Origin of the sequence: Ancylobacter tetraedralis (assembly GCF_014195655.1) — a bacterium.
Classification (GTDB): Bacteria; Pseudomonadota; Alphaproteobacteria; order Rhizobiales; family Xanthobacteraceae; genus Ancylobacter; species Ancylobacter tetraedralis.
Window position 1 is genome coordinate 57,672 of sequence record NZ_JACICD010000007.1, and the last position, 56,237, is coordinate 113,908.

Below are 56,237 nucleotides of genomic sequence, written 5' to 3' on the forward strand. Positions count from 1 at the left end.
GCATTGGCCGGTGATGAAGCCGGTGGCGCGGCTGAGCAGGAACAGCACGGCCTGCGCCACTTCCTCCGGCCGGCCGACGCGGCCGAGCGGGTTGGCGGTCTCCAGCTTCTGCGCCTCCGGGCTCATCGCGCCGAAGCCGAGCAGCGGCGTATCCACCGGGCCGGGGGCGATGGCGTTGACCAGAATGTGCGGGCCCAGCTCGCGCGCGAAGGCGCGGGTCAGCGAGACGATCGCGCCCTTGGTCGCGCAATAGCCGGAGGCGCCGGCGCGGCCGAGATAGGCCAGCTCGGAGGCGATGTTGACGATGCGCCCGCGCGTCTCGCCGCGCCCGTTGAAATGGCGCAGGGCTTCGCGCGCCATCAGGATGGGGCCGCGCACATTCACCGCCGCCATGCGCTCATAGGCCTCGACATCGAATTGCGCGAGCGGCATCTCGATGAGCAGGCCGGCGCAGTTGACGATGGCGTCCAACCCGCCGAGCTCGGCCACGGCCGCCTCCATACCGGCGACGACGGAGGCCTCCTCCGCCACATTGGTGATGATGGTTGCCCAGTTGGCGCGGTCCGGCGGGCGCAGGTCGAAGCCGATGACCTTGGCACCGGCCTCGAACAGCGCATCCGCCGTGGCGCGGCCAATACCGCTCGCGGCGCCGGTGACGACGACGCGAAGATCCTTGTGGGGGGCTTCCCTGTGGTGGGCTTCCTTGTGAGGCGTTACCATGTGAATTCTCCGCGATCGACACCGACGCTCTGGCCGGTGATGTTGGAGGCAAGGTCGGACGCCAGGAACAGATAGGTGCCGGCCACGTCGTCCGGCTCCATGAAGCCGGGCAGGATCTGCGCGGCGACGATCTCCTGCAGCAGCACGTCCGGCTCCAGGCCGGTGCGCGCCGCCATGGCATGGAGCGAGCGCAGCGAGGCTTCCGTGCGCACCCAGCCCGGGCATACCGCGTTCACGGTGATGCCGCGCGGGCCGAGCTCCTTCGCCCAGGTCTTGGTCAGGCCGATGGTTGCGTGCTTGGAGGCGACATAGGCGCCGAACAACGCTTCCGCCCCGCGCGACCACACCGAGGCGGTGTTGATGATGCGCCCGCCATGGCCCATCCGAGGCAGCAGGGCGCGGGTGACGAGGAAGGTGCCGAGCACGTTGATCTCCAGCACGCGGCGGAACGTCGCCTCATTGGCTTCGCTCGCATCGTCCAGCGGGGTCACCCGTTCGAGCCCGGCATTGTTCACCAGCACGTGAAGATGGGGGATTGCGGCGGCGACCTTGCTGACGGCTTCGCTGGAGGTGATGTCGGCGCAGTGGCCGCGCGCGCCGAGCCGCCCGGCCACCTCGAAGATGGCGGCATCATCGGCCAGCATGTGCAGTTCCGCGCCGGCGGCGGCAAAGGCCCGGGCAATGCCGAGCCCTATACCCCGGCTCGACCCGGTAACGAGCACGGTGCGCCCGGAAAGCCCCTCAAGGCTCATGCGGCGCTCCCGCGTCGGGTGCGGACAGGATGGATGAAAGGCACGCTGGCGCTCCTGTGCGAGAACGACGCCATGGTCTCGCAAATTCACTTCCGAAAAAATCGGAATTAGTGGAAGCTTACATCGAGATAAATCGATGTGAGCAGAAAGGAGCCGAACCCCATGCGGCGGCTCGACAATATCGACCTGCGCCTGCTGCGCGTCTTCGTCGTGCTGGCGCAGGAGGGCGGGTTCCAGGATGCGCAGATCGCGCTCAATCTCTCCCAGTCCACCCTCTCCACGCATCTGGCGGCGCTGGAACGCAAGCTGGGCGGGCAATTATGTGAGCGGGGGCGGGCCGGCTTCCGCCTCACGCCGTTCGGCGAAGCGATTCTTGCCGCCGCGCTCCAACTCTTCGAGGATATCGATGCGTTCCACGGCCGCATCGGGCGCGACCAGCAGCGCCTCGTGGGACGGCTTCGGGTCGGTATTGTCGATGGCGTGGTGACGAACCCGCGGCTCGGCCTGCAGACCGCGCTGGCGCGCTACATGGCCTATGCCTCGGAAGTGTTCGTCGACCTCGAACTCGGCACGCCGCTGGTGCTGGAGCGCGCGCTGATGGATGGCGTGCGGGACGTGGTGATCGGCCCGTTCTCGCAGAAGGTGCCCGGCATCACCTATGTGCCGCTGCACCGCGAGCCGCAGGCGCTCTATTGCGGGCGCGGCCATCCCCTGTTCGCGCTGCCGGCGGAGGAAATCAGCCATGCGCGAATCGAGGAAGCGCTGTTCTCGGTGCGGCGCTACCGCCACCTCGACGATCTCTACCGGGTGAACCACCCGCGCGCCAGCGCCGCCATCGTGCAGATGGAGGCGCAGGTGATGATGATCCTGTCCGGCCGCTTCATCGGCTACCTGCCGCGCCATATCGGCGAGGACTGGGCGGGTCGTGGGCAGATGCGCGTGCTGCGGCCGGAGAGCTACGGTTTCGCATCGCCGCATTTCGCCGCCACCCGCCGGCTCTCGGGCGAGCAGCCGCTGGTCGATGCCTTCCTGCGCGAACTGGTGGCGCAGGCGCGCACCGGCGCGGGCGAGGCTGCGCCGCCGGAAGCGGGGGAGCCGTAGCGCTCAGAGATAGGCGCGCGCGTCGAGATACCAGTCGACAAAGGCGCGCACGCCCTCCTGCAGCGGCGTCGCCGGCCGATAGCCGGTAAGCGCGACGAGTAGGTCCGGGCTGGCGAAGGTGCGCGGCACGTCACCCTTCTGCATGGGCAGCATGAGGCGCCGGGCCGGCCGGCCGAGCACGGTCTCGATCGTCTCGACGAAATCGATCAGCCCCACCGGCTGGCCGCCGCCGATGTTCACCACGCGGTAGGGCCCCTGGTGCGACAGGGTGTCGATGCCGGCGGGCGCTTCCACCCGGTTGGCCTCGTCCGGCGGCCGTGCGGCGAGGCGCAGGATGGCCTCGATCAGGTCGTCAATATAGGTGAAGTCGCGGCTCATCCGCCCTTCGCCATAAATCTCGATCTCGCGGTCCTCGAGCATGGCGGCGACGAACTTGAACAGCGCCATGTCCGGCCGGCCCCAGGGGCCATACACGGTGAAGAAGCGGAAGGCGGTGGTCGGCAGCCGGTAGAGATGGGCATAGGAATGGCCCATCGCCTCCATCCCTTTCTTGCTGGCGGCATAGAAGGTCAGCGGCTCGTCGGCGCGGTCCGTCTCGTGGAAGGGGATGGTCGGGTTGGCGCCGTAGATCGAGGAGGTGGAGGCGAGCAACAGATGCTGGACGCCCAGCTCGCGCGCCAGTTCCAGCACGTTCCACGAGCCGACAAGGTTGGAATCGAGATAGGCCTTGGGATTTTCCAGGCTGTAGCGCACCCCCGCCTGCGCGGCGAGGTGGACGATGACATCGGGCCGGGCCGTGGCGGCGCGGGCCAGCGCGGCGCGGTCCTCCAGCATGCCGATATGCGCCGTGAAGGCGGGAAACTGCGCCAGCGCGGCGTGCCGGGCCTCCTTGAGCTTGAGATTGTAATAGGCGGTCATGCCGTCGAAGCCGACCACCTCATGGCCTTCCTCGAGCAGGCGCCGGGCCAGATGGTAGCCGATGAAACCCGCCGTGCCGGTGATGAAGTAACGCATGTCTCTCCCAGGCACGCTTCGGCCGGATAATGCCCCGATTCCGTTCCCGCCGATCATTTCGGGCGGGTCGGGCGTGTCAAGGCGGCGCGGGATGCATCAGATGCCGCGCCGCACCCGGTCGCTCAGGTTGCGGCGGTCGCGGATGATGGCGTCGATCGCCGCCTGCTCGCTGGCGCTGCGGGGCAATTGCTCAAGCTGGTCGATCTGGTTCAGCGCGACGAGGCGCAGCAGGTCGTCACGCACCTCGCCGGCCTCATCGCGGGGCAGAGCCGGCACGATCTGCAGGTGCTCGGGTGGCAGGATATCGGGCACGGTGGTGGCCAGATGCGCGCGCAGGGTTTCCTCGCTGGTGCCGGTCGCCTCGACGAAGGCGTAGAGGCCGAAGCTGTGGCCGGCGGTGGGGAAATCGGCGATATGCACGCCCCGCACCCCCGGCGCCGCGCCGAGCGCCTCGGCGATGCGCGGGCCCTGCTCCATGGCGCGCGGGCCTCGTCCTTCGGTGTCGTGGTAGTTGAGCAGGCGGCGGGTGACGAAATTGTACACCTGCTTTCCGGTCGCCATCCAGACGCGGGTGAACAGGCTCTTGCGGGCGAGGATGCGCTTTTCGATCGGCGTCAGCGCTTCCGGGCAGAAGCTGCGCTTCTGCTTGAGGAAGTGACGGATGTCCTCATAGGCCGCGACGCGGAAGAACTTCGAGCGGCGCTCGAAGCAGAAGGCGAGCTGGAAATCCATCAGCACCGCCCGCCCATCGGCGGCATAGAGCCAGTTCTGCGGCTTGGCGAGGTCGTTATGGGCGATGCGCCGGCGATGCACTTCGCGCAGGCCCTCGCGCGCCGAGCGGAAAAACGCGGCGTCGCCATAGGGGCGGGCGATCTGCAGCGGAATGCCGTCGACGAAGCCCCGCACCAGCGCGCCTTCCTCCAGCGCATAGACCGGCACGGTGTGGCCGCTGCCCTCCGCCCGGCGCAGGGCGCGTGCTTCGCGGCGGGCAAAATGGCGCGCCAGTGGCTTTATCCACCATTTCACATCGCTGTAGCGCCGGCGGACGGCGGGAAAGGTGTTGCCGGCCTCATCGCGCCACAGGCCGCGCTCGATGGTCGAGAAAATGTCGCGCTTGAGCACGGTGTCGAGTTCGAACGTGCCGCGCGCGGCGTCGGGAAGCGCCTGGTTCACGCGGCAGCCTCGCTCGAAGGATCGGCATGGAGGGTCGCCCACTGGTCGAGCTCGCGCAGCGCCCGCGCCGCCATGACCTGCTTCTTGGCCACGGTCTTCTGCGTGCCGCGCAGCCGGTTGCCCTCGCCATCGCGGGTGGGGTTGGCCTCCAACGGGGGGAACAGACCGAAATTGATGTTCATCGGCTGGAACGAGCGGGGGCCGGCCTCGACGGTCTCGATATGCCCGCCGGTGATGTGGTTGATCAGCGCGCCGAAGGCGGTGGTCGGCGGTGGCACGGAGGGCTCGTCTCCAAGGCGCTCGGCGCTGGCGAACAGGCCGGCCATGAGGCCCATTGCCGCGCTTTCCACATAGCCCTCGCAGCCGGTGATCTGGCCGGCGAAGCGCAGCCGGGGCTCGACCTTGAGCCGCAGCGTGCCGTCCAGCAGCTTGGGCGAGTTGAGATAGGTGTTGCGGTGCAGGCCGCCGAGTCGGGCGAATTCGGCGTTTTCCAGTCCGGGGATCATGCGCAGGATGCGCACCTGCTCGGAATGGCGGGTCTTGGTCTGGAAGCCGACCATGTTGAACAGCGTGCCGAGCGCGTTGTCCTGCCGCAGCTGCACCACGGCATAAGGCTTCACCGTCGGGTTGTGCGCGTTGGTCAGGCCCATTGGCTTCATCGGGCCGTGGCGCAGCGTCTCCGGCCCGCGCGCGGCCATGACCTCGATGGGCAGGCAGCCGTCGAAATAGGGCGTCGCCGCTTCGAAATCGCGGAACGGCACGGTGTCGCTGGCGATGAGCGCGGCGACGAAGGCCTCGTACTGCGCCTTGTCCATCGGGCAGTTGATATAGTCCGCGCCGGTGCCGCCCGGGCCGGCCTTGTCGTAGCGCGACTGGAACCAGCACACGTCCATGTCGATCGAATCGAAATGGACGATGGGGGCGATGGCGTCGAAGAAGGCCAGCGCCGTCTCGTCCGTGCGGGCGCGGATGGCCTCGGCGAGGGCCGGGGAGGTGAGCGGGCCGGTGGCGATGATGACCGAATCCCATGCGTCCGGCGGCAGCCCATCGATTTCGCCGCGCTCGACGGTGATCGCGGGATGGGATTCGATGGCTGCCGTGACGGCGGCGGCGAAAGCGTCGCGGTCCACCGCCAGCGCGCCGCCGGCCGGCAGCTGGTGGCGATCGGCGCAGGCCATGATGAGCGAGCCGAGCCGGCGCATCTCGGCATGCAGCACGCCGACCGCATTGGAGGTGGCGTCGTCCGAACGGAACGAATTGGAGCAGACCAGCTCGGCCAGTGCCTGCGTCCTGTGCGCGTCGGTGGCGCGGGTGGGCCGCATCTCGTGCAGGATGACGCGTATGCCCCGGCGGGCGAGCTGCCATGCCGCCTCGGAGCCGGCGAGGCCGCCGCCGATGACGTGAACGGGGGGCTTGTCCGTGATGCTCATGACCAATCGATTACGCGCACGTGGCGCCTTCTTCTTGCCGTCGACGCGCGGCCTTAGCACGGAACGCGGGCAAAAAAGAACGGCCCCGGAAAATTCCGGGGCCGTTCTTGTATAAGATCGGTCGGGCGCGAGGTCCGAAAACCGGTCGATCAGGCGGCAGCGGCCGCGCGACGCGCAACGTTGGTGATCTCACCGCGGGCGACGTTGATGTCGGCGAGGGTGCGGTCGTCGAGCTGCGAGAGCTCGTTGATCGTGCGGCGGTACGCCTGCCAGCGGCGGATCTGCTTGGCAACAAGGCCCCAGAGCAGCATGTCAATCTCCATCAGGTTTAGAAGCGGGACGCGGCCCCCGAGTGCCTCGGCAGCTGCACGTCCGTTAATCAGCTTGTTGCCTAGATAATCGACACCCTGCTCATTTGGTAGGAATTATACCGCATCCCAGCCCTGCGATGCCTGCATGGCGGGCTCACAATTCATTCACGATCGGCACGGGGCACCGGTGTGAACGGGGGCGCGCGCCCATGCGTCCTCTCCCCCTTGCATGCGCAGCGCGCTCAGGCGTGGCGTAGCGCCTGTTCCAGGTCGGCGATGATGTCCGCGGCATCCTCGATGCCGACCGACAGGCGCACCACGTCCGGCCCGGCGCCGGCGAGGGTCTTCTGCTCGTCGGCCAGCTGGCGATGGGTGGTGGAGGCCGGGTGGATGATCAGCGAGCGGGTGTCGCCAATATTGGCGAGGTGCGAGAACAGCTTGACGTGCGATACCAGCGCCACGCCCGCCTCATAGCCGCCCTTGAGGCCGAAGGTGAACACACCGCCCGCGCCCTTGGGCGTGTAGCGCTGGGCGAGGTTGTAATAGCGGTCGCCCGCCAGGCCGGGATAGCTGACCCATTCCACCTTGGGGTGGTCGGTCAGGAATTTCGCCACCGCGAGCGCGTTGTCGCAGTGCTTCTGGATACGCAGGGGCAGCGTCTCGATGCCGGTAAGGATGAGGAAGGCGTTGAACGGCGACAGAGCCGGGCCGAGATCGCGCAGGCCAAGCACGCGCGCGGCGATGGCGAAGGCGAAATTGCCGAAGGTCTCGCCGATGACGATTCCCTCATATTCCGGCCGCGGCTGCGACAGGAAGGGGTAGCGCCCCTCGCGCATCCAGTTGAACGAGCCGCCGTCCACGATGATGCCGCCGATGGAATTGCCGTGGCCGCCGAGGAACTTGGTGGCGGAATGGACGATGATGTCGGCGCCGTGCTCGAACGGGCGAATGAGGTAGGGTGTCGCCAGCGTGTTGTCGACGATCAGCGGCACGCCGGCGCGCCTGGCGATTTTGGCAATCGCGGCGATGTCGGTGATGATGCCGCCGGGATTGGCGATGGATTCGACGAAGATCGCCTTGGTCTTGGGCGAAATGGCCCGCTCGAACGAGGCGACGTCGTCCGAATCCGCCCAGACCACGTTCCAGCCGAAGCTCTTGAAGGCGTGGTTGAACTGGTTGATGGAGCCGCCATAGAGCTTGCGCGCCGCCACGAACTCGTCGCCCGGCATCAGCAGCGTCTGGAAGACCAGCAATTGGGCGGCATGGCCCGAGGCCACCGCGAGTGCGGCGGTGCCGCCCTCCAGCGCGGCGACGCGCTCCTCCAGAACGGCATTGGTCGGGTTGCCGATGCGCGTGTAGATATTGCCGAAGGCCTTCAGGCCGAACAGCGCCGCCGCGTGGTCGACATCGTCGAACACGAAGGACGTGGTCTGGTAGATCGGCGTGGCGCGCGCCTTGGTGGTCGGGTCCGGCTGGGCGCCGGCATGCACGGAGAGCGTGGCAAAGCCGGGCGAGGCGGGATCGGAAGCGGGGGTGTCGGTCATTTCGGGCGTCCTCCTGTTGGCACTTGGGTGCCATCGGGCGCCAGTGTTGCCCCTTCGATAAAAAACGCAATAGATCCGGGATTGGTTTCTATCAGCGAAGTGACAATGTGGTTTGGTACCTGCCGCTGCGTCAGTCTGTCGCCGCCTCTGTAAGCTGGCTGTCAGTTTCGCCTGCCATACGTCTTTGCCTAGACAGGCGTGGAGGCGTGACAAGTGACGGCAGGGCGTGGGCGCGTGCGGCGCTGGGTGCGGCGGGTGATGGGCCTTGGCCTGACCGGCTTCCTCATCGTCGGCAGTTATGCCGGCTGGGCCTATGGCAACGGAAATCTCCATACCGTCCTCGACGGCGAGCTTTATCGTTCCGCCACTCTGCCGCCCGAGCAATTGCGCGAGGTGCTCGCGACACGCGGGATCCGCACCATCATCAACCTGCGCGGCCCGTCCGAGGATTCGGCCTGGTACAGGGAAGAGGCCAAGATCGCCGACGCTGCGGGCGTGCGGCTGGTCAATCTCACATGGTCCGCGCGGCGCGAGCTGACCGACGAGCAGGTGAGGGACTATCTCGCCACGCTGGCCGATGTGCCGCGGCCGATTCTCGTGCACTGCCGCTCGGGCGCCGACCGTACCGGCCTCGCCTCCGCGCTCTATCTCGCCGTGGTCAAGAAGGCCGATGAACTGACCGCCGAATCGCAGCTTTCGCTACGCTTCGGCCATTTCAGCCTGCCGTTCATGCCCTTCTACGCCATGGACGAGACCTTCGAGCGGCTGGAGCCGCAACTCGGCTATCCCCGCAGCTGAGCCTTCCGGCCGGCCGCGCGGGGACGTGCCCGAGCCTTTCCCGAGCCTCACCCCACCCTGGCCAGATTCAGGCGCGGGATCTCGATCGCCGGGCAGCGATCCATGATGACCGCGACGCCCGCCGCCTCCGCAATCGCGGCCGCTTGGTCGTCACGCACGCCAAGCTGGGTCCAGATAAGCCGGGGATGCGGGGTGAGGGCGAGGACCTCCTCGACCAAAGCGGCAAGGTGCTCGGGCGCGCGGAACACGTCGACCATGTCGATCGGCTTGGGCAGGTCGGCGAGCGTGGCGTAGAAGCGCAGCCCGTCCACCTCGCGCCCGGCCTGACCCGGATTGACCAGAAACACCTCGTAGCCGTGCCGCGCGAGATAGCGGGCGACGCCATGGCTCGGCCGCGCGGGGTTGGGGCTGGCGCCCACCACCGCGATGGTGCGCACACGTTGCAACCAGTCCGCGACAAAAGCGTCGTCGTAATGGTCGTGGTCCCTATGGTCGTGGTCCATGCCGTTCTCCTAATGACACCCCGTGGGGCGCCGGCGTGGGCCGGTGTCTGCCACGTCGATTTCGGCCAATATGGTGCGCCGGACGCGACGCGGCTATTGGCGTGCGGTGCGGCGATGTGAAGGGCCGGAAACGCGAAGGCGCGGGAGGTGACGATGAGCGGCACGGATTCGGCGGGCGCGGGTGGAAGCATGGACGCTACGCAGCTGCAGGCCTATCTCGTCGCGCAGTTTCCCCAGGCCTTCGGTCCCGGCCGGCCGCACCGCGTGGTGCGCGTCGACGCGGCCGGCGCGGGGCTGGTGCTGGAGGCGGGCACGGATCACCTGCGACCGGGCGACACGGTATCGGGGCCGGCCATGATGGGCCTCGCCGACATTGCCGCCTATGCGGTGATCCTGTCCGCCATCGGGCCGGTGCCGCTGGCGGTGACGACCAGCTTCTCCATCAACTTCCTGCGCAAGCCACCATTGGGACTGCTGGTCGCCGATGCGCGGCTCATGAAGCTCGGAAAGCGGCTCGCCGTGTGCGAGGTGGGGCTGCGCGCGCCCCATGGCGGGGAGGGCGATCCCTTCGCCGTCACGGGCGCTGAAGAGCTGTGCGCCCATGCGGTGGCGACCTATTCCATCCCCGCTTGAGCCTTTTGAGGGGGTTATCGCGAGGTAATAAAATACCTAAGTTGCAAGTCATTGTTTTTACTTGCATTATCGCGATGTCATCACATTGACGTCGTGCGCCGCTTCGGCTAGAAGCCCGCTCCAGAGAGAAGTGCGGCCGCCAAGGCCCCACACGCCTTGTAATGGATATCCCCATGAGCACCTATTCGGCGAAACCGGCCGACGTAGAAAAGAAGTGGGTCGTGATCGACGCCTCCGGCCTTGTGGTCGGCCGTCTCGCGGTCCTCATCGCCACCCGCCTGAAGGGCAAGCACAAGCCGACCTACACCCCGCATGTCGATTGCGGCGACAATGTCGTCGTCATCAATGCCGACAAGGTCGTGCTGACCGGCAACAAGCGCAACGACAAGGTTTACTACCACCACACCGGCTTCCCGGGTGGCATCAAGGAGCGGACTGCGAAGTTCGTCCTCGAGGGTCGTTTTCCCGAGCGCGTCGTCGAGAAGGCCGTGGAGCGCATGCTCGCCCGTGGCCCGCTGGGCCGCAAGATTCTCGGCAATCTGCGCGTCTACAAGGGCGCCAGCCACCCGCACGAAGCCCAGAAGCCGGAGACGCTCGACGTCGCCGCGCTCAACCGTAAGAATGTTGGGATCTGATCATGGCTGAGCTCATCCAGTCGCTCGACGGGCTCGAGGCGCTGAAGTCGCAGGCTGTCGCCGAGGCGCCCAAGCACGTCCAGAAGCTCGACCGTCAGGGTCGCGCCTATGCCACGGGCAAGCGCAAGAACGCGGTCGCCCGCGTGTGGGTCCGTCCGGGCACCGGCAAGATCGTGGTCAATGAGCGCGCGCTCGAGACCTATTTCGCCCGTCCCGTGCTGCGCCTCATCATCCAGCAGCCCTTCACCACCGCGGCCCGCACCGGCCAGTATGACGTGGTCTGCACGGTTTCCGGCGGCGGCCTCTCCGGCCAGGCCGGCGCGCTGCGCCACGGCATTTCCCGTGCGCTCACCTATTACGAGCCCGAGCTGCGTGGCCCGCTGAAGAAGGGCGGCTTCCTGACCCGCGATTCGCGCGTGGTCGAGCGCAAGAAGTACGGCAAGGCGAAGGCCCGCCGCAGCTTCCAGTTCTCGAAGCGCTGATCGGACCTGCTCCGGTTCGTTTTCAAAGGGCAGGCCTTGCGGCCTGCCCTTTTTTGTTGGTCGATACTCTGCGTGCTTTTTGGCAAGAGGCGGGTATTCCCGGCTGGGCAATGGGGCTCGATCCCTGGACGCTTTGGACTGTCGTCACCCTCGTTTCCGGGCTGGTGATCGGGGCCCTGCTGCTCGCCTGGGCGGCCGGCCCGGCGGAGCGTTCGCTGGCCTATTGGGCAGCCGGCCTTGCCTGCATGGTGTTTGCCATCCTGTGCGGTTTCGCCATGGAGCATCTGCCGGCGCGGCTGGCGATCTTTCTCGGCAATGGCGCGGTGCTTGCCGGCTACGGGTTGTTCTGGGCGTCGACGCGCAGCTTTCGCGGGCGCGCCGTCCGCTGGCGTCTGGTTGCGGCGGCGCCGGCCCTGTGGGGCGCGCTCTGCCTGCTACCCTTCTTCGAAGAAACGCTGGTCGAAAGGCTGTTGATCCAGTCTGTCCTCGCGGCCGGCCTGCTCGGCCTCGCCATGCGGGAGGTGTGGCGCAGCGAGGATCCCCGGGGGATCGGCCAGCGTGGGCTGCTGGCGGTGCTGGCCTTCATGCTGCTCATGCAATTCGTACGGATCGCTGTGGTCACGCTGTTCGTCGGCGCCCGGCCGGTCATGCTGATGACGCCGGTGGGCGTGGCCTTCGGCGTGGCGGCGCTTACCAGCTTTTTCCTCGCGAGCTTCCTGCTGACCCTCGCCGTGCGTGAGCGGCGGGAGGCGCATTTCGCCAACGCGGCGCGGCGCGACGAACTGACCGGCCTGTCAAATCGCCGCGATTTTCATGAGCGCGCCGCCGATATCTGTCGGCGCGGCGGCGATATCGCGATGGTTCTACTGGATCTCGATCATTTCAAGCAGGTGAACGACAGCCACGGGCACGCCGCGGGCGATCGCGTTCTCACCGCGTTTGCCGCGGTGCTGAAGGATGAGAGCCCGCCGGCGAGCATCATCGGCCGGCTGGGCGGCGAGGAATTCGGCGCCGTGCTGCCCGCGGCGCAATGCGACGCGGCGCGGGAACTGGCGGAGCGCTGGCGCCGCGCCTTCGCCTTTGCCAGCGCCGCGCTGGGGCTGGGGGGAGCCCATGCGCCGCTGGAGCCCACCGTCAGCATCGGCATCGCCTTCGGCCGGTTTCCGCCTGCGGCAAGCGCGGTGGAGGCCGAGGCGCGGCTGCGCCTCGCCATTGCGCAGGCGGACCTGGCGCTTTATGCCGCAAAGGCGGCGGGACGCAATCGCGTCGAGGTCGTCGAACTGACGCCGTCCAGCGATAGCCACTGAACACGGCGGTTCGCTCCGCGCCACGTCATCTCCTGCATGCGCTCTTTCGCGTGCGTTTTCTTGCATGCTGTTGCTTGCCTACACTCGCCATCACCTTCCGCTTTGCGCTCCGCGCATTATCGGCGCTATCGTAGGGGAATAATCGTGCCGACATGTGAGGGGCTGCGTTTCAGCCACGATGTTTGATCCCTGGACGCTCTGGGTTGTGCTTATGGCCGCAGCGACCATGCTGGCGGCGGCGATGCTGTTTGTCTGGTGGCTGACCCCCTCCGAGCCGGCGCTGGCGCATTGGGCCGCGGCGATCGAACTGCTGGTGATCGGTATCCTGTGCGTTGCGCTGCGGGACGTCATTCCCGATGCCCTGTCGATCGCCCTCGGCAATGGCGCCATGCTGGCGGGTTATGGCCTGATCTGGACCGGGCTGCGCCGGTTCGATGGTCGTCCGCCGCGCACGCAGCGCGCGCTCATCGCGCCGTTTCTGTTCGTGGCCCTTTGCCAGCTTCCCTTTTTCGCGGAGTCGACGGCCCACCGGGTGATCCTCATCTCCCTGATGATCGCCGGGCTCAATCTGCTGGCGATCGCGCAATTGCGCCGAGGGCGCCTGGTGTCGCGGCCGCGCCTTGCGCTGCTCACGCTGCTGACGGCTGTCCTCGCGTTCAACCTCGCGCGCATTCCCACCGTCACGGCGCAGGTGGACCGGCAAGACAGGGTCGCGCTGTTCTCCGATCCGGCCATGGCGGGGTTCGGCCTGCTGGCCTTGGCGATCTTGATCTTCATCTGCTTCGCGATGGTGCTGATGGTGCGCGAGCGCCGCGAAATGCACTTTCGGAGTGCCGCGCAGCGCGACGAATTGACCGGGCTTCTGAACCGGCGTGGCTTCATGGAATCGGCGATGGGCGAGGGCGTCGCCGGCGGGACGATGGCGGTGATGCTGCTCGATCTCGACCATTTCAAGCTGATCAACGACCGGTTCGGCCATGGCGCGGGCGATCGCGTGCTGTCGATATTCGCGCGGGTGCTGCGGGAAAATCTGCGCCACGGCGACATTGTCGGGCGCATCGGTGGCGAGGAGTTCGCGGCGGTGCTTCCGGGCGCGCTGCTGTCCGATGCGCGGCTGGCGGCGGAACGGGTGCAGCTCGGGCTACGCGAAGCGATGACTTCCATGCGTTTCGGCGACGCGGGCGAGGCCATCCAGTGCACGGTCAGCATCGGCCTCGCCGTCACCACCCTGTCGAAGGGTGAGCCGTCGGCCTCCCACGGGATGCGGCTTCAGGCGCTGATCGCGGAGGCCGACACGGTGCTGTATCGCGCCAAATCGCAGGGGCGAAACCGCATCGAGATCGCCCCCGCCGGTCCGGTGGCGCTGGGCGCGTGAGGGGCGGGCGCTGCTCCGCGCCATCCGCCATGGTTCATGAAAAAGGGGCGCCCTGGGGCGCCCCTTTCCACATTCGGCGAGCGCGGGCTCAGACCGAATAATACATCTCGAACTCGACCGGATGCGGCGTCATCTCGAAACGCATCACCTCGGTCATCTTCAGCTCGATATAGGCGTTGATGAAGTCGTCATCGAACACGCCGCCCTTCTTCAGGAATTCGCGATCCTTGTCGAGCGAGCCGAGCGCTTCGCGCAGCGAGCCGCACACGGTCGGGATCTTCTTCAGCTCCTTCGGGGGCAGATCATAGAGATCCTTGTCCATCGCCGGGCCGGGATCGATCTTGTTCAGGATGCCGTCGAGGCCGGCCATCAGCAGCGCGGCGAAGGCGAGGTAGGGGTTCGCGCCCGGGTCGGGGAAGCGGGTCTCGACGCGCTTGGCCTTCGGGGACGTGGTGTAAGGGATGCGGCAGGAGGCCGAGCGATTGCGCGCCGAATAGGCGAGCAGCACGGGCGCCTCATAGCCGGGCACCAGCCGCTTGTAGGAATTGGTCAGCGGGTTGGTGAAGGCGTTGAGCGACTTGGCGTGCTTGATGATGCCGCCGATATACCACAGGCATTCCTGGCTGAGGTCGGCATATTTGTTGCCGGCGAACAGCGGCTTGCCGCCCTTCCAGATCGACTGGTGCACATGCATGCCCGAGCCATTGTCGCCGAACACGGGCTTGGGCATGAAGGTCGCGGTCTTGCCGTAGACGTTGGCGACCTGGTGGATGCAGTACTTGTAGACCTGCAGGTGGTCGGCCATCGTCACGAGCGTGTTGAACTTCAGGCCGAGCTCGTGCTGGGCGGAAGCCACCTCGTGATGGTGCTTCTCGACCTTGGCGCCCATGCGGGCCATGGCCGCGAGCATCTCGCCGCGCATGTCCTGCGCGCTGTCGAGCGGGGGAACCGGGAAGTAGCCGCCCTTGGTGCGGACGCGGTGGCCGAGATTGCCGCCTTCATACTCGGTGTCGCCATTGGTCGGCAGTTCGACCGAATCCAGCTTGAAGCCGGTATTGTACGGGTCGGCCTTGAAACGCACGTCGTCGAAGATGAAGAATTCGGCCTCGGGGCCGATATAGACGGTGTCGCCGATGCCGGTGGACTTGAGATAGGCCTCGGCCTTCTTGGCGATGCCGCGCGGGTCGCGGCCATAGGGCTCGCCGGTGGTGGGCTCGAGCACGTCGCAGACGACGACCAGCGTGGTCTCGGCGAAGAACGGATCGATGCTCACCGACTCCAGATCAGGCTGGAGGTGCATGTCGGATTCGTTGATGGCCTTCCAGCCGGCAATCGAGGAGCCGTCAAACGCCTGGCCATCGGCGAAGAAGTCCTCATCGACCATGGTAATGTCGAAGGTTACATGCTGCCACTTGCCGCGCGGATCTGTGAAGCGCAGGTCGACGTACTTGACGTCGTTATCCTTGATTAACTTGAGTACGTCTTTGGCCGTCGTCATTACAATCGTGCCTCTTTCTTCAGCCGCCGCTCAACAGGCAGGCTGATCCCAAGCGGTTGGTCAACACAGCGACGCGCCGCATCCATCACGATGCGGCGCGTGCCCTGAAACCCGACCATATTACGCTTGCTGTCAGATGGCGTCGACGCCCGACTCGCCCGTACGGATGCGAATGGCTTCCTCAATGTTGGAAACGAAGATCTTTCCGTCGCCGATGCGGCCGGTCTGGGCGGCACGGCGGATGGCGTCGATGGCGGTTTCGACCGTCTCGTCCGCGACCACGACCTCGATCTTCACCTTGGGCAGGAAGTCCACGACATATTCGGCGCCGCGGTACAGTTCCGTATGCCCCTTCTGCCGGCCGAAGCCCTTCGCCTCGGTGACCGTGATTCCCTGCAGGCCAACCTCCTGCAGCGCCTCCTTCACCTCGTCGAGCTTGAAGGGCTTAATGATGGCCTCAATCTTCTTCATGTCATCTCGTCTCCCTGACTCGACGATCCGCGACGCCCGGTCGAGTCGAACCGCGTCGAAGCAGAACCCATGCCAAGCGCCCCGACCCACTCGAAAATAGCGAGATCCCGTTGCATTGCGAGAGGAAAAGTACCGGGGCTGGCGGTGCTTTCCATGTGAATGGTCATTAATTATGCAAAATGATTAAAATATAGTCAGATTGGCCAGCGACTCTCGCGATAAAGGCGCGCGCAAAATAGGCAAACGGTATGAGATTGTTATTTTCAGGTCGTTTCTTCGTCGCGGCAGCCCGCCTTCGCCTAGAGTGAGGCGGATCGCCACGTTTGCGCCCGAGAGGGGGAAGCCGATGGAACTGCTCACGCCGGAGGAGATGGCGCGCGCGGATGCGCTGACCATCGCGCAGGGCCTGCCGGGCATCGGGCTCATGGAGAAGGCGGGCGCGGCAGTGGCGCGCGTCGCCGCCCAGGTGACACCGGTCGGCGCCTCGGTGCTGGTTCTGTGCGGGCCGGGCAATAATGGCGGTGACGGTTTCGTGGTTGCGCGCCGGCTGGTGGAAGCCGGCTATCGGGTTCGCCTGGCGCTTCTGGGGGCGCGCCAGCAGCTGCGCGGCGATGCCGGAACCATGGCGGGTCGCTGGATCGGGCCGGTGGAGCGCGCCGAGGATGCCTCGCTCGACGGGGTCGATCTGGTCATCGATGCGCTGTTCGGTGCCGGACTGGCGCGCGATCTCGATGGCGAGGCACGGGCGCTGGTGGAGCGGGTGAATGCCCGCGGCCTGCCGGTGGTGGCGGTCGACCTGCCCTCGGGCATCGATGGCGCGAGCGGGCAGGTGCGCGGCGCGGCGATCAAGGCGCGCTGGAGCGTCACCTTCTTCCGCGCCAAGCCGGGCCACCTGCTGCTGCCCGGCCGGCTCCACGCGGGCGCGCTCACCGTGGCGGATATCGGCATTCAACCCTCAGTGATCGAGCTCATTCGCCCGCAGGCTTTCGCGAACGAGCCCTCGCTGTGGGGCGCCGCCTTTCCGCTGCCGCGCATCGAGGGGCACAAATATGCGCGCGGCCATCTCGTGGCCGTTTCGGGCCCGCCGCAGGCGACGGGGGCGATGCGGCTGGCCGCCCGCGCGGCGCTGCGGGCCGGGGCGGGGCTGGTCACGGTCGCCTGTCCGGCGGCGGCGCTGCCCATCCATGCGGCTAACCTGTCGGCGATCATGGTGCGTCCGGTCGAGGACGCGGCGGATCTCGCCCGGCTTCTCGCCGACCGACGCCTGTCGACGCTTGTGATCGGGCCCGGCGTCGGCGTGGGGGAGGCGACCCGCGCCAAGCTCGCCACCGGGGCCGACCGGCGCCTGGTGCTGGACGCGGACCTCATCACCAGCTTCGCGGGGGCGGCGGACGATCTGGCGCGCGCCGTGGCCGCTTCCCCGGCCGCCATCGCCACCCCGCATGACGGCGAGTTCGCCCGGCTGTTCGAGGGTTGCCCCGAGGTGCTGGAGGCGCCCTCCAAGCTGGAGCGCGCGCGCGCCGGGGCGCGCCGGCTCGGCATTACCCTGCTGCTCAAGGGGGCGGACACGGTTGTGGCCGCGCCGGACGGGCGCGCGGCGATCGCCGCCAACGCGCCGCCCTGGCTGGCCACGGCGGGGGCGGGCGATGTCCTGGCCGGTATCGCCGGCGGGCTGCTGTGCCAGGGCATGCCGCCTTTCGAGGCGGCGGCGGCGGCGGTCTGGCTGCACGGTGAGGCGGCGCGGGAGGCTGGCCCCGGGCTGGTGGCCGACGACCTCATCGACGCGCTGCGGCCGGTCTATGCGCGCCTGTTCGCGCATCTCGGGGCAAGGGGCTGAACGTAGCGCCGGCCGCACGCGCCGGATCGTGTGAAGGGTGCGTGACAAAGCGCAGATGCGCGTTGCATTTTGCGCTGGCGCTGCGACATCGCCGTGTTATAAGCCCGCACCCGGCTGGCGGCACTTTTCGGGTGCACGCATCCGCATGCCTTCGTGACATCGCGTCTCGCGGGAACGAAGGCGGCCGATGCGTCCGCGGGCGTGGCGGAACTGGTAGACGCGCGGGATTTAGGTTCCCGTGACGAAAGTCGTGGGGGTTCGAAACCCTCCGCCCGCACCAGTGTTTCCAGCGCCCGGAGCCTTCCGACCGATCGACTCCGACGAGGGCGATGCCGTGCGAGCGGCGATGCCCCGCACCACGATTTCAGAGCGCCGCCCCGGCGGCAAACACGACGAAGGCCGATTGAACATGCAGGTCACCGAACTCCTCGCCGAAGGTCTGAAGCGCGAATATCGCGTGGTGCTGCCGGCCGCCGAACTCGACGCCAAGGCCACCGCCCGCCTGAACGAGATGCAGGACAAGGTTCGCATCAACGGGTTCCGTCCCGGCAAGGTGCCGGTCGCCCATCTCAAGCGCCTCTACGGCAAGTCGGTTCTGGCCGAGGTGATCGACCAGGCTGTGAACGAAGCCAACTCGAAGATCATCGACGAGAACGGCTTCCGCCTCGCGCTGCAGCCCAAGGTCGAGCTGCCGCAGGACGAGGCGGCGGTCAACGAGGTGATCGAGGGCAAGGCGGATCTCGCCTACACGGTCGGCCTCGAAGTGCTGCCGAAGATCGAGATCGGCGATCTCGCCTCCATCACGCTGGACAAGCCGGTGCTCGCGGTTTCCGACGAGGATGTCGAGGAGACGGTGAAGCGCATCGCCGAATCCAACCGCCCGTTCTCCGCCAAGGAAGGCGCCGCCGAAAACGGTGACCGCGTCACCATTTCCTTCGTCGGCTCGATCGACGGCGAGGCCTTCGAGGGCGGTTCGGGCGAGGATGTCCCGGTCGTGCTCGGCTCCAACAGCTTCATCCCCGGCTTCGAGGAGCAGCTGATCGGCATCACGGCGGACGAGACCCGCACGGTCAGCGTCACCTTCCCGGAGGCCTACCAGGCCGCTCATCTCGCCGGCAAGGCGGCCTCCTTCGAGGTCACGGCCAAGACCATCGAGGCCCCGGGCGAACTGAGCGTGGACGACGAGTTCGCCAAGAGCCTCGGCCTCGAAAGCCTTGAGGCGATGAAGGAGCAGGTGAAGAGCCGCATCGCCCAGGAGCATGCCGCCCAGAGCCGCAACAAGGTGAAGCGCCGCCTGCTGGACGCCCTCGACGGGCTGCACCAGTTCGACGTGCCTCCCTCGCTGGCCGAGCAGGAATTCGAGGGCATCTGGAATTCCATCACCTCGGAGATGGATACCCAGAAGCGCAGCTTCGCCGACGAGGGCACCACTGAGGAGGCCGCCCGCGCCGACTATGACAAGATCGCCAAGCGCCGCGTGCGCCTCGGCCTGGTGCTCGCCGAGATCGGCGAGAAGAACAACATCCAGGTGAGCGACGACGAAGTGACCCGCGCGGTCGTGGAGCGCGCCCGCCAGTTCCCTGGGCAGGAGCAGCAGGTGTGGGAGTTCTACCGCAAGAACGCCCAGGCGCTCGCCAGCCTGCGCGCGCCAATCTTCGAGGAGAAGGTCGTCGACTACCTGCTGGAGCAGGCCAAGGTGACGGAAGTTCCCGTCACCCGCGAAGAGCTCTACGCCGAGGACGAGGCCGAAAAGGCCGCGTGATCGCGCGAGCGTGACCGGCGGGCCTGCGGGCCCCGCGCCGGGCATCGGATTGGGGAAGGGGTCGGCCTTGGTCGGCCCCTTTTGCCGTTCCGCCGGGGGCACTTTCCGGCCCGCCGGACGGCGCCTTTCGGGCTGGCGGAGGCCGCGGCTGGGCGAACGGTCGCGCGCGAATTATACGCGGGCCCTAGCGGGAATGGACTTTCCGCTTATGTTGGGAGAGACGGAATCGCGGACGGCACCTGTCGCCGGCTCGCTTAGGAGCGGATTATGCGTGACCCTATCGATACCTACATGAACTATCTCGTCCCCATGGTGGTCGAGCAGACCAACCGGGGCGAGCGCTCCTACGATATCTATTCGCGCCTCCTCAAGGAGCGCATCATCTTCCTGACCGGCCCGGTCGAGGACAACATGTCGACCCTCATGGTCGCGCAGCTGCTGTTCCTCGAAGCGGAAAACCCGAAGAAGGAAATCTCGATGTACATCAACTCCCCCGGCGGAGTGGTGACGTCGGGCCTCGCCATCTACGATACGATGCAGTTCATCAAGCCGGCGGTGTCGACGCTGTGCATCGGCCAGGCGGCCTCGATGGGCTCGCTGCTGCTGACCGCGGGCGAGAAGGGCATGCGCTTCGCCCTGCCGAACGCGCGAATCATGGTGCATCAGCCCTCGGGCGGCTATCAGGGTCAGGTGACCGATATCCTGATCCACGCCAAGGAAGTGGAGAGCCTGAAGCGTCGGCTGAACGAGATCTACGTGACGCACACCGGCCAGGACCTCAAAGTGGTCGAGGACGCGCTGGAGCGTGACAACTTCCTCACCGCCGAAGCGGCCAAGTCGTTTGGTCTTATCGATAATGTGATCGACAAGCGCCCCGACGAAGCCGCCGCAAAGGCCTGAGCGGTTCTATCGTGCGTGTTTCGGAAGCCACGTCGGCTTCCTATATAAACAGCTAACCCGCGCTGATTTGAAGCGCGGGCTTGCGTGCATCGCGGTATCGCGCTTGCATGACGTTTGGATGAAGTGTCGCCAGGAGGTGTGACAGGGGTGACGACGGGGCAGAAGCCCCTCCGGCGAAACCGGGGATGGTGCTAATGCCTTCTTGATCGTTTCGCGTCTAGCATGCTTGGCTAGGCCGAGCGGTTGGGACCTCTAGTCGCTTCTTTTTTTGACGGCCTGGGTGCCGTCGCGTTTCTCCCGACTAAGGAGGCCCGCGGCGGCCTTCGAGACTGGGGCGGGCCCGGGAATTCCCGGCTGGCCGAGCGGACGGAGAGACGCATGAGCAAGGTTGGCGGCGGCGACAGCAAGAACACCCTTTATTGCTCGTTCTGCGGCAAGAGCCAGCACGAGGTCCGCAAGCTGATTGCGGGACCTACCGTGTTCATCTGCGATGAATGCGTCGAGCTGTGCATGGACATCATCCGCGAGGAGAACAAATCCTCGCTGGTGAAGTCGCGGGACGGCATTCCGACCCCGAAGGAGATCTGCAAGGTCCTGGACGATTATGTGATCGGACAGTTCCATGCCAAGCGGGTTCTCTCGGTGGCGGTGCATAACCACTACAAGCGCCTGAACCACGCGACGAAGCATGCCGGCGATGTCGAGCTGGCGAAGTCGAACATCCTGCTGATCGGGCCGACGGGCTCGGGCAAGACGCTGCTCGCGCAGACGCTCGCCCGCATCCTCGACGTGCCCTTCACCATGGCGGATGCGACGACGCTGACCGAAGCGGGCTATGTCGGCGAGGATGTGGAGAACATCATCCTCAAGCTGCTGCAGTCGGCCGACTACAATGTCGAGCGGGCGCAGCGCGGCATCGTCTATATCGACGAGATCGACAAGATCAGCCGCAAGTCGGACAACCCCTCCATCACGAGGGACGTGTCGGGCGAGGGCGTGCAGCAGGCGCTGCTGAAGATCATGGAAGGCACGGTCGCCTCCGTCCCCCCGCAGGGCGGGCGCAAGCATCCGCAGCAGGAATTCCTGCAGGTGGACACGACCAACATCCTGTTCATCTGCGGCGGCGCCTTCGCGGGCCTCGACAAGATCATCTCGTCGCGCGGCAAGGGCACCTCGATCGGCTTCGGCGCGGTCGTCTCCGCCCCGGAAGACCGTCGCCCGGGCGAGGTGTTCCGCGAGGTGGAGCCCGAGGATCTGCTCAAGTATGGGCTGATCCCGGAATTCATCGGCCGCCTGCCGGTGATCGCCACGCTGGAGGACCTCGACGAGGCCGCGCTCAAGAAGATCCTCTCGGATCCCAAGAACGCGCTGGTGAAGCAGTATCAGCGGCTGTTCGAGATGGAGAATGTCGAGCTTACCATCCATGAGGAGGCGCTCGGCGCCATCGCCCGCAAGGCTATCGAGCGCAAGACCGGCGCGCGCGGCCTGCGCTCGATCATGGAAGGCATCCTGCTCGACACGATGTTCGATCTGCCCGGTCTCGAGGGCGTCGAGGAAGTCGTCATCTCGAAGGAGGTCGTGGAGCAGAATGCGCGTCCGCTCTACATCTATGCGGATCGGGCGGCCGGTGATGCGGGCGCAAGCGCCTGATCGCCGCTGCGTGAGGACCAAGGCCGGACGCACGCGCCCGGCCGGCTTGGCCGTCTCCCTTGACGGACCGGGGGAGCGTCTCCATCTGACTTTCAACACCCGGTCCACGACCGCATCGACGTGCTTCTCGCGGCACATCCCGCTCCCGCACAACGATTACCGTTCGCGTTCCGGCCGCCTTGCGGCACGGTCCGCCGCCCCGGTTTCACCGCCGGGGAACGGCGTCGGCCGTCAACAGAAAGGATAGGGCCATGACGAGCTCCAAGCCTCGCACCGCGCTCACGCCCGGCGTTCCGCAGACTTTCCCGGTGCTGCCGCTGCGCGACATCGTTGTCTTCCCGCACATGATCGTGCCGCTCTTCGTCGGCCGCGAGAAGTCGATCCGCGCCCTCGAGGAGGTGATGCGGAACGACACCTTCATCATGCTGGCGACGCAGGAAAACGCGTCCGACGACGACCCGGCGCCCAACGCCATCTACAAGATCGGCACGCTCGCCTCCGTGCTGCAGCTGCTGAAGCTGCCGGACGGCACGGTGAAGGTGCTGGTGGAAGGCATCTCCCGCGCCCGCGTCGAGCGCTATACCGACCGCAGCGACCTCTACGAGGCGGAAGCCGTGGCGCTGGAGGAAGATCTCGGCTCCAAGGTCGAGGCCGAGGCGCTGGGCCGCTCGGTGCTCGCCGAGTTCGAATCCTACGTCAAGCTGAACAAGAAGGTCTCGCCCGAAGTCGTCGGCGTCGTCACCCAGATCGAGGACCACTCGAAGCTGGCGGACACGGTCGCCTCGCATCTCGCGGTCAAGATCCCCGAGAAGCAGGCGGTGCTGGAGATCCTCAAGGTCACCACGCGGCTGGAGAAGGTGCTCTCGCTGATGGAGAGCGAAATCTCGGTCCTTCAGGTCGAGAAACGCATCCGCACGCGCGTCAAGCGCCAGATGGAGAAGACCCAGCGCGAGTACTACCTGAATGAGCAGATGAAGGCGATCCAGAAGGAGCTGGGCGACGGCGAAGATGGCCGTGACGAACTGGCCGAGCTGGAAGAGCGCATCAAGACCGTGAAGCTCTCCAAGGAGGCCCGCGAGAAGGCGACGCACGAGCTGAAGAAGCTCCGGCAGATGAGCCCCATGTCGGCGGAAGCCACCGTCGTGCGCAACTATCTCGACTGGCTGCTCTCGATTCCGTGGGGCAACCGCTCCAAGGTCAAGAAGGACCTCCCCTTCGCCCAGGGCGTGCTCGATGCCGAGCATTTCGGCCTCGACAAGGTGAAGGACCGCATCGTCGAGTATCTCGCCGTGCAGAGCCGCCAGAACAAGCTGACCGGGCCGATCCTGTGCCTGGTCGGGCCGCCTGGCGTCGGCAAGACCTCGCTCGCCAAGTCCATCGCCAAGGCGACGGGCCGCGAATATGTGCGCGTTGCCTTGGGCGGCGTGCGCGACGAGGCGGAGATCCGTGGCCACCGGCGGACCTATATCGGCTCGATGCCCGGCAAGGTCATCCAGTCCATGCGCAAGGCGAAGAAGTCCAACCCGCTCTTCCTGCTGGATGAGATCGACAAGATGGGTGCGGATTTCCGCGGCGATCCCTCGTCGGCGCTGCTGGAGGTGCTGGACCCCGAGCAGAACCACACCTTCGCGGACCATTACCTCGAGGTCGATTATGACCTGTCGAGCGTGATGTTCGTCACCACGGCCAACACGCTGAACATCCCGCCGGCCCTGCTGGATCGCATGGAGGTGATCCGCATCGCTGGCTATACCGAGGACGAGAAGGTCGAGATCGCCCGCCGCCACCTCATTCCTTCGACGCTGACCAAGCACGGTCTGGCCGCCAAGGAATGGGAGATCGACGACGAGGCGCTGCTCACCCTGGTTCGCCGCTACACGCGGGAAGCCGGCGTGCGCAACCTGGAGCGTGAGATTTCCAACCTCGCCCGCAAGGCGGTGAAGGACCTGATGCTGACCAAGAAGAAGTCGGTCAAGATCACGGTGAAGCAGCTCGAGGACTATCTCGGCGCGCCGCGCTATCGCTATGGCGAGGCCGAGAGCGAGGATCAGGTGGGTGTCGTCACCGGCCTCGCCTGGACCGAGGTGGGCGGCGAGATCCTCACGATCGAAGGCGTCATGATGCCCGGCAAGGGCAAGATGACGGTCACGGGCAACCTTCGCGACGTGATGAAGGAATCGATCTCGGCGGCGGCCTCCTATGTCCGCTCGCGCGCGCTCGATTTCGGCATCGAGCCGCCGTTGTTCGACCGCCGCGACATCCACGTCCATGTTCCCGAGGGGGCGACCCCCAAGGACGGGCCGTCGGCGGGCGTGGCGATGGCGACGGTGCTCACCTCGGTGCTCACTGGCATTCCGATCCGTCGGGATGTCGCCATGACCGGCGAAATCACCCTGCGCGGCCGGGTGCTGCCGATCGGCGGCCTCAAGGAGAAGCTGCTCGCCGCGCTCAGGGCCGGCATCAAGAAGGTGCTGATCCCGGAGGAGAATGCCAAGGATCTCGCCGAGATACCGGACAACGTGAAGAACGCCCTCGAGATCGTCCCGGTCTCGCGCATGGACGAGGTTCTGCACCACGCGCTGGTGCGCCAGCCCGAGTCCATCGTGTGGGAAGAGAAGCTCGCCCCCGCCACCCCCGCGGCGGCGGAGCCGGTGATCGGCAGCCTCGACGAGCCGAGCGGCATCGCGGCGCACTGATCGCCTCATTTCGTAGGCGAGCGACGGCGGCGTCCCCTGGGGGGCGCCGCCGTTTGCATTTCTGCCGCGGGCGAGGGCGACAGGCCTCGACCCTGTCGGCGATGACCGGCTCGGGCGCCTAATTTGGGGGCGGCCGGAATGGATACGAATCGCGGTATCTTGCAACCGTCCGACAGTGCAAAATCGTGTATTTGTGCGGGTTTCACGGCCCATGCGCTTGCATTCGCCGTAATTTGGAGAAAGGGTGCCCGCCCGTCGCTGGTGCATGCAACCGGCGATTCTTGTGCAATCAAGGGAAGGACCGGTCTCATGACCACGAAGAACGAACTCGTCGCCGCCGTGGCCGAGCAGGCCAAGCTGACGAAGGCCGCTGCCGCGGCTGCGGTCGACGCGACCTTCGATGCCATCGCCGCCTCGCTCAAGGCCGGTGAGGAAGTGAAGCTCATCGGCTTCGGCAGCTTCTCCGTCGTGACCCGCGCCGCGCGCGAAGGCCGCAACCCGCGCACCGGCAACCCGGTGAAGATCGAGGCTTCCAAGGCCCCGAAGTTCACGCCGGGCAAGGGCCTCAAGGAAATCGTCAACGGCTGATTTCGAGCATTCCGGCGGCGGTCGGCGCCCCCTCGCGTTGCGGGGCGCAGGGCGAGGCGCGGCCGAGCCGGAATGTTGCCTCCTCGTCGCGGATGTCGCGTGCGGCTGCCACATGCATGCGGTGCGCCTACCCCGTGGCGAGGACGGCGCTTCGCGATTGCTACAGGGCGGTGTGGACAGACGACGCCCTCGGCGGCACATCTGGCCGAGGCGTCGTCGTTACAAGCTACGCGGCGACAGACATGGGCAACTCGTTACTGTCGTCCTCCTGTCGGGTCGGTTCCGGGATATGTAACGGGCGAGAGCCTGTGCCGGGGTTCCGCGGGTCGATGCGCCCGCGTAACCAGCCGTAAGGCTCCCGCGCGCCACCGACTTGCCGGAGACTGGGCGAACCCCATTCCCCGCACGGTCCGCCGCCAGGTGTGCTCCAATGCCGGGATGGCCGTGCCGGCGGATCGTAGCGGCCTTTGCTCCCCCCGCGCGACGGCTATCGGCGCGAGCCTGGTTTACGGCCGCGCCGGGTCTCTGTATATGGCTGCCAGCCGTCAGGCTTGGCGCCGGTCAATGTCCCACCCGCTGGCGGCCGATCGGCGCCGGCGAGGGGGCAGGCCTGGACATGTTGGGCGGTTAGCTCAGTTGGTAGAGCATCTCGTTTACACCGAGAGGGTCGGCGGTTCGAGCCCGTCACCGCCCACCAAGTTTTTCCGGCCCGCCGGCCGCACGGCGCGGCGGCAGCCCCTCGGATGATCGTTTCGTGAAACTCGCTTTGTTCGATTGTGACGGCACGCTGGTCGACAGCCAGCATGTGATTGTCGAGGCAATGACCCGCGCCTTTGCTCGCGGCGGCCATGTGCTTCCTCCGCGTGGGCGCGTGCTGGGCATTGTGGGCCTGTCTCTGGTCGAAGCGATGCGCGAACTGGGCGATCACGACCCCGATTTTCCGGCCGAAGCGATGGCCGATCTCTACCGCGAGGCGTTCCGCGAAATCCGCGCCGAGCCGGGTTTTCTGGAGCCGATGTTTCCTGGCGTGCGGGCGGTGCTGGACCGGCTGGCGGCGCGTGAGGACGTGCTGATGGGCATCGCAACCGGCAAGTCGCAGCGCGGTGTCGCCGCCGTGCTGCAGCATCACGGGCTGGAAGGGCGTTTCGTTACCATTCAGACTGCCGATGACGCGCCGTCCAAGCCGCACCCGGCCATGGTGCTGCAGGCGATTGAGGCGGCCGGCGTGCGGCCGGAGGACACGGTGCTGATCGGCGATACGAGTTTCGACATGATTATGGCACGCGCGGCTGGCGCGCGGGCGATCGGCGTGACCTGGGGTTATCATGCGGCGGAACTGCTGAACCGATCCGGCGCCGAGCGCCTGATCGACGACGCGGACCACCTGGTGCCGGCCATGGATCAGCTGTGGGGAATTGCCCGTGAGCGAAACTGAACCGCCGGCTGGCGAGCCCACGCGCGGGGCGCTGCCGCAGGGCTTCGGCGAGCGGGCGATGCCCAAGCGGTTCTATGCGCGTGCCGCAGCGGCTGCGACCGGAGACGGCGCCTTCCGCATAGAGCTGGACGGGAGGCCGTTGCGCACGCCCGGCAAGGCGCCGTTCATCGTGCCGGCGCGCGGGCTGGCGGAAGCGATTGCCGCGGAATGGGACGGGCAGGGCGAGCGGATCGACCCCGTGAGCATGCCGGTGACACGGCTGGTCAATTCGGCAATCGACGGCGTGGAAGCGACGGGTGCCGAGGTGGCAGCCGAGATCGTGCGCTACGCCGGCAGCGACCTGCTGTGCTACCGCGCCGACGCTCCCGAGCGCCTTGTTGCGCTGCAGCAAGAATTGTGGGACCCGCTGCTCGACTGGGCGCGGGCCGAATTGGGCGCTCGGTTCGTCCTCAGTGAAGGAATTGTCTTCGTCGAGCAACCTCCGCGTTCGCTTGAGTTGATCGCCAAGCATCTGCCAACCGATGCGCTGCGCCTTGCTTCGCTCAACCTGATGACGACGCTCTCCGGCTCCGCGATCCTTGCGCTGGCGGTGTGGCGAGGGGCCTTGTCGGCCGAACAGGGGTGGCGCACCGCCCATGTTGATGAGGAAGTGCAGGAGCTGCTCTGGGGCGTGGACGATGCGGCACTCGCACGTCGCGCCACGCGCTACCGCGACTTCGCGGCGGCGGCGCTCTGCCTCACGCTACTCGATTTGCCCGCCACGGACTGACCTCAAGGCGGCGTGGCACGGGGTGCGGCTCTCGGGGTGCCGCTCTCGGGTCTGCACGGACAAAAACCTGGGATTGCATACCCTTAACCCTGAGATGCGCTGGGTGCGACTCATCGCCCATTTTCGTAGCGGCACGCAGGGATGGCTTCGCCTTTCCCGCGATTCGAGTGGGTATGATAGTAGTATTACGGTTCCGGTCGTCGGCTAATGACGGTTTGATTTCATCAAGACACAAGAAAAGCCGACGACGGCACTTCGCTCTCGCCGCTTGAACGCAATAGCCGCGGCCCGCGCCGGCATTGTTGCGGGATAGATGTCGCCAAGATCCGGATCTGGCCCGGGAACGGGTTGGCAACGGTAACCGGTCGAGGTCGCGTCGACCGCCAGAATGCTTGGGTAGCGGGAGAAATCCGTCGTTTTCCACGCCGCGTGGTGCGTCTCGAGTGGATATGGACCGATTTCCGCCTTCCGCAATGCACCATAACCGGATGCGCAACAGATAGTTGAGCGAGGTGCGGTGCGAGCGTTGATGCGCCGTTTGTTTGCTAATGTATTCGTTTATTCGTTGAGATAAGATTGCGTTAATCATGTTTTATTTAAGTGTTTCTAAGTTGTTTTTGATGAAATCTTCGGACTGTCGGCGTATTGCGTCCCATTGGGCGCGCAGAAAGCAGCGAGGCTGAATTGCAGGTGCTCTTAAATTGCTTCGGATTTCACACAAATTGCCGATTTAATTCAGTTTTTTTTGGTCCGACTTCTGGCAGAACTCTTGACCTGTGTGTCTTTTCCGCACTAGCGTAACAACGGTCAGCTGTTATCCCTAATGGGGCTGGGCGATAGGGGTTTGCATGATGGTTCGGGGGAAGCTGCGCGTGGCGGCCGTGGCGCTGATGCTCGGCGCTGGTGCGACGGGTTTCGGGTTGGTGGCTCAAGTCGTGCCCGCTGGTGCGCAGGCGGCGGCTGTCGGGAGTGAGGCGTGGGCGAAGGCTCAGATCTTGTCCGTGCTGGCGGCCAGTCAGTCCGTCCCGTTCAATGCGCCCCCGCAGGTCCCGGGGCAGATTGCGGCGTTGCTTCAGAGCAATCCGGCCGCTGCCGCGGTACTGGTCGCTCAGCTCAATGCCATTTCCAGCGGTACCGCCGGTGACCTCTCCGTGACGAATGCGGACGGGAGCGTGACGGCGGTCAGCGTTAACCCGTCTCTGGTGAGCCAGATGGCGCAGGGTCTGGCTCAGGCCGTGGCGGTCTGGCAGTCGCAGGCGTCCACCAGCGCGTCGGCGAATGCGGCGCTGGTGGCGGTCAATACGTTCCTGGCGTCGGATGATTTCTCCCGCGGCAGCGCCTTCGGCTCCGCAGTGGAATCGGCTTTGGCTGAGGGGGGGTCTCTGGTGCCCTCGGTGTTGACCGACAGCAATAGTTCGGAACCCAACACCAACCCTCTGGCGATTTCGGTTCCCACGTTGGTCAAGGACACGTCGAACGTGGTCGTCAGTCCGAATCAGCAGTCGACCGCGATTACCATCCAGTCCAGCCAGATCGTCCCGACGGCTTCCGTTTTGACGGGCGGTTCGGACGGTAGCTAAAGCTGGATGGTGCGATGCACCATCGTTCGTCGTCGCAGAGTGTTACCTCCGTTCGATGTTGCTCTTTGGCGGCTCGGTGAGCGTAACGTTTCGGAATTTCTTTCAGTGTTGTCGCTTATGCGCGGCAGCGGCTTGAGTTGAGGGTCCGTCGGGGCAGGGCGGATGTTTAACCGGGTACTCGTCGGCAGGTTGTGGCCACGGGGAATGGGTGGGGCGAGCAGATGAAGCGCGTATTGGCTGCCGGGGCCGTATCCGGTCTCTTGGGTAGCGTGTTCGGTGGGCTCGCTTTTGCGTCGGATCTGCCTCCGTTGCAGCAAAAGGGGCCCTTTGACCCGGCGAAAGTCGGTGTGCTCGATCGTCCGAAGACGAGCACCGGCATCGAGCTTGGTTCGTTTATGCTTTATCCGACCTTGTTCGGTTCGGTCGGCTATAACGACAATATCACCGCATCGGGTAGCGCCCCGAAGGGCGATACGATCTTTATCATCCGGCCGGCAGCGAAGCTGGAATCGAACTGGTCGCGCCACTACCTCTCGATCGACAGCTATTTCGAGAATGGTAGCTACGCAAATTACAGCACGGGTGACTGGAATAACTATTCGGTCGGCGGCAATGGCCGTATCGACGTGTCGTCGGATCTGGAACTGTTCGGCTATGCGCGCTACTCGCATCTGAACGAACTGCCGGGCGATGACGAGACCAATAATGGTCTCACCTCCCCGCTGCCCTATGATCAGACCACGGCCGGCGCCGGCCTGCGCAAGGAATTCAACCGCTTCTGGACGCGGTTGATGTTCGACTATCGCGATCGCTCCTATTCGAGCTGGCTCGACGGCGCGCCGTCGGATCAGACATACCGCGACGGTCAGGATTACACGGTCAGCGGTCGTGTCGGCTACTTCATCAGCCCTCTGACCAGCGCCTTCGTGGAAGGCAAGTATCGGTGGTCCTTCATGGAAAACACCGACTATGACGCCGAGCAGTATTGGATCACCACCGGCCTGCAGTTCGAGCCGTCGCGTCTGACGCGTGGTGAGGTCTATGTCGGCTACACCGACTGGACGACTGACGGTACGCTGGATTCGGTGCCGCATTTCACCTACGGCGCGAACATCAACTGGTTCGCCTCGCCGCTGCTGACGATGACATTCACCGCGCTGCAGGACGTGTTGACGTCGAACTACTCGGTCGGGACGGTGGATGGTTCGAGTATCCTCAGCTCGACTTTCGGTGTTCGTGGCGATTACGAGTTCCGGCGCAACCTGCTGATGTCAGCCTGGTTCAGCTACAACAACCAGGACTACCAGAACCTGCCGCGTAACGATGACCAGTACACGGTCGGCGGCGAGCTGCGCTACCTGATCAACCGTCATGCCACGGCGCGCCTGACCTACAATTATCAGGACTTCACGTCGAACTATAACGGCATCGCCGGTGTCGAGAACTACACCCAGAACATCGTGTCGGCCGGTATCAGCCTCGCGTACTGAAGCCGCATTATCGCTGAAATTTGAAACTCCCCGCGATTTGCGGGGAGTTTTGATATGGGGCATGGTTGCCCAATGACGGGCCAGAATGCCGTCGGAATGTCGAAGGCCGGATAGGTCATGTTCTTTTCACGCTTTCGCGTGACGGCGCGTCCGGCGATTTATCGAATTCCGGACGGTGTGCGAGTCTACGCGGTCGGCGACATACACGGCCGCTATGATCTCATGTGCGCGCTGCTCGACAAGATCGAGCACGACCGTCGCGATGCCGTGTCGTCGCAGATCGTGTTCCTCGGCGACTATATCGACCGCGGGCCCGACAGTCGGCGGGTCATCGAGGCGCTGATCACGGGCGCGGATCGCGACAGCTGGATCTGCCTCAAGGGCAATCACGAGGCCATGTGGCTTGGCGCTCTGGACCGCAGCCAGCCATGGGATGGCTGGCTCGCCAATGGCGGGGTGGAGACCTTGTTCTCCTACGGCATTTCGGCGCGCGGCTTCTCCATGGCCGGGCGTGAGGAAGGGCTGCGTGAAGCCGTGCTCGCGAGCGTACCGGAGGAGCACATCGCCTTCATCCGGCAGCGGCCGACCTCGCATTGGGTTGGCGGCTATTTCTTCTGTCATGCGGGCATACGCCCCGGCGTGCCCCTGAGCCAGCAGGCGCCCGATGACCTGATGTGGATCCGTGACCTGTTCGTCGATTCGCGGCTCGATCACGGTGGTCGGATCGTTCATGGCCACACTCCCGCCATCGAGCCCGAGGTGCTGGCCAACCGGATCAATGTCGATACGGGTGCCTACCTCACCGGGCGGCTGACCTGCGTCGCGCTCGAGGGCGATCGGGTGCGGATCATCCATACATGAACACGCGTGCGGGGCGCCGGCGGTCCGATGAATCCGCCGGCTATTCCAGGGCTCCGTTGACAGGCGGCGCTCGCTCGGGACCGTCCTTCCTGAAGCGGGGAACGCATGGCGAGACGTTCGATGACGTCCTTCTGATCCTGTTCGCGCTTGCCGTGGCGGGGCTTCCCTTCCTGTTCGGCAGCAATGATCTCGCGACCTGGGGCCTCAACGCGGCGGTGTTCGGCTCCATCCTGTTGCTGTTCGAGGCGGGCGTCGTCGCACGCGGGGGAACGCGCCCGGTCGCAGCGAGGTACGTGGCCTGGGCTGCGGTGATCTTCGTCGGCCTGGCAGGCTGGATCGTCTTCCAGGTATCCAGCTGGGCGCCGAGCGGCTGGGACAGCGCTTTCTGGGAACCGACGCGGGAGGTTCTGGAACGGGTGCCGGATGCCGGGCCGGTGACCGGGCGCATCTCGGCGACGCCCGACGAGGGCGTCCTTGGCCTGATGCGCCTGCTCACCTGCGCGGCGGCGTTCTATCTGGCACTGCAACTGTGCCGCGATGCACTGCGCGCGCATCTGTTCATCGTTACCTTCGCCGTCGCTGCCGTCGGTTACGCGGTCTATGGCATCCTTCAGGTGCGGTTCTTTCCGGACGCGATGCTCTGGGTCGAGAAGCTGCATTATCGCGATGCGGTGACCTCGACCTTCATCAACCGCAACAGCTATGCGACCTATGCCGGCATGGGGCTGGTCGCCATTGTCGGGCTGCTGCTCGACGTCGCGCAGCGGGCCAGCCGGGGTCGGCATCAGCCGATCGCGTTGCGGGTCGCCGCCTTCGGCGAGGCGATGCTCCGCCGCGGGCTGGTTCTGGTCCTGGCGATGGTGGTGGTCACGGTTGCGCTGCTGGGAACGGGCTCGCGGGCCGGAATCGTGGCCAGCCTGCTCGGCGTGATGACGCTGCTGGTGGCCACCGTGGCGCTCGGGCGGCAGCGGATTGTCTCCATTGCCATCCTGTCGGTCGCGGGGGCGGTGATCGCGGCGCTGGTGCTGTCCTTCGGTAGTCTGTTCGCCGACCGGCTTGCGGAGGGCGGAGACGTTGGCGTGCGCATGAGCGTCGCGCGCCGAGCCTTCGAGGCAGCGCGCGACGCGCCGTGGACCGGGTTCGGCTATGGCAGCTTCGACCGGGTTTTCGCGGTCTATCGCGATCCCAACGACGTGATGGACAGCATTCTTTTCCATTGGGACAAGGCGCATAACAGCTATGTCGAGTTGCTGTTCGACCTCGGCCTGCCAGCCACGCTCGCCTTCGCGCTGCTGGTGGGCGGGTTGCTGGTGCAGATGATACGCAACGCGCTCGGGCGCGAGACCTTGCCGATGGTCAGCCTGATCACGCTGGCGGCGAGCGCCCTCGTTCTGGCGCACGCGACACTGGATTTCAGCCTGCAGATCCAGGCGGTGACGCTCACCTTCGCGGCCCTGCTTGGCGCGGGACTGGCGCAGAGCTGGAGCCGGCGGCTCGATACCACCCGCTAGTCGCTAGTCGGCCGATTCCGGTTTGCGCGAAGCGCCCGCGTGACAACGGATCGTGGCGGCCTTCCCCGGAACGGGGGCACCGTAACGGCAAACGTCGCCATCCGCGGCACCAGCGCACGCTGTTCGGCTTGGTTCGATCCGCGCATTTGTCGGCGCGGATCGAGTTGCCCGAATGCGCGCACGGCGCGGGGACGATGACGGCGACCGGAGGGCCGCTGGCCGATGTGCCCGCGTCGCGGGCTCCTCTGCCGGGTGGCACCGCGCCGGAACCCGCCGGCTTGGTGCGCAACTCGGGGAAGGGGGAGGCTCAGAACAGCCGTTCCGGCACCCGGATGATGTCGCCCGGATAGATCATCGTTGTCGTGGTCGAGGGATAGGAATTTTCCTGCGTCTGCCCGGCGCGACGGATATACACCGTCTGGTCATTGGCCCGGTAGGTGAAGCCGCCGGCCACGGCCACGGCACTGAGCAGGTTCATCCCGTTCCGGTAATCGTACTCGCCCGCCTTGGTCACTTCGCCGATGATGTAGAAGGGGCGGTATTTCAGCACTTCAACATTCACGCGCGGGTCGCGCATGTAGCCGGAGGCGAGCTGGCCACGAATGTCCTGCTCCACCTGCCGGGGCGTCTTACCGGCCGCCTTGATATTGCCGATCAGCGGAATTGAAATGACGCCGGACGCGTCGATCTCGAACTCGCCGGACAGGCTCTCCTCGTTGAAGACGGTGACACGGATGCGGTCGCCGGTGCCGAGCACGTATTCTGGCGGGGTTTCGGAAGCTGCCGCAGGGGGGGGGGCTCCGGGCGTTCCGGCACAGCCTGCCACGGCGGTGCCGACCATCATGATGAGTAATGCCCGTCGCGTGGTGGATATCGCCTTCCGGGACGGGGCAAGCTCTCTTACGCTCGGAAATAACATTATATTACCTTGTTAGACCAAAGCACGTTCGCGCACGGAATTACTGCCCGGCTAACAGAATCTGATCTGGATTCCTGCCCCGCGTCTCGTCAGCAATCGCCCGTGCACGAACAAAATTCTAACATCGGCGCCCATGGGCGTCTCTAGGAATCGCAGCCCTACCGAGTATAATGCAAACTGAGAGTCGACTTAAGCGTGCCATACGCGCCGCGTAGGGTCGAGTCCGATCTGTGGACGTTCAGAGAAGTCGAGATGCACGGACAAATTGCGGGCGTGGCGAAGCAAGAGGACAGCGAGAATTTCGATTTTCATCATATTGTCGATTTCGCTCTTCGTCGCTGGTTGCTGATTGTCGCAATTGCTTCGACTTTCGTCATAGTTGCCGTCGCCATCAGTTATTCGTTGACGCCCCGCTTTACGAGCACGGCCCAGATTCTGCTTGATTCCTCCTCGCGCAACAATCTCGGCGTCGCGATCATGGGTGCGGAGGAGCAGCGCGATTCGACCATGGTCGATAGCCAGATCGCCATCCTCACCTCGCTCAACTTCCTCAAGCGGGTGGTCGAGCGGGAGAATCTGATCCAGGATCCCGAATTCGGCGAGCGTCCCGTCGCCCGCTCGTGGTTCGACACGATGCGCGGATGGCTCGGCTTCGAGCCGGCGACCCGCGCGTCGCTTGCCGATTCGTCGGACGCGAATGTCGTCGCCAAGAGCGATATCTCACCCGCGATCCGCGATACGGTGGCGCGGCTCCGCGCCGCGTTGACGGTGGAGCGGGTGACGCGCACCCCCATCCTGTCGGTGGCCGTCACCTCGATCAGCCCGCAAAAAGCGTCCAATCTGGCCAACGCTATCGCCGATGCCTACATCGTCGACCAGTTGGAGAACCGCTACGAGGCCGCCCGCCGGGCATCGTCCTGGCTGTCCGATCGCCTCCAGTCGCTGCGCGAGGGGCTGCGCAAGTCGGAACAGGCGGTTCAGAAGTTCCGCAGCGACAACAATCTTGTCTCCGTCGATTCCCGCACGCTGAACGAGCAGCAGCTCTCCGAGGTCAATGCGGAGCTGGTGCAGATTCAGACCGAGGCTGCCGGGAAGCTCGCGAAATACGAGCAGGCGCGCCAGCTGATGGCCAGCGGGGGCAAGGTGGAGGCCATTCCCGATGTGATGTCGTCGGGGGTCATCAGCGACCTGCGCGGCCGGCTGGCCGCAACCTCCGCGCGCGAGGCCGACCTCGTGTCGCGCTATGGCGAGCGCCATCCGCTCGTGGTCAATGTGCGGGCGGAGCGGCGCGAGATCGAGCGGCTGATCACCGGGGAAATTTCCCGCATCGTCGCCAATCTGAAGAACGACTACGAAGTTGCCAAGAGCCGTGCCGATGCCATGTCGGCGAATGTCGCGGCGGTTTCCGGGCAGACGACGGCGGACAACGCGCTCACGGTGCACCTGCGTGAGCTTGAGCGCGACGCGGACGCGAACCGCACGCTCTATGAGACGTTCCTCGGCCAGGCCAAGCTCACCAGCGAGCAGTCCGAGGTGACGATCCAGGACGCGCGCATCATCACGCCGGCCGTTGTGAGTTCCACGCCATCCTTCCCGAACAAGAAGATTCTGGTCGCCGTTGGCGGCCTGCTGGGCGTGATGGCGGGCATCGGCATCGCCCTGCTGATGGAGATGCTCAATGCGGGCTTCAACAGCCCGCGCCAGGTGGAGGAGTCGACCGGCCTGCCGGTGCTGTCCTCGATCGAGTGGGTGGATCTATCGGGCGAGAAGGGCAAGGACAATGTGCCGGTGCTCGATTATCTCATCAGCAAGCCGCTGTCGCGCTTCAGCGAATCGGTGCGCAGCCTGCGCGCCGGCGTGCAGATGTCGGATGTCGACCATCCTCCGCAGGTGATCGAGCTGACCTCCGCCTCGCCCGGCGAGGGCAAGACGTCGCTGGCGATTGCTCTGGCCGTGTCGGCGGCCACATCGGGCAAGCGCGTGCTGCTGATCGACTGCGACCTGCGTCGCCCCTCGGTGTCGCAGCAATTTGGCCTCACCGAGCGCGCCGGCCTGGTCGAATTGCTGGCCCAGACGGCATCGTCCGAGGGCATTCTCTATCGCGACAAGTCTTCCGGTCTCTATGTACTGGGCTCCGGTGCCAAGACGCAGAGCCCCCCGGACCTGCTGGGTTCCGGGCGCATGCAGAGTCTGGTGGAGCAACTGCGCCAGAGCTTTGACCTGATCGTGCTCGACGCCCCTCCGATCGGACCGGTCGTCGACGCCGCCGTCCTGGCGCCGATAGCCGACAAGCTGGTCTTCGTCGTGCGCTGGAACGCGACCGCGCGTGAATTCGTGCGTCATTCGCTGGAGCGGCTGGCCGGCGACCGCAAGGTGTGCGGCATCGCCTTCAACATGGTCGATCTGCGCCGCACGCCGAAATACGGCCGGTATTCCTATTACTCCTCTGCCTATTACAAGAAATACTACGTCGGATGAGCGCGCAGCCGGCTCCTGTTGCTCTGCGGCCGGCAGGGCTGTTGCTGTCGCTGTTCCTGTTCGCCGCCGGCGCCGGCCTCGTCTATGAAGGCGTGCAGCTGTTCAGGTTCAGCCAGCTGCAATATGCGGCGAGCGCGCTGCTCAGCTCCAAATATACCAGCACGCCTTATTTCACTACCTTCCCGGCCTGGCGCGCATCCCTCGCCGAGTGGCGCGACACGCCCGGGGTGCGCAATCGCGCGCGCGCGTATTACGCGCATTTCACCCGGAGCTTGTCGTTGACGGCGCCGGAGAACATGAAGGCGGCCATCGATGTGCTGAAGATCGACCCGGTCTCGGCAAATGCCTGGGAGGATGTTGCCGCCGCCGGGCTCGCCATGTCGCGGCCGGACCTCGCGCTGGCCGGTTGGGAAATGTCCAGCCTCACCGCGCCTCGCGAATACCACAAGCTGCGGTGGAGGCTCACGTTCATGCCCATTGTCTGGGACGCGGCGAGCGCGGACCAGAAGCGGCGCTATTTCTTCGAACTGGATTTCGCGACGCGGGCGGACGTGCCTCAGGGCTACCGGATGAACTGGTCCATGGTGGCGAACACGCTGAACCCGGCACAGCGCAAGCAGATCGAGGCGGAGTACAAGGCCTACCTTCACCCCTCGCAATAGGCTGCTCGGTCCGCTCCGTCCGGCACGCGTTCAGATCGGACGCAGCAGCTTGAGCGTGTGCAGCCCGATCATGCGCTCCTCGTCGGTCGGCAGCACGAAGATGCGCGCCCGGCTGTCGCGCGCGTGGATCTCGATGGCGTCGGCGGCATTGGCGGCCTCGTCGAGGGCGAGGCCCAGCACCGCCAGACGCGCCACGATTCGCGCGCGGATCGGCGGCGCGTGTTCGCCGATGCCGGCAGTGAAGACCAGCGCGTCGAGCCCGCCAAGCGTGACGGATAGCCGGGCCACCGCCTGCGCCACGTGCAGCGTGAAGTAATCCACTGCGAGCGCGGCGGCGGGCTCCGGCGAGGCCAGCAATTCGCGCATGTCGCTGCTGATGCCGGAGAGGCCGCGCAGCCCGCTGTCATGATAGAGCATGTGGCCGACCTCGGCCGGGCTCATGCCCTTCTGCTCGATGAGATGCAGCACGACGCCGGCATCCAGCGCGCCGCAGCGCGTGCCCATGGGCAAGCCGTCGAGCGCGGTGAACCCCATGGTGGATTCCATGCTGCGCCCATCCAGCAACGCGCAGGCCGAGGCGCCCGAGCCCAGATGCGCGATCACCACGCGCCCCGCGGCCGGATCTGGGGCGATGTCCCGCAGCCGGCCGGAGACATATTCGTAGGACAGGCCGTGAAAGCCATAGCGGCGCACACCGTCATCATACAGCGCGCGCGGGATGGCAAATCGGTCGGCCAGTTCGGGATGGCCGCGGTGGAAAGCGGTGTCGAAGCAGGCGACCTGCGGCAGGTCGGGCCGGCGCGCGCGCAGGACGCGAATGGGATCGAGATTGGTGAGCTGGTGCAGCGGCGCTAGCGGGATGAAGCTCTCCAGCGTGGCCAGCACGGCGTCGTCGACCAGAACCGGGTGCGCGTAATGCGGCCCGCCATGCACCACGCGGTGTCCCACGCCGATGAGCTGGTGGTCGGCGAGGAGCGGGGCGAGCCAGTCGCCGATGGCGTGTTGGGCATCGGAGGGGCTGGCGATTTCCTCGGGCGTGAAGCCGCGCTCGACCAGCACCGCGCCGTCCGCATCCGTCGCCTTCAGCTTCGGCTGGGTGCCGATGCCGTCCAGCGCCCCGGCGATCCGCGGCGCGATGTCATCGCCGATGATACGGTAGAGCTTGAACTTGATGCTTGAACTGCCGGCATTGACGACGAAAAGCGCTTCGCTCATCGCCTGTCCTTTCTTCTAGGCCCAGTTCAGGCCGAATGTCGGCCGGCGATGCGACGACCGTGCGACTGGCAGGGCGCCGCATGACGCGAGCACCCTGCCGCGTGAGCGGCCACCTGTCATCTCCGAGCCTTTCACGCTCCCGTTTCGCCAGCACCGTAGGGGCGCGTGGAAGGCGGCGTCGTTGCGCTGGCGCAAGCACCCGCGGATGTCAGCCTTCGCCGGCGGCGCGCATCTGCTTTTCCATCAGCTTGCGCTCCACCGTCATCAGGTGAGCGCGCATGGCGCTCGCCGCGCCGGCCATGTCGCGATGCTCGATGGCGTCGACGATGGCTTCGTGCTCGGCGAAGCTGTGGTGACTGGGCAGCGGGCGCACCGGCACGGAGCGCAGCCGGCCCCATGTCACCGCGCGCCGCACCGCATTGAGCGTGTCGAACAGGCCCAGGAGCAGGCTGTTCTGCGTGGCTTCGGCGATGGTGCGGTGAAGCCGCGTGTCCCAGCCCTCATATTGCCGCCAGGTCTCCGCCTGTCGCGAGCGGGCCAGGCACAGGCGCATTTCCGAGATATCGGCGGGGGTGGCCGTGAAGGCTGCCGCGCGGGTGATCTCCGGCTCCATGGCAATTCGCGCGCGCATCACCTCGGCCGGATTGCTGCGGCGGGCGAGGGCGGCGATGTCGGCGAACGTGTCGAGCGGCCGGCTGCCCATGAAGGTGCCCTTGCCGACATGACGCCAGAGTTGGCCCTCGGCCTCCAGCACATCCAGCGCCTTGCGCAGCTCGGCGCGCGAGACGCCAAGAGCCGAGGCCAGTTCCCGCTCGGGGGGCAGGCGGCCGTCTTCCGCGAGATCGGACTGCGCGAGATAGGCGCGCAGCTGCGTGACAACGCCTTTCTCGGGATGGGTATCGCTGGGCGGCGTCAGCATGGATGCGGGCTCAACCAAAGTTTAGATTGGTTCAATGTATGCGATGCCAGAAACGTTTGGTCAAGCGGATGTGAGCTTGACCAAACGAGAGGGCCAATATAAACCAAAGATAAATTGGTATCCAACCTCGCCAGTTGGGCCAGCCGTGGGAAAACCACGCGGAACCAGGGAGAATGAAATGCTCAGCAACCTCACGTCCGGAATTCGCCGCCTGTCCGGTGCTGCCGCCGTGCTCGGCTTCGGCGCCGTCATCGCCTTCGCACCCTCCGCGGAGGCGAAGGTGCGGGTCGCTTATGGCGACATTGCCAGCGTGGAAAACCTGCATCTGCTCGCGGCCTTCGAACTGGCCCGGCAGAAGGGTGTCGAGATCGAGATGACCTATCTGAAGTCCGAGGACATCGCCGCGCAGGCGGTGGTGAGCGGGCAGGCGGATATCGGCGTCGGCGGTCCCTACGCGCTCATCCAGAAGGTGAAGGTGCCGGTGCGCCTCTTCCTCCAGCTCTCGACGCTGCGCTTCTACCCCGTGGTCAACGCCGCGTCCTACAAGACCTGGAAGGACCTCGACGGCCAGGAGGTGGCGGTGCATTCGCGCGGCTCGGGCACCGAGGCGATCATGCGGCTGATGGAGGACAAGCAGGGCATCAAGTTCTTCAAGATCAGCTACATCCCCGGTTCCGAGGTGCGCGCCGGCGCGCTCATTCAGGGCAATGTGAAGGCCAGCATTGTCGATGCCGCCGGCCGCCGCCTGCTGGAGGAGAAGGCCCCCGGCAAGTTCATCGTGCTGCCGATGGATGGCGTCAACGCCACGGACGAGGCGCTGTTCGCCCGGCAGGACTTCCTCGACAAGAATCAGAAGGAAGTCGACATCATCGTCGAATCCGTTCTCACCACGTGGCGCGAGGTGACGAAGAACCCGGCGGTCGTCGCCGAGTGGCGCGCCAAGTACAATCTGCTGCCCGACCTGCCGGCCGATCAGGCGAAGAGCATCGTGCCCTATTTCACCGAGCTCGCGGAAGGCAAGGCGTTCCCGCTCAATGGCGGCGGCGAGGCGGCGGTAAAGGATGACTTCGCCTTCTATACCCTGTCTGGCCAGCTCACCGGCCAGCCGGCGAGCCTGAAGGTCGAGGAGTTCTGGTCGCTGGAGCCGCTGAACCGCGTGCTCGGCAAGGTCGGCACGAACTGAGGCCGGGAGCATGTCGCTGCCCCTGCATGCGAAGGGTTCGCCCCGAGCCCTCCCCAGCACCGAGGCTTCCTTCCTCTGGAGGAAGCTCTCGGAGCATCGCACGGCGCTCTGGCGGACGGCGTCGATCGGCCTGTTCTTCCTCGTCTGGGAGATCGCCGGTCGTGTCCCGATCAGCTTCGCCTTCCCGACCTTTCTGGAGACCCTGCGCGCCTTCCTCAACATGCTGTTCAACGGCGCCTTCGTGGCTGCCTATGCGCAGACGCTGCAGCCGCTCGTCATCGGCATCGCCATCTCCGCGGTGGTCGGTGTCGGGGTGGGTATCGTGATGGGGCTGTCGCGCTTTGCCGAATGGCTGGTGGCCCCGGTCTTCATCGTGCTGCAGGCCGCGCCCATGGCGGCGCTGATCCCGCTCATCACCTTCGTCTACGGCATCGGACTCCTGGCGAAGACGCTGGCGGTCATCATGCTGGCGCTGCCGGTGATCGCGCTCAACGGCTACAAGGCGGTGCGCAATGCCAATCCGTCATTGGTTTCGATGTGCGTGTCGTTCCAGGGCACGCGCTGGCAGACCATCACCAAGATCATCATTCCCGATGCCTCGCCGGTCATCTTCGCCGGCCTGCGGCTCGGGCTGGCCGCCGGTTTCATCGGTGTGATCCTCGCGGAGTTGCTGATCACCCCGACCGGCATCGGCGATCTCATCACCTATCACCGCTCGGTGGCGGACTACCCGGAAATGTACGCGGCCGTGGTTTCCATCATCCTTGTGTCGACGCTGACCCTGGCTGCGCTGGAAGCTTTCGAGCTGCGCGTGCTGCGCCCCGAGAAGCGGAGGACCTGACCCATGCGCAACATCACCGCCCAGGCGAGCGCCGCCGCCACCCGCCTTGCCGCCTCGGACGTCGCCGTCGAGGTGCGCGGCATCTCCAAGCTCTATAGCGAGGTCGAGGCCCTGCGCGCGATCGACCTCGATTTTCCCCGCGGCAAGCTCACCACGCTGCTCGGCCCCTCCGGCTGCGGCAAGACCACGCTGCTCAAGATCATCGCCGGCCTCATCCCGGCGACGGCGGGCGAGATCCGCGTCAACGGCAAGGTCGTCACCGGCCCCGGCCCGGAGCGCGCCTTCGTGTTCCAGGATTTCGCGCTGATGCCCTGGGCCACGGTGATGCGCAACGTCGCCTTCGGCCTTGAGCTGAAGGGCATGGGCCGGGACGAGCGCCAGGCTATCGCGGCGAAATACATCGCCGAGGTGGGGCTGACCGGCTTCGAGAGCAAATACCCGCACGAACTTTCGGGCGGCATGCGCCAGCGCGTGGGCCTCGCCCGCGCCTTCGCGGTGAATGCGGACGTGCTGCTGCTCGACGAGCCGTTCTCGGCAGTGGACGAGCAGAACCGGCGCAAGTTCCAGGAAGATCTCCTCAGCCTCGTCGAGAAGGAGAAGAAGACCTTCATCTTCGTCACCCACTCGATCGAGGAGGCGGTCTATTGCTCGGACCGCATCGTCATCCTCTCCCGCCGCCCCGGCCGCATCGCCCAGATCATCGAGCCGGAAATCGACCGCGCGGCATCGCCCGACGCCATCCGCCGCGACCAGTCCTATCTCGATACGGTCGAGGAGATCTGGCAGGGGCTGAAGCGCTATGTGGATTAGGAGGGCGGCATGAAACTCTTCGGCTATCGCGTGCCGATGATGGCCTCGCTCATCGTCTGGTGCGCCATCTGGGAACTGGTCGGGCGCTCGGGCGTGCTGTTCCTCATTCCCCCGCTCTCCGATGTCCTCGTGGCCGCCGTGGCTCTGGTGCAGACCGGTACCTGGCAGGCGGCGGCGATCACCACGCTGAACAGCTTCCTGGTCGGCATGGCGCTCGCCATCCTTGTCGGCGTGGCGATCGGCGTGCTGATGGGGCGCTCGGTCGCCGCCGACAACCTGCTCGGAATCTGGGTCAACATCTTCGTTTCGGCGCCGCTTTCGGCGCTGGTGCCGGTGCTGATGATCCTGTTCGGCATGGGCGAGACGACGGTGGTCGTCACCGTGTTCCTGTTCGCGGTGTGGATCATCGTGCTGGATACGCGCGCCGGCATCCAGGGCGTGCCGCCCTCGCTGATCGAGATGGGCCGCAGCTACGGGGCCTCCCGCTTCGCCCTCTATTTCCGGATCATCCTGCTATCGGCACTGCCGGAGATCCTCGCCGGCATCCGCCTTGGCGTCATCCGTGGCGTGAAGGGCGTGGTGATCGGGCAGCTGCTGGTCTCGATCCTCGGCTATGGCGAATTGTTCGAGCTCTACTCGCGCAACTTCGACATGGAGAATTTCTGGGCCCTTACCATCATCCTGTTCGCAGCGGCTATGCTGCTGTCGGGCCTTATCGAATCCCTAGAGAAACGCGTCGACTATTACGCTGGAGTACGCTGATGAACGCGCCTATCGACACCCATTACGTGATCTCGCCGCCCGGCATTCCGACGCTGCCCGTCGAGGGCTCGGACAAGCTGTTCCCCATCCATCGCATCTATTGCGTCGGCCGCAATTATGCCGAGCACGCCATCGAGATGGGGCACGATCCCGACAAGGAGCCGCCCTTCTTCTTCCAGAAGAACCCCGACAACGTCATCACCAACGGCACCTTCCCCTATCCCGACAAGTCGAGCGACGTGCATTACGAGCTGGAAATGCTGGTCGCCATCGGCAAGGGCGGGATCAACATCCCGGTCGAGAAGGCGCTCGATCATGTCTGGGGTTATGGAATCGGGCTCGACATGACCCGCCGCGACCTGCAGGGCGAGGCCAAGAAGCTCGGCCGTCCGTGGGAAGTGGGCAAGGCGTTCGAGGCCTCCGCCCCGTCCTCGGCGCTGGTGCCGGCCGCGAAGATCGGCCATCCCGCGAGCGGCAAGGTGTGGCTCAAGGTCAATGGCGCGCTGCGCCAGAGCGGCGACCTTAACCAGATGATCTGGAAGGTGCCGGAGATGATCTCCTACCTCTCCGGCCTGTTCGAGCTGAAGGCGGGCGACATCATCATGTCCGGCACGCCGGCAGGTGTCGGCGCCATCGTGCGCGGCGATCATCTCGAAGGCGGCGTCGACGGGGTCGGCACGCTGGACGTGAAAGTGGTCTGACGCGGGTTTCCGTGCCGGACGAGGGATAAGGTGGCGCCCGGCGGCGCCGCCTTATCCCGTTCGCGTCAGTCCGGCCGGCGGGCGATGAAGTCGATCTCCACCAGCGCGTCGCGGGCGAGGCCGGTGACGCCCACGCAGGTGCGGGCCGGCCGGCGGTTCTCGGGAAAATAGGAGGCGTAGGCCGCGTTCATCGCGGGATAATCGCGCTTGAACTCGGTGAGGTACACCCGCGCCTGCACGACATGGGACAGGTCCAGCCCCAGCCCCGCCAGCACGATCACCAGATTGTCCATTACGCGGCGGGTCTGCGCCTCGGCGCCCTCGGGCAGGGGGCGGGAATCATCGTCCGGCCAGGTCGGCATCTGCCCTGTGACGAATACCCAGCCATCCGCCTCGACGGCGTGGCTGAAGGGCGCGACCGGAGTCGGTGCGCCGGGAACCATGATGAATTGCGGCGCCATCGAAAACTCCTTCAAGCGGCGATCTTGTCGAGGGCGGCGCGGAACCGCGCGCGCACGCTCTCGCGCGCCCGATGCCTGCCGCCCGCCACCAGCTTTTCACCACGGCGCCAGACGCAGTCAACGGCATTTCCCGCTACGGCGAAGATCCAGCCGTCGAGCATAGCCGCGCCCGAACGCCCCGTGAGGGAGGGATGGGCGGCGTCGAGGCTGACAATGTCGGCGGGCGCGCCAACCGTGAGGCTGCCAGATCCCTGCAGCGCCTGCGCGCCGCCTTTGAGCGCGGCGGCGAACAGCGCCTCGCCCGTCGAGCGGCCTTCGCTCATGGCCAGCACGTTGCGCGCGCGCAGGGCGAGGCGCTGCGAATATTCCAGCAGGCGCAATTCGCCGGCGGCGTCGATCTGCACATTGGAATCCGAACCCACGCCATAGGCGCCGCCGGCCGCAACGAAGGCGGGGGCGGGGAAGATGCCGTCGCCGAGATTGGCTTCGGTGATCGGGCAGAGCCCCGCCACCGCGCCGCTTCGCGCCATGGCAAGGGTCTCCGCCTCGCTCATGTGGGTCGCGTGGATCAGGCACCAGCGCGCGTCGACGTCGGCCGTGTCGAGCAGGTATTCGATGGGCCGCCGGCCGGCCCAGGCGAGGCAGTCCTCCACCTCTCGGGTCTGCTCGGCGACGTGAATGTGCACCGGCCCGCCCTGCGCCAGCGGCAGGATGGCGGCGATCTCCTCGACGGTCGCGGCGCGCAGGCTGTGCGGCGCGATGCCGAGCACCGCGTCGGGCAGGCCGGAGACGGCGTGGCGGGCCGATTCCATCAGCCGGCCGAAGCTCTCGACATCGTTGATGAAGCGGCGCTGGCCGTGCGTGGGCGCCTGCCCGCCGAAGCCGCCATGCGCATAGAATACCGGAAGCAGCGTGAGGGCGATGCCGGTCGCGTCCGCCGCCGCCGCGATTCGCTGGCTCAACTCGCCGCAATCGCCATAGGCTCCGCCGTCGCGGCCATGGTGGAGATAGTGGAACTCGCCGACGCGGGTGAAGCCGGCTTCCAGCATCTCGACATAGGCCTGAGCGGCAATGGCCTCGATCTCGTCGGGATCGAGCCGGTCCACCGCCCGGTACATCGCTTCGCGCCAGGTCCAGAAACTGTCGCCGCTCGGTCCGCGCACTTCCGCCCCGCCGGCGAAAGAGCGCTGGAAGGCGTGGCTGTGCAGGTTCGGCAGGCCGGGCAGGGCGACGGCATGGCGCTCGTCCGCGGCATCGGGGGCGACATCGCGGGTGATGCCGGCCAGGCGGCCCTGCGCGATATCGAGCCTCACGTTCCTTGCCCAACCATCTGCCAGAAAAGCGTTTTCGAACCAGAGGCGGGTCATGGTGGCATCGCTCCCGAGGGCTATGGACAAGTTCGTCATCATGCGATTATGTATAGACATTAATCGATGTCTTGTCACCATACGCCGAAGGATGGGTCCATGCGCTGCGATCGTGTATGGCGGGGGGCGCGGCTGGCTACGCTGGCGCCGTCGCGCGAGGGGCTCGGCGTCATCGAGGATGGCGTCATCGCCAGCCTCGACGGGCGCATCGTTCATGTTGGCCCCGCGTCGGACGCGCCGGATTTCGCGGCGGACGAGGTGGTGGATGTCGAGGGCCGCTGGATCACGCCCGGCCTGATCGACTGTCACACGCATCTGATCTTCGGCGGCAACCGGGCGCATGAATTCGAACTGCGGCTCGCCGGTGCCTCCTATGAGGAGATCGCCCGGGCGGGCGGGGGCATCGTCTCCACCATGGCGGCGACGCGCGCGGCGAGCGAAGAGGAACTGGTAGCCCTCGCGCTGCCCCGGCTCGATGCGCTGATCGCCGAGGGTGTCACCACGCTTGAGGTGAAATCGGGCTATGGCCTGTCCCGAGCGGCCGAACTTGCCAGCCTGCGGGCGGCGCGGGCGCTGGGCGCGGCGCGGCCGGTCTCGGTCACGACCACCTATCTCGGCGCCCATGCCCTGCCGCCGGAGGCGAAGGGCGACAAGGACGCCTATATCGACGAGGTCATCGCCCTGCTGCCGGAGATCGCGCAAGGCAAGCTGGCCGACGCGGTGGACGCCTTCTGCGAGGGGCTGGCCTTCTCGCCCGAGCAGGTGGCGCGCGTGTTCACCGCCGCCAAGGCGCTCGGCCTGCCGGTGAAGCTGCATGCCGACCAGCTGTCGAACCTGCACGGGGCCAGGCTGGCCGCGGAGTTCGGCGCGCTCTCGGCCGATCATGTCGAGCACACGGACGAGGAAGGCGCCGCCGCCATGGCCAAGGCCGGCACGGTGGCCGTGCTGTTGCCGGGTGCGTTCTATTTCATCCGCGAGACCAAGGTTCCGCCGATCGACCTGTTCCGCCGGCATGGCACCCATCTGGCGCTGGCCACCGACTGCAATCCCGGCACCTCGCCGCTGACCTCGCTGCTGCTCACCCTGAACATGGGCGCGACGCTGTTCCGCCTTACCGTGGACGAGTGCATCGCCGGCGTGACGCGCGAGGCTGCGCGAGCGCTGGGCCTATTGCACGAGACCGGCACGCTGGAGGTCGGCAAGAGCTGCGACCTCGCGATCTGGGACATCGAGCGACCGGCCGAACTGGTCTACCGCATGGGATTCAACCCGCTTCACACCCGCGTCTGGAGAGGCAAATGACCGACATCGTCCTGAATCCCGGCCATGTGTCGCTCCGCCAGTGGCGGGCGATCTACAAAGGCGCGCCCGCCAGCCTCAATCCCGCCTGCCTGCCGGGCGTGGAGCGCTCGGCGCGGGCGGTGGCGGCCATCCTCGCAAAGGGTGAGCCCGTCTACGGCATCAATACCGGCTTCGGCAAGCTGGCCACGGTGCGCATCGGCGACGCCGATCTCGCCACGCTCCAGCGCAACATCGTGCTGTCGCATGCGGCGGGCGTGGGCGAACCCATGCCGGTGCCGGTGGCGCGGCTGATGATGGCGCTCAAGCTCGCCAGCCTCGCGCAGGGCGCGTCGGGCATCCAGCCCACGACGCTGAAGCTGCTGGAAGCCATGCTCGCCAAGGGGCTGACCCCGGTGGTGCCGTGCCAGGGCTCGGTCGGCGCCTCGGGCGACCTCGCCCCGCTGGCGCACATGACCGCGACCATGATCGGCGTCGGCGAGATCTTCGTCGACGGTTCCCGGATGCCCGCCGACGTGGCGCTGCGTGACGCCGGGCTCGCCCCGGTCACGCTCGGCCCCAAGGAGGGGCTGGCGCTGCTCAACGGCACGCAATTCTCCACCGCCAATGCGCTGGCCGGCCTGTTCGAGGCGGAGAATCTCTTCCGCTCCGCGCTGGTGACCGGAGCGCTGTCGACCGATGCCGCGCGCGGCTCGGACGCGCCGTTCGACCCGCGCATCCACCACTTGCGCAAGCATCGCGGGCAGATCGAGACGGCACAGGCGCTCCGCGCGCTGATGAGCGGCTCGGCCATCCGCGCCTCGCATCTGGTGGGCGACGAGCGGGTGCAGGACCCCTATTGCCTGCGCTGCCAGCCGCAGGTGATGGGCGCCGCGCTCGACGTGCTGCGCCAGGCCGCCGCCACGCTCGCCACCGAGGCGAACGGTGTCTCCGACAATCCGCTGATCTTCGTGGACGAGAGCGGGGCGGGGGCGCACGAGGCGCTCTCGGGGGGCAATTTCCACGCCGAGCCGGTGGCCTTCGCCGCCGACATGATCGCGCTCGCGGTGTGCGAGATCGGCTCGCTGGCCGAGCGGCGCATCGCCATGCTGGTCGATCCCGCGCTGTCCGGCATGCCGGCCTTCCTCACCCCGAAGCCCGGGCTGAATTCCGGCTTCATGATCCCGCAGGTGACGGCGGCGGCGCTGGTGTCCGAGAACAAGCAGCGCGCCTATCCCGCCAGCGTCGATTCCATCCCCACCTCCGCCAACCAGGAAGACCACGTGTCGATGGCCGCCCATGGCGCGCGCCGGCTGCTGGCGATGGTGGAGAACGCCGTCGCGGTGATCGGCATCGAATTGCTGGCGAGCGCGCAGGGCTGCGATTTCCATGCCCCGCTCGCCTCCTCGCCGGTGCTGGAGACGGTGCGGGAGAGGCTGCGGGCGGAGGTGCCCCATCTCGACGAGGACCGTCATTTCTCGCCCGACATGGAAGCGGCGAACGCGCTGGTGCGGACCGGGGTGATCGCGGGGCTGGCGGGCGACCTGCTGCCGGCGATCAGCGGGGAGTGAGGGCGATGGCGCGTCACTTCGTCAACCTCTCCTCGTGGGGTAGAGGTCGGAGCGCAGCGCCGGGTGAGGGGGCACGCGCTGGCGGCGCCCTTGCCGCCGCTCACCCAAGGGACTCTCGCGGAAGACAGGCTCATGACTGATCACCCGTCCTTCATCACCGTCCATCGCGGCAGCGCGCCGCTGGTGCTCTCGCTGCCGCATACCGGCACGGACATTCCCGACGCGATCGCCGATGATCTCGTCTCGCCCTGGCTCGCCCGCAAGGATTGCGACTGGTGGATCGAGACGCTGTACGACTTCGCCGCCGGGCTCGGCGCGAGCGTCGTGCGCACCTCGATCTCGCGTACGGCGATCGACGTGAACCGCGATCCCTCCGGCGTCTCGCTCTATCCCGGGCAGGCGACCACCGAGCTGTGCCCGACCACCACCTTCGACGGCGAGCCGCTCTACCGGGAGGGCAAGGGGCCGGATGTCGCCGCCCGCCGCCAAGCCTATTTCGACCCCTACCACGCCGCGCTTTCCGCCGAGATCGAGCGGGTGCGCTCTGCGCATGGCACGGTCGTGCTGTACGACTGCCACTCGATCCGCTCGGTCATTCCCCGCCTGTTCGAGGGCACGCTGCCGAACTTCAATCTCGGCACCAATTCCGGGATGAGCTGCGCGCCGGACCTGCTTGCCACGATCGAGGCGATCTGCGACGCGACGGAGTTCTCCCGCGTCTCCAATGGCCGGTTCAAGGGTGGCTACATCACCCGTCACTATGGCGCGCCGGAACGCGGCGTGCATGCCGTGCAGATGGAACTCGCCTGCCGCACCTACATGCCCGAGACGCTGGGCCCGGTGGACCGGACCAACTGGCCGAGCGACTTCGACCCCGCCTATGCCGCGCCCGCCCGTGCGGCGCTGACCGATATTCTCACAGCGTGCCTCGTCTTCGCACGCTCGCACGCCTGAGGAGAGCCATCATGTCCCGCATCGACAATAGCCGCGTCATCCGCGCGCCCCATGGCACCACGCTCAATGCCAAGAGCTGGCTGACCGAGGCGCCGCTGCGCATGCTGATGAACAATCTTGACCCCGATGTCGCGGAGAAGCCCGGCGAACTGGTAGTCTATGGCGGCATCGGCCGCGCCGCGCGCAACTGGGAGAGCTACGACAAGATCGTGGCTACGCTGAAGACGCTGGAGGACGACCAGACGCTCTTGGTGCAGTCCGGCAAGCCGGTGGGCGTGTTTCGCACCCACAAGGACGCGCCGCGCGTGCTGATCGCCAATTCCAATCTCGTGCCGCGCTGGGCCACCTGGGAGCATTTCAACGAGCTCGATAAGAAGGGTCTGGCCATGTACGGCCAGATGACCGCGGGTTCGTGGATCTATATCGGCGCGCAGGGCATCGTGCAGGGCACTTACGAGACCTTCGTGGAGATGGGCCAGCAGCATTTCGGCGGCTCGCTCACCGGCAAGTGGATCCTCACCGGCGGGCTCGGGGGCATGGGCGGCGCGCAGCCGCTGGCCGCCACCATGGCGGGGGCGAGTTGCCTTGCCGTCGAGTGCCGGCCGTCTTCCATCGATTTCCGCCTGCGCACCGGCTATCTCGACGTGTCGACCACCAGCCTCGACGAGGCGCTCATGATGATCGAGACGTCCTGCGCGGAGGGCAAGCCGCTCTCCGTCGGCCTGCTCGGCAACACCGCCGAGGTGCTGCCCGAGTTGGTGCGGCGCGGCGTGAAGCCGGACATCGTCACCGATCAGACCTCGGCGCATGATCCGGTCAATGGCTACCTGCCCATCGGCTGGACGCTGGCCGAGTGGGAGGACCGCAAGATTAGCGATCCCGCTGGCGTCACCAAGGCGGCCAAGGCCTCGATGGCGGTGCATGTGAAGGCGATGCTCGACTTCTTCCATGCCGGCATTCCCACCGTCGATTACGGCAACAATATCCGCCAGATGGCGCTGGAGGAGGGCGTGACCAACGCCTTCGACTTCCCCGGCTTCGTGCCCGCCTATATCCGCCCGCTGTTCTGCCGCGGCATCGGCCCGTTCCGCTGGGCGGCGCTCTCGGGCGACCCGGAGGATATTTACAAGACCGATGCCAAGGTGAAGGAACTCATCCCCGACAACGCCCACCTGCATAACTGGCTGGACATGGCGCGCGAGCGTATCCACTTCCAGGGCCTGCCGGCGCGCATCTGCTGGGTGGGCCTTGGCGATCGCCACCGGCTCGGGCTCGCCTTCAACGAGATGGTGCGCAATGGCGAACTGAAGGCGCCCATCGTCATTGGCCGCGATCATCTGGATTCCGGCTCGGTCGCCTCGCCCAACCGCGAGACCGAGGCGATGAAGGACGGCTCGGACGCGGTGTCCGACTGGCCGCTGCTCAACGCGCTGCTCAACACCGCTTCGGGCGCGACCTGGGTGTCGCTGCATCATGGCGGCGGCGTCGGCATGGGCTTCTCGCAGCATTCCGGCATGGTGATCTGCTGCGATGGTACCCGCGAGGCCGATGCCCGCATCGCCCGTGTGCTTTGGAACGACCCGGCGACCGGCGTGATGCGCCATGCCGATGCCGGCTACGAGATCGCGATCGAGTGTGCGAAGGAGCACCAGCTCGATCTGCCCGGCATTCTCGGCTGAGGCGGGGCGGGCCGATGCATATCCTGCGGGCCGCCGACCATCGTGTCATGCCGTGGAAGAATGGCGGCGGCTCGACCACCGAGATCGCCGTCTTTCCCGCGAATGCCGGCCTCGACGCCTTTCTGTGGCGGGTCAGCATGGCGGGCGTGAGCGAGGACGGACCGTTCTCGGCCTTTCCCGCGATTGATCGCTCGCTGGCCGTGCTGGCGGGCGAGGGGATCGTGCTGGAGGTCGAGGGGCAGGCGGCGGAGCGGGTGGAGCGTGAAAGCGCGCCCGCCCGCTTCCCCGGCGATGTGCGCACGCGCGCGTCGCTGGTCGGCGGGCCGATCCTCGACCTCAACGTCATGACGCGGCGCGGCCGCTATGCGCACCGCCTGACCCGGCATGTCGCCGCCGCGCGGTGTGGGATCGTGCCGGAGGGCGAGGTGGCGCTGCTGCTGTCGCGGTCGCCCGGCCTCGATGTCGGTGGCCAGGTGCTGGGCGTGAACGATGCCGCGCGGCTGACCGGCGGGGTGGATGTCACGCCGCAGGGGCCGTCCGAATTCTTCCTCGTCGAGCTGTGGCCGGAGACGAGCGGGCCGGAGACGAGCGGGCCGGGGCGCGGATAGGCGCGCCGATCGGGTGCCGCTCAGCCCTGCGGCGAGAAGCGGGCGACGAGATCATAGGCGTCGCCGCGGAACAACTGGCGCACATGGGTGACGGTCTCGCCCGAGCGCCAGGTGCGGCGCTCGAGGCAGAGGCAGGCCGCGCCCTTGGCCACGCCGAGCGCTTCGGCCACGCGGGCGGTGGCGGCGCGGGCGCTGATGCGGTGCTCGGCCTCCGTCCATGGCACATGCTGCAGCAGCCAGGAGCCCGGCGCGATGGTGGCGAAATCCACCTCCGCCGCCCCCGGCACGGTGGACAAGCTGATCAGCCGCTGCTCCAGCGCGAGCGGGCGGCCATTGGCATAGTGCAGGCAGGTGAGTTCCAGAACCTCCACGCCTTCCTCGTCCGCCAGCCCGGCCGGATCGTCCTGCCGGACCGGACGACGCTTGCGGGCGATCAGCTGGTAGCGATAGATCTCGCCGCGCGCGGCAATCTCCACCGGAAGATCGGGAATGCGCAGCACGGCCGAATGAATGCGCGGCTGGGCGACGAAGGAGCCGGCCCGGCGGCGGCGCTCGATGAGACCGGCGGCAACCAGGCCGGCAATCACCTTGTTGACCGTCATGCGGGCGCAGCCATACTGCGCCATCAATTCGTGCTCGAATGGGATGCGGTGCCCCGGCGCCCAGTCGCCCGAGAGAATCTTTGCCTCCAGATCGGTCCGGATGCGGTGGCTCAGCGTCTGGTTCGGTTCAGCCAGGGGCGAGGGGCGGAGTGTGGCAGGCACGCCGGATGGCTCCTTGATCGTCCGGCCACGGGTGAGCCGGAACGAGCAACTTAGCTCAGCGGCAGAATATGTATAGACATTAATGCGCCGCCCACGCCGTCGGCCGCGGGCGTGTCCGCGCGCGGGTGTTCCTCGTGCGTTTTTGCTCCCGAGCGGAAATGCGGCGCCCGCGCGTGCAGGTCGGGCTCGAACTGTCGCGTGCGCCTACTTGGCGCCGGCGGGCAGGGAAAGGGCAGGGGCGAGCCGCAGCCCGCTATAGAGCTGGGCGAAATCGAGGGCATTCTCCGCCTCGCCGTCCCGCATGGCGCCGGACAGGCGCTCCATGGTCGGGCGGAAGCGCCGCGCCGTGAACCAGATGTCCATGGCGATGCCATTGGCGGCGCGGTCCGCGTTCCCGGCCGACATCGCCTCGATGATGCGCGCATGCACCCGCGTGCCGTTGAGGAAATGCCATTGCGCGCCGGGAATCATCCGGTAGGCGGCGCCCAGATAGGGGCCGGTGCGCAGCCACAATCCCTTGATGATCTCCAGGAGCTGCGGCATGTCCGCCGCCGCGTAGATCGCGAAATGAAAGCGCCGGTTGGCGTCCAGCACCTTCTCGCTCTCGCCCCGGTCGATCGCCTCGGCCATCAGGGCGTTGAGCTGGCGCAGGTGATCGAGCAGCGCCGGGTCGGCCCGCCGCGCGGCCCAGCGGGTCGCGAGCGATTCGATGGTCATGCGGATGCGGATCAACTCGCGGAACGAGGGCATGGTGAACTGGGGCACCGCGACGCTGCGGTTCGAGCGCTGCTCCAGCACCTTCTCGGCCACCAGGCGCTTTAGCGCCTCGCGCACCGGCATCGCGCTGGTGCCGAGCGAGGCGGCCAGCGTGCGGATGGTCAGCGTCGCCCCGGGCGCGAAATCACCCTGCGAGATCGCCTCGCGCAGCCGAAAATAGACGCGCTCCTGCAAGGTGCTGACGTCGATCGGTGTGAGTTTTTCCATACACGCGCTCAAGACGGGGCCTGGGAACGATCATGACGCGATTGGCTCGCGGATGTCACTGATACGGAAGGCTATTCTAGCCCTTCCGGCAGCCTCTGGAAACGGAAAGATTTATCTGTGATCACGCATCACAGATAAATGTTGACAGGTGCATCGGTGGGCGCTCTTCTGAGGGCGCTGTTGGAGGCAGTGTGGGCAGAACGCCAAAAGGCGCGGACCCGGGGACGAAATCGGTGAAAGAGCGGGCGGTCTTCGCCCTGGCCGGCGTGCGTTTCTCGCGCGATCGGACACGTGCGCTTTCACGTCTCCCCGCTGGATAAGCGCGCCTGGCGGAACGCCCCGGCCGGTCCTGAACCGGTCAACCAAGGAGGAAAAGAATGAAGCGTATCCTGAAGACGACCGTCATGCTCGCCGGGCTTGCCGCGGCGGCCATCGGCATCGCCGCGCCCGCCTCGGCCAAGGAGGGCAAGTTCAAAGTCTTCCTGAGCATGAGCTATATCGGCAATGACTGGCAGGCCGAGGCGGCGAACATGCTGAAGGCCATGGCCGTCTCGCCCGGCATGGTCGACAAGATCGACCTGCAGGTGCAGGTGGCCGGACCCAACGCGCAGAAGCAGATCCAGCAGATCAACTCGATGGTGCAGGCGGGCGCCGATGCCATCGTGGTCTACCCGATCTCGCCCACCGCGCTGAACGGGGCGGTGAAGAACGCCTGTGCCAAGGGCGTTCTGGTCATCGCCTATGACTCCATCATTACCGAGCCCTGCGCCTACAACGTGCATATCGACCAGCGCGAATGGGGCACCAAGTCGGCCGAGTGGCTGGTGAAGCAGCTGGGCGGCAAGGGCCGGATCGTCATGATCAACGGCGTGCCCGGCACCACGGTCGACGCGCTGCGCATCGAGGGCGCGAAGGAGGTGTTCGCCAAGAACCCGGGCATCCAGATCGTCGGCGAGGCCAACGGCATGTGGAGCCAGGCGGTCGGCCGCACCGAGCTGTCGAAGATCCTGGCGACGCGCAGCTGGGACCAGATCGACGGCGTGTGGATTCAGGCCGGTTGCTACACCGCCATTTCGATGCAGCTGGAGGCGGGCATCGCCGAGAAGGACCTTCGCCCCTGCGCCGGCGAGGCCTCCAATGGCGGTCGCATCCAGATGCTTCCCGTCGGCACCGAGGTCGAGGGCGCCAACGGCACCTATCGTCCGGTCGGTGCCCGCCGCTGGTCGTCGGGTTCGCAGAACTTCACCGGCGCGCTGGCGCTCAAGCTCGCGGTCAAGAAGCTGCAGGGCGGCGATATCCCCGCCCTCACCAATGTGCCGCAGAACATCGTCACCAACGACACGATCAAGCTGTGCAAGGAAGGCACCTGGAAGGAGATGTCGGAGGGTTGCAACGTGTTCCAGCCCGCCATCATCCCGAATCCCGGTTGGTTCGCCTCCATCTACTCCCCGCTGACTCCCGAAGTCGGCCTGCAGGCGGCCCTCGTCGGCCAGCCTGAGGACTGATCGGTCGCCGGCCCGCCATCGTGCGGCGGGCCGGCGCCACCGCTCCGAATTCGGACCGTTTGATGGGAGGAACCGATGCCGCTCGAAAAGACGGCGATCGTCGTGTCCGGCGTGCGCAAGGCCTATGGGGCGACGGTCGCGCTCGATGACATGGCCGTCGAGGTTCGCACCGGCACCGTTCACGCGCTGCTGGGCGAGAATGGCGCCGGCAAGTCGACCTTCGTGAAGATGCTGTCCGGCCTCGTGACGCCGGATGCCGGCACGCTCCGGGTGTTCGGCGAGAACGTCAGCCTGAAGACACCGCTGGCCGCGCAGCGCCATGGCATCCAGACGGCGTTCCAGGAAATGACGCTGCTGCGCAACATGAGCGTGCTCGACAACATGCTGATCCCGCGCTCGCCGCTGTCGCCGCTCGGCATGGTGCGCCGGCGACAGGCGCGGCGCGACGTGGGGCGGCACTTCGAGGAACTGGGCCTCGCCGGCTTCGACCTCGACGACGAAATCGGCGATCTCGACCTCGCCATCCGCCAGAAGATCGAGATCGCCCGCGCGGTGTTTCGTCGGCCGAGAATCCTCCTGCTCGACGAGCCGACCTCGGCGCTGTCGGGGCCGGATGTCGACTGGATGGGCGCTGTCATCCGGCGCGAGAAGGCACGCGGCACCACGGTCATCTTCATTTCGCACCGGCTGCGGGAAGTTCGCGATTTCTGCGACGACCTGACCATTCTGCGCAGCGGCAAGCACATCGCCTCGGGCCATGTCCGCGACTTCGCGGATGAGGACGTGGTGCGCATGATTGCCGGCCGGTCGCTGATCCACTCCTTTCCCCCGCGCGGCCAGACCCGCCATAGGCTCGGCACGGAGGTTCTCGCGGCCCATGGCGTGGGAACCACGGGCAAGCTGCGCGATGCCAGCTTCCGTCTGCGCGAAGGCGAGATTCTGGGGGTTGCCGGCCTCCAGGGCATGGGCCAGCTCGATCTGTTCCTCGCCCTGTTTGGCGAAAGGCCGGTCAGCCGCGGGCATCTCGCCGTCGATGGGCGCAAGGTGGTGTTCACCTCGCCCGGCGATGCAATCTCCGCGCGGATCGGCATCAGCCTGGTGCCGGAGGAGCGCAAGACCGAGGGCCTGTTCCTCAAGCTCACCGGCACGCAGAACGCCACCATCCCGGTCATCGAGCGCTTCACGCGCTTCGGCATCATCGACCGCGCCCGGGAATCGGCCGCCGTGCGCGCGGTGTTCGGCCAAGTGAACGTCGCCGAACGCGCGGAATGGATGCCGGCGGAATCCTTCTCGGGTGGCAACCAGCAGAAGATCGCCATCGCCAAATGGCTGCTGAGCGAGGCGCGCGTGCTGCTGGTCTATGACCCGACGCGCGGCATCGACGTCGGCACCAAGAACGAGATCTACCAGCTGCTGCGCGCCTATGCCGAGGCGGGCGGGGCGGTGATCTTCTACTCGACCGAGATCCCCGAACTCGTTCACCTCACCGACCGGACACTGGTGTTCTACGCCGGGCGCATCGCCGCCGAACTGGCGGGCGACCAGCTGACCGAGGAAAACATCCTGGCTGCCGCGCTTGGTTCGGCGCCTGACAGCTCCCGCGAAAAACTGGCGGTGTGAGATGGCCATGCAGATGACAGAGCGACTTGAACCCGCCCTGCGCGGCGGCACGGCCGCCCGCAAATGGCGCCTCGGCCGCGATCGCGGCCTGCTGACCGCCGCCGGCGTGCTGGTGGTGCTGGCGAGCATC

General features: G+C 66.4%; 51 protein-coding genes and 2 tRNA genes (2 of these 53 cut by a window edge). 36 read left to right on the plus strand and 17 right to left on the minus strand.

Translation table 11 applies throughout. From position 1 onward, the window contains the following. Both FHS55_RS17205 and FHS55_RS17210 read right to left on the minus strand, forming a co-directional pair. A protein-coding gene (locus FHS55_RS17205) for an SDR family NAD(P)-dependent oxidoreductase (RefSeq protein ID WP_183191023.1) crosses the window boundary here: on the minus strand, nt 1-720 show its 5' portion. 33 nt of this gene lie to the left of the window's left edge; only the first 720 of its 753 coding nucleotides appear in the window; the start codon lies at nt 718-720; its stop codon lies beyond the left edge, outside the window. Then, a complete protein-coding gene (locus FHS55_RS17210; protein WP_183191024.1) occupies nt 714-1,472 on the minus strand; it encodes an SDR family NAD(P)-dependent oxidoreductase in 759 nt (252 codons plus the stop codon). The genes FHS55_RS17205 and FHS55_RS17210 overlap by 7 nt, the downstream gene beginning before the upstream one ends. 162 nt (nt 1,473-1,634) lie before the next feature. Here FHS55_RS17210 and FHS55_RS17215 point away from each other — a divergent pair, with 162 nt between their 5' ends. Then, on the plus strand, nt 1,635-2,573 hold the full coding sequence (locus FHS55_RS17215) for a LysR family transcriptional regulator (protein ID WP_183191025.1): 939 nt from the start codon (nt 1,635-1,637) through the stop codon (nt 2,571-2,573). 3 nt (nt 2,574-2,576) lie between these two features. On the opposite strand, the gene FHS55_RS17220 is transcribed toward FHS55_RS17215, so the two are convergent. The 5 genes from FHS55_RS17220 to FHS55_RS17240 form a co-directional block, all read right to left on the minus strand. Then, a complete protein-coding gene (locus tag FHS55_RS17220) occupies nt 2,577-3,587 on the minus strand; it encodes an NAD-dependent epimerase/dehydratase family protein (protein ID WP_183191026.1) in 1,011 nt (336 codons plus the stop codon). Between the two features lie 96 nt (nt 3,588-3,683). After that, nucleotides 3,684-4,760 carry an RIO1 family regulatory kinase/ATPase domain-containing protein gene (locus FHS55_RS17225; RefSeq protein WP_183191027.1) on the minus strand — a complete coding sequence of 359 codons (1,077 nt, stop codon included), beginning with the start codon at nt 4,758-4,760 and terminating at the stop codon, nt 3,684-3,686. Beyond that, the gene (gene trmFO, locus FHS55_RS17230) at nt 4,757-6,190 is read right to left on the minus strand and encodes a methylenetetrahydrofolate--tRNA-(uracil(54)-C(5))-methyltransferase (FADH(2)-oxidizing) TrmFO (RefSeq protein ID WP_183191028.1); all 1,434 of its coding nucleotides are present in this window, start codon (nt 6,188-6,190) and stop codon (nt 4,757-4,759) included. The genes FHS55_RS17225 and trmFO overlap by 4 nt, the downstream gene beginning before the upstream one ends. 149 nt (nt 6,191-6,339) lie before the next feature. Continuing rightward, nucleotides 6,340-6,501, minus strand: a complete 162-nt coding sequence (locus FHS55_RS17235) for a DUF1127 domain-containing protein (protein WP_183191029.1) — start codon at nt 6,499-6,501, stop codon at nt 6,340-6,342. 242 nt (nt 6,502-6,743) lie between these two features. Next, complete coding sequence (locus tag FHS55_RS17240) at nt 6,744-8,045, minus strand: O-acetylhomoserine aminocarboxypropyltransferase (protein ID WP_183191030.1); 1,302 nt, start codon at nt 8,043-8,045, stop codon at nt 6,744-6,746. Nucleotides 8,046-8,258: 213 nt separating this feature from the next. On the opposite strand from FHS55_RS17240, the gene FHS55_RS17245 reads away from it, so the two are divergent. After that, a complete protein-coding gene (locus FHS55_RS17245) occupies nt 8,259-8,843 on the plus strand; it encodes a dual specificity protein phosphatase family protein (protein WP_343056230.1) in 585 nt (194 codons plus the stop codon). Between the two features lie 47 nt (nt 8,844-8,890). Here the strand turns inward: FHS55_RS17245 and FHS55_RS17250 are convergent, their stop codons facing one another. Then, the gene (locus FHS55_RS17250; protein ID WP_183191031.1) at nt 8,891-9,346 is read right to left on the minus strand and encodes a CoA-binding protein; all 456 of its coding nucleotides are present in this window, start codon (nt 9,344-9,346) and stop codon (nt 8,891-8,893) included. Between the two features lie 153 nt (nt 9,347-9,499). On the opposite strand from FHS55_RS17250, the gene FHS55_RS17255 reads away from it, so the two are divergent. From FHS55_RS17255 to FHS55_RS17275, 5 genes are all read left to right on the plus strand, one after another. Further along, the gene (locus tag FHS55_RS17255) at nt 9,500-9,979 is read left to right on the plus strand and encodes a PaaI family thioesterase (RefSeq protein ID WP_343056231.1); all 480 of its coding nucleotides are present in this window, start codon (nt 9,500-9,502) and stop codon (nt 9,977-9,979) included. Nucleotides 9,980-10,152: 173 nt separating this feature from the next. Then, complete coding sequence (rplM, locus tag FHS55_RS17260) at nt 10,153-10,614, plus strand: 50S ribosomal protein L13 (RefSeq protein WP_183191032.1); 462 nt, start codon at nt 10,153-10,155, stop codon at nt 10,612-10,614. Nucleotides 10,615-10,616: 2 nt separating this feature from the next. Further along, on the plus strand, nt 10,617-11,096 hold the full coding sequence (gene rpsI, locus FHS55_RS17265; RefSeq protein ID WP_183191033.1) for a 30S ribosomal protein S9: 480 nt from the start codon (nt 10,617-10,619) through the stop codon (nt 11,094-11,096). A gap of 110 nt (nt 11,097-11,206) precedes the next feature. Next, a complete protein-coding gene (locus FHS55_RS17270) occupies nt 11,207-12,403 on the plus strand; it encodes a GGDEF domain-containing protein (protein ID WP_183191034.1) in 1,197 nt (398 codons plus the stop codon). 211 nt (nt 12,404-12,614) lie between these two features. Then, the gene (locus tag FHS55_RS17275) at nt 12,615-13,778 is read left to right on the plus strand and encodes a GGDEF domain-containing protein (protein WP_183191035.1); all 1,164 of its coding nucleotides are present in this window, start codon (nt 12,615-12,617) and stop codon (nt 13,776-13,778) included. Between the two features lie 88 nt (nt 13,779-13,866). Here FHS55_RS17275 and glnA read toward each other — a convergent pair whose 3' ends face one another. Both glnA and FHS55_RS17285 read right to left on the minus strand, forming a co-directional pair. Next, nucleotides 13,867-15,276, minus strand: coding sequence for a type I glutamate--ammonia ligase (gene glnA / locus FHS55_RS17280; RefSeq protein WP_183191036.1), 1,410 nt, complete (start codon nt 15,274-15,276; stop codon nt 13,867-13,869). 132 nt (nt 15,277-15,408) lie between these two features. After that, nucleotides 15,409-15,747 carry a P-II family nitrogen regulator gene (locus FHS55_RS17285; protein WP_183191037.1) on the minus strand — a complete coding sequence of 113 codons (339 nt, stop codon included), beginning with the start codon at nt 15,745-15,747 and terminating at the stop codon, nt 15,409-15,411. Between the two features lie 346 nt (nt 15,748-16,093). On the opposite strand from FHS55_RS17285, the gene FHS55_RS17290 reads away from it, so the two are divergent. The 14 genes from FHS55_RS17290 (at nt 16,094) to FHS55_RS17355 (ending at nt 32,826) form a co-directional block, all read left to right on the plus strand. Next, nucleotides 16,094-17,584, plus strand: a complete 1,491-nt coding sequence (locus FHS55_RS17290; protein ID WP_183191038.1) for an NAD(P)H-hydrate dehydratase — start codon at nt 16,094-16,096, stop codon at nt 17,582-17,584. Between the two features lie 195 nt (nt 17,585-17,779). Continuing rightward, nucleotides 17,780-17,864: transfer RNA gene (locus FHS55_RS17295), tRNA-Leu, on the plus strand. A gap of 129 nt (nt 17,865-17,993) precedes the next feature. Beyond that, nucleotides 17,994-19,346 (plus strand): trigger factor, encoded by a 1,353-nt coding sequence (gene tig, locus FHS55_RS17300; protein WP_183191203.1) that lies wholly within the window; start codon nt 17,994-17,996, stop codon nt 19,344-19,346. A 267-nt stretch (nt 19,347-19,613) separates the two neighbouring features. After that, nucleotides 19,614-20,246, plus strand: coding sequence for an ATP-dependent Clp protease proteolytic subunit (locus tag FHS55_RS17305; protein ID WP_183191039.1), 633 nt, complete (start codon nt 19,614-19,616; stop codon nt 20,244-20,246). A 378-nt stretch (nt 20,247-20,624) separates the two neighbouring features. Continuing rightward, nucleotides 20,625-21,896, plus strand: a complete 1,272-nt coding sequence (gene clpX / locus FHS55_RS17310; protein ID WP_152302452.1) for an ATP-dependent Clp protease ATP-binding subunit ClpX — start codon at nt 20,625-20,627, stop codon at nt 21,894-21,896. A gap of 251 nt (nt 21,897-22,147) precedes the next feature. After that, the gene (gene lon, locus FHS55_RS17315; RefSeq protein ID WP_183191040.1) at nt 22,148-24,592 is read left to right on the plus strand and encodes an endopeptidase La; all 2,445 of its coding nucleotides are present in this window, start codon (nt 22,148-22,150) and stop codon (nt 24,590-24,592) included. 309 nt (nt 24,593-24,901) lie between these two features. Further along, on the plus strand, nt 24,902-25,180 hold the full coding sequence (locus tag FHS55_RS17320) for an HU family DNA-binding protein (RefSeq protein WP_183191041.1): 279 nt from the start codon (nt 24,902-24,904) through the stop codon (nt 25,178-25,180). Nucleotides 25,181-25,801: 621 nt separating this feature from the next. Then, nucleotides 25,802-25,877: transfer RNA gene (locus tag FHS55_RS17325), tRNA-Val, on the plus strand. Nucleotides 25,878-25,934: 57 nt separating this feature from the next. Beyond that, nucleotides 25,935-26,615, plus strand: a complete 681-nt coding sequence (locus FHS55_RS17330) for an HAD-IA family hydrolase (RefSeq protein WP_183191042.1) — start codon at nt 25,935-25,937, stop codon at nt 26,613-26,615. A 58-nt stretch (nt 26,616-26,673) separates the two neighbouring features. After that, the gene (locus FHS55_RS17335; RefSeq protein WP_183191043.1) at nt 26,674-27,384 is read left to right on the plus strand and encodes an ATP12 family chaperone protein; all 711 of its coding nucleotides are present in this window, start codon (nt 26,674-26,676) and stop codon (nt 27,382-27,384) included. Nucleotides 27,385-28,232: 848 nt separating this feature from the next. Continuing rightward, nucleotides 28,233-28,964, plus strand: coding sequence for a hypothetical protein (locus FHS55_RS17340; protein ID WP_183191044.1), 732 nt, complete (start codon nt 28,233-28,235; stop codon nt 28,962-28,964). A 221-nt stretch (nt 28,965-29,185) separates the two neighbouring features. Beyond that, a complete protein-coding gene (locus FHS55_RS17345) occupies nt 29,186-30,454 on the plus strand; it encodes an outer membrane beta-barrel protein (RefSeq protein ID WP_183191045.1) in 1,269 nt (422 codons plus the stop codon). Nucleotides 30,455-30,571: 117 nt separating this feature from the next. Next, nucleotides 30,572-31,315 (plus strand): metallophosphoesterase family protein, encoded by a 744-nt coding sequence (locus tag FHS55_RS17350; RefSeq protein ID WP_183191046.1) that lies wholly within the window; start codon nt 30,572-30,574, stop codon nt 31,313-31,315. Next, nucleotides 31,312-32,826, plus strand: a complete 1,515-nt coding sequence (locus tag FHS55_RS17355) for an O-antigen ligase family protein (RefSeq protein WP_183191047.1) — start codon at nt 31,312-31,314, stop codon at nt 32,824-32,826. The genes FHS55_RS17350 and FHS55_RS17355 overlap by 4 nt, the downstream gene beginning before the upstream one ends. 307 nt (nt 32,827-33,133) lie before the next feature. Here the strand turns inward: FHS55_RS17355 and FHS55_RS17360 are convergent, their stop codons facing one another. Beyond that, a complete protein-coding gene (locus FHS55_RS17360; RefSeq protein WP_246340230.1) occupies nt 33,134-33,670 on the minus strand; it encodes a polysaccharide biosynthesis/export family protein in 537 nt (178 codons plus the stop codon). A gap of 327 nt (nt 33,671-33,997) precedes the next feature. Here FHS55_RS17360 and FHS55_RS17365 point away from each other — a divergent pair, with 327 nt between their 5' ends. Next, nucleotides 33,998-36,223, plus strand: a complete 2,226-nt coding sequence (locus FHS55_RS17365; RefSeq protein ID WP_183191049.1) for a GumC family protein — start codon at nt 33,998-34,000, stop codon at nt 36,221-36,223. Next, nucleotides 36,220-36,885 carry a hypothetical protein gene (locus FHS55_RS17370; RefSeq protein WP_183191050.1) on the plus strand — a complete coding sequence of 222 codons (666 nt, stop codon included), beginning with the start codon at nt 36,220-36,222 and terminating at the stop codon, nt 36,883-36,885. The genes FHS55_RS17365 and FHS55_RS17370 overlap by 4 nt, the downstream gene beginning before the upstream one ends. 30 nt (nt 36,886-36,915) lie before the next feature. Here the strand turns inward: FHS55_RS17370 and FHS55_RS17375 are convergent, their stop codons facing one another. After that, nucleotides 36,916-38,100, minus strand: coding sequence for an acetate/propionate family kinase (locus FHS55_RS17375; RefSeq protein ID WP_183191051.1), 1,185 nt, complete (start codon nt 38,098-38,100; stop codon nt 36,916-36,918). Nucleotides 38,101-38,308: 208 nt separating this feature from the next. Further along, nucleotides 38,309-39,019: a FadR/GntR family transcriptional regulator gene (locus FHS55_RS17380; RefSeq protein ID WP_183191052.1), complete on the minus strand. Its 711-nt coding sequence runs from the start codon at nt 39,017-39,019 to the stop codon at nt 38,309-38,311. A gap of 178 nt (nt 39,020-39,197) precedes the next feature. On the opposite strand from FHS55_RS17380, the gene FHS55_RS17385 reads away from it, so the two are divergent. From FHS55_RS17385 to FHS55_RS17405, 5 genes are read left to right on the plus strand one after another with little or no spacing between them, the layout of a single operon-like run. Then, complete coding sequence (locus FHS55_RS17385; protein ID WP_183191053.1) at nt 39,198-40,202, plus strand: ABC transporter substrate-binding protein; 1,005 nt, start codon at nt 39,198-39,200, stop codon at nt 40,200-40,202. A gap of 10 nt (nt 40,203-40,212) precedes the next feature. Continuing rightward, nucleotides 40,213-41,043 (plus strand): ABC transporter permease, encoded by an 831-nt coding sequence (locus FHS55_RS17390; RefSeq protein ID WP_183191054.1) that lies wholly within the window; start codon nt 40,213-40,215, stop codon nt 41,041-41,043. 3 nt (nt 41,044-41,046) lie between these two features. Next, a complete protein-coding gene (locus FHS55_RS17395; protein WP_183191055.1) occupies nt 41,047-41,853 on the plus strand; it encodes an ABC transporter ATP-binding protein in 807 nt (268 codons plus the stop codon). A gap of 9 nt (nt 41,854-41,862) precedes the next feature. Further along, the gene (locus tag FHS55_RS17400; protein WP_183191056.1) at nt 41,863-42,615 is read left to right on the plus strand and encodes an ABC transporter permease; all 753 of its coding nucleotides are present in this window, start codon (nt 41,863-41,865) and stop codon (nt 42,613-42,615) included. After that, nucleotides 42,615-43,316, plus strand: a complete 702-nt coding sequence (locus tag FHS55_RS17405) for a fumarylacetoacetate hydrolase family protein (RefSeq protein WP_183191057.1) — start codon at nt 42,615-42,617, stop codon at nt 43,314-43,316. Before FHS55_RS17400 ends, FHS55_RS17405 begins: the two co-directional genes overlap by 1 nt. A gap of 65 nt (nt 43,317-43,381) precedes the next feature. On the opposite strand, the gene FHS55_RS17410 is transcribed toward FHS55_RS17405, so the two are convergent. Next, nucleotides 43,382-43,777 (minus strand): RidA family protein, encoded by a 396-nt coding sequence (locus FHS55_RS17410; protein ID WP_183191058.1) that lies wholly within the window; start codon nt 43,775-43,777, stop codon nt 43,382-43,384. A gap of 11 nt (nt 43,778-43,788) precedes the next feature. Then, entirely contained in the window at nt 43,789-45,144 is a 1,356-nt protein-coding gene (locus FHS55_RS17415) for a formimidoylglutamate deiminase (RefSeq protein ID WP_183191059.1), read from the minus strand. A 99-nt stretch (nt 45,145-45,243) separates the two neighbouring features. Between FHS55_RS17415 and hutI the strand changes: the two genes are divergently transcribed. The 5 genes from hutI to FHS55_RS17440 all read left to right on the plus strand — a co-directional run bounded on the left by hutI (nt 45,244) and on the right by FHS55_RS17440 (nt 51,234). After that, complete coding sequence (gene hutI, locus FHS55_RS17420; protein ID WP_183191060.1) at nt 45,244-46,446, plus strand: imidazolonepropionase; 1,203 nt, start codon at nt 45,244-45,246, stop codon at nt 46,444-46,446. Continuing rightward, a complete protein-coding gene (gene hutH / locus FHS55_RS17425; RefSeq protein WP_210287044.1) occupies nt 46,443-47,993 on the plus strand; it encodes a histidine ammonia-lyase in 1,551 nt (516 codons plus the stop codon). The genes hutI and hutH overlap by 4 nt, the downstream gene beginning before the upstream one ends. Nucleotides 47,994-48,125: 132 nt before the next feature. Then, a complete protein-coding gene (gene hutG / locus FHS55_RS17430) occupies nt 48,126-48,947 on the plus strand; it encodes an N-formylglutamate deformylase (protein ID WP_183191061.1) in 822 nt (273 codons plus the stop codon). 11 nt (nt 48,948-48,958) lie between these two features. Then, nucleotides 48,959-50,626, plus strand: coding sequence for a urocanate hydratase (gene hutU / locus FHS55_RS17435; RefSeq protein ID WP_183191062.1), 1,668 nt, complete (start codon nt 48,959-48,961; stop codon nt 50,624-50,626). Between the two features lie 14 nt (nt 50,627-50,640). Continuing rightward, on the plus strand, nt 50,641-51,234 hold the full coding sequence (locus FHS55_RS17440) for a HutD/Ves family protein (RefSeq protein WP_183191063.1): 594 nt from the start codon (nt 50,641-50,643) through the stop codon (nt 51,232-51,234). A gap of 20 nt (nt 51,235-51,254) precedes the next feature. Here the strand turns inward: FHS55_RS17440 and hutC are convergent, their stop codons facing one another. Continuing rightward, complete coding sequence (gene hutC / locus FHS55_RS17445) at nt 51,255-51,998, minus strand: histidine utilization transcriptional repressor HutC (protein ID WP_343056235.1); 744 nt, start codon at nt 51,996-51,998, stop codon at nt 51,255-51,257. Nucleotides 51,999-52,202: 204 nt separating this feature from the next. Next, a complete protein-coding gene (locus FHS55_RS17450) occupies nt 52,203-52,982 on the minus strand; it encodes a GntR family transcriptional regulator (RefSeq protein ID WP_183191064.1) in 780 nt (259 codons plus the stop codon). Between the two features lie 377 nt (nt 52,983-53,359). On the opposite strand from FHS55_RS17450, the gene FHS55_RS17455 reads away from it, so the two are divergent. The 3 genes from FHS55_RS17455 to FHS55_RS17465 all read left to right on the plus strand — a co-directional run. After that, complete coding sequence (locus FHS55_RS17455) at nt 53,360-54,487, plus strand: sugar ABC transporter substrate-binding protein (protein WP_183191065.1); 1,128 nt, start codon at nt 53,360-53,362, stop codon at nt 54,485-54,487. 75 nt (nt 54,488-54,562) lie between these two features. Continuing rightward, nucleotides 54,563-56,107 (plus strand): sugar ABC transporter ATP-binding protein, encoded by a 1,545-nt coding sequence (locus tag FHS55_RS17460; protein WP_183191066.1) that lies wholly within the window; start codon nt 54,563-54,565, stop codon nt 56,105-56,107. 13 nt (nt 56,108-56,120) lie between these two features. Continuing rightward, nucleotides 56,121-56,237, plus strand: the beginning of a protein-coding gene (locus tag FHS55_RS17465; protein WP_183191206.1) for an ABC transporter permease. The gene runs 1,965 nt beyond the window's last position; the window shows 117 of its 2,082 coding nt (coding positions 1-117); it begins with the start codon at nt 56,121-56,123; its stop codon lies off the right edge, out of view.

Bases quoted from the DNA above. Each gene is read 5' to 3' on its own strand.
- FHS55_RS17405 (WP_183191057.1), top strand. From the start codon at position 42,615: ATGAACGCGCCTATCGACACCCATTACGTGATCTCGCCGCCCGGCATT.
- FHS55_RS17320 (WP_183191041.1), top strand. From the start codon at position 24,902: ATGACCACGAAGAACGAACTCGTCGCCGCCGTGGCCGAGCAGGCCAAG.
- FHS55_RS17275 (WP_183191035.1), top strand. From the start codon at position 12,615: ATGGCCGCAGCGACCATGCTGGCGGCGGCGATGCTGTTTGTCTGGTGG.
- tig (WP_183191203.1), top strand. From the start codon at position 17,994: ATGCAGGTCACCGAACTCCTCGCCGAAGGTCTGAAGCGCGAATATCGC.
- FHS55_RS17240 (WP_183191030.1), bottom strand. From the start codon at position 8,045: ATGACCGACACCCCCGCTTCCGATCCCGCCTCGCCCGGCTTTGCCACG.
- FHS55_RS17270 (WP_183191034.1), top strand. From the start codon at position 11,207: ATGGGGCTCGATCCCTGGACGCTTTGGACTGTCGTCACCCTCGTTTCC.
- FHS55_RS17250 (WP_183191031.1), bottom strand. From the start codon at position 9,346: ATGGACCACGACCATAGGGACCACGACCATTACGACGACGCTTTTGTC.
- FHS55_RS17215 (WP_183191025.1), top strand. From the start codon at position 1,635: ATGCGGCGGCTCGACAATATCGACCTGCGCCTGCTGCGCGTCTTCGTC.
- FHS55_RS17360 (WP_246340230.1), bottom strand. From the start codon at position 33,670: ATGATGGTCGGCACCGCCGTGGCAGGCTGTGCCGGAACGCCCGGAGCC.
- FHS55_RS17210 (WP_183191024.1), bottom strand. From the start codon at position 1,472: ATGAGCCTTGAGGGGCTTTCCGGGCGCACCGTGCTCGTTACCGGGTCG.
- FHS55_RS17380 (WP_183191052.1), bottom strand. From the start codon at position 39,019: ATGCTGACGCCGCCCAGCGATACCCATCCCGAGAAAGGCGTTGTCACG.
- FHS55_RS17390 (WP_183191054.1), top strand. From the start codon at position 40,213: ATGTCGCTGCCCCTGCATGCGAAGGGTTCGCCCCGAGCCCTCCCCAGC.
- FHS55_RS17235 (WP_183191029.1), bottom strand. From the start codon at position 6,501: ATGCTGCTCTGGGGCCTTGTTGCCAAGCAGATCCGCCGCTGGCAGGCG.
- FHS55_RS17460 (WP_183191066.1), top strand. From the start codon at position 54,563: ATGCCGCTCGAAAAGACGGCGATCGTCGTGTCCGGCGTGCGCAAGGCC.
- FHS55_RS17415 (WP_183191059.1), bottom strand. From the start codon at position 45,144: ATGACCCGCCTCTGGTTCGAAAACGCTTTTCTGGCAGATGGTTGGGCA.
- FHS55_RS17350 (WP_183191046.1), top strand. From the start codon at position 30,572: ATGTTCTTTTCACGCTTTCGCGTGACGGCGCGTCCGGCGATTTATCGA.
- hutG (WP_183191061.1), top strand. From the start codon at position 48,126: ATGACTGATCACCCGTCCTTCATCACCGTCCATCGCGGCAGCGCGCCG.
- trmFO (WP_183191028.1), bottom strand. From the start codon at position 6,190: ATGAGCATCACGGACAAGCCCCCCGTTCACGTCATCGGCGGCGGCCTC.
- FHS55_RS17450 (WP_183191064.1), bottom strand. From the start codon at position 52,982: ATGGAAAAACTCACACCGATCGACGTCAGCACCTTGCAGGAGCGCGTC.
- FHS55_RS17340 (WP_183191044.1), top strand. From the start codon at position 28,233: ATGATGGTTCGGGGGAAGCTGCGCGTGGCGGCCGTGGCGCTGATGCTC.
- rpsI (WP_183191033.1), top strand. From the start codon at position 10,617: ATGGCTGAGCTCATCCAGTCGCTCGACGGGCTCGAGGCGCTGAAGTCG.
- FHS55_RS17440 (WP_183191063.1), top strand. From the start codon at position 50,641: ATGCATATCCTGCGGGCCGCCGACCATCGTGTCATGCCGTGGAAGAAT.
- hutU (WP_183191062.1), top strand. From the start codon at position 48,959: ATGTCCCGCATCGACAATAGCCGCGTCATCCGCGCGCCCCATGGCACC.
- FHS55_RS17345 (WP_183191045.1), top strand. From the start codon at position 29,186: ATGAAGCGCGTATTGGCTGCCGGGGCCGTATCCGGTCTCTTGGGTAGC.
- lon (WP_183191040.1), top strand. From the start codon at position 22,148: ATGACGAGCTCCAAGCCTCGCACCGCGCTCACGCCCGGCGTTCCGCAG.
- FHS55_RS17285 (WP_183191037.1), bottom strand. From the start codon at position 15,747: ATGAAGAAGATTGAGGCCATCATTAAGCCCTTCAAGCTCGACGAGGTG.
- FHS55_RS17370 (WP_183191050.1), top strand. From the start codon at position 36,220: ATGAGCGCGCAGCCGGCTCCTGTTGCTCTGCGGCCGGCAGGGCTGTTG.
- hutH (WP_210287044.1), top strand. From the start codon at position 46,443: ATGACCGACATCGTCCTGAATCCCGGCCATGTGTCGCTCCGCCAGTGG.
- FHS55_RS17400 (WP_183191056.1), top strand. From the start codon at position 41,863: ATGAAACTCTTCGGCTATCGCGTGCCGATGATGGCCTCGCTCATCGTC.
- FHS55_RS17255 (WP_343056231.1), top strand. From the start codon at position 9,500: ATGAGCGGCACGGATTCGGCGGGCGCGGGTGGAAGCATGGACGCTACG.
- clpX (WP_152302452.1), top strand. From the start codon at position 20,625: ATGAGCAAGGTTGGCGGCGGCGACAGCAAGAACACCCTTTATTGCTCG.
- FHS55_RS17375 (WP_183191051.1), bottom strand. From the start codon at position 38,100: ATGAGCGAAGCGCTTTTCGTCGTCAATGCCGGCAGTTCAAGCATCAAG.
- rplM (WP_183191032.1), top strand. From the start codon at position 10,153: ATGAGCACCTATTCGGCGAAACCGGCCGACGTAGAAAAGAAGTGGGTC.
- FHS55_RS17395 (WP_183191055.1), top strand. From the start codon at position 41,047: ATGCGCAACATCACCGCCCAGGCGAGCGCCGCCGCCACCCGCCTTGCC.
- FHS55_RS17335 (WP_183191043.1), top strand. From the start codon at position 26,674: ATGCCCAAGCGGTTCTATGCGCGTGCCGCAGCGGCTGCGACCGGAGAC.
- FHS55_RS17355 (WP_183191047.1), top strand. From the start codon at position 31,312: ATGAACACGCGTGCGGGGCGCCGGCGGTCCGATGAATCCGCCGGCTAT.
- FHS55_RS17290 (WP_183191038.1), top strand. From the start codon at position 16,094: ATGGAACTGCTCACGCCGGAGGAGATGGCGCGCGCGGATGCGCTGACC.
- FHS55_RS17220 (WP_183191026.1), bottom strand. From the start codon at position 3,587: ATGCGTTACTTCATCACCGGCACGGCGGGTTTCATCGGCTACCATCTG.
- hutI (WP_183191060.1), top strand. From the start codon at position 45,244: ATGCGCTGCGATCGTGTATGGCGGGGGGCGCGGCTGGCTACGCTGGCG.
- FHS55_RS17305 (WP_183191039.1), top strand. From the start codon at position 19,614: ATGCGTGACCCTATCGATACCTACATGAACTATCTCGTCCCCATGGTG.
- FHS55_RS17385 (WP_183191053.1), top strand. From the start codon at position 39,198: ATGCTCAGCAACCTCACGTCCGGAATTCGCCGCCTGTCCGGTGCTGCC.
- FHS55_RS17410 (WP_183191058.1), bottom strand. From the start codon at position 43,777: ATGGCGCCGCAATTCATCATGGTTCCCGGCGCACCGACTCCGGTCGCG.
- FHS55_RS17455 (WP_183191065.1), top strand. From the start codon at position 53,360: ATGAAGCGTATCCTGAAGACGACCGTCATGCTCGCCGGGCTTGCCGCG.
- FHS55_RS17365 (WP_183191049.1), top strand. From the start codon at position 33,998: ATGCACGGACAAATTGCGGGCGTGGCGAAGCAAGAGGACAGCGAGAAT.
- glnA (WP_183191036.1), bottom strand. From the start codon at position 15,276: ATGACGACGGCCAAAGACGTACTCAAGTTAATCAAGGATAACGACGTC.